This is a genomic window from Nitrospirota bacterium (assembly GCA_040757335.1).
GTDB lineage: Bacteria > Nitrospirota > Nitrospiria > 2-01-FULL-66-17 > 2-01-FULL-66-17 > JBFLXB01.
Map to the genome: position 1 here is coordinate 1 of JBFLXB010000012.1, position 57,671 is coordinate 57,671.

Annotated in this window: 48 protein-coding genes (1 of these 48 running past the window's edge); 21 read left to right on the forward strand and 27 right to left on the reverse strand. The window is 61.8% G+C overall.

Annotation, left to right across the window (positions count from 1 at the left end):
* Positions 1 to 123 precede the first annotated feature (123 nt).
* The 20 genes from AB1451_08120 to AB1451_08215 form a co-directional block, all read right to left on the reverse strand.
* The gene (locus AB1451_08120; GenBank protein ID MEW6682874.1) at positions 124 to 798 is read right to left on the reverse strand and encodes a spondin domain-containing protein; all 675 of its coding nucleotides are present in this window, start codon (positions 796 to 798) and stop codon (positions 124 to 126) included.
* Positions 799 to 909: 111 nt separating this feature from the next.
* A complete protein-coding gene (locus AB1451_08125; protein MEW6682875.1) occupies positions 910 to 1,647 on the reverse strand; it encodes a TIGR04283 family arsenosugar biosynthesis glycosyltransferase in 738 nt (245 codons plus the stop codon).
* Positions 1,629 to 2,936, reverse strand: coding sequence for a glycosyltransferase 87 family protein (locus AB1451_08130; GenBank protein ID MEW6682876.1), 1,308 nt, complete (start codon positions 2,934 to 2,936; stop codon positions 1,629 to 1,631). The genes AB1451_08125 and AB1451_08130 overlap by 19 nt, the downstream gene beginning before the upstream one ends.
* Before the next feature lie 25 nt (positions 2,937 to 2,961).
* Positions 2,962 to 3,786: a transporter gene (locus AB1451_08135; protein ID MEW6682877.1), complete on the reverse strand. Its 825-nt coding sequence runs from the start codon at positions 3,784 to 3,786 to the stop codon at positions 2,962 to 2,964.
* Entirely contained in the window at positions 3,783 to 4,145 is a 363-nt protein-coding gene (locus AB1451_08140) for a hypothetical protein (protein MEW6682878.1), read from the reverse strand. The genes AB1451_08135 and AB1451_08140 overlap by 4 nt, the downstream gene beginning before the upstream one ends.
* A gap of 61 nt (positions 4,146 to 4,206) precedes the next feature.
* Positions 4,207 to 5,661 (reverse strand): HD domain-containing phosphohydrolase, encoded by a 1,455-nt coding sequence (locus AB1451_08145; protein ID MEW6682879.1) that lies wholly within the window; start codon positions 5,659 to 5,661, stop codon positions 4,207 to 4,209.
* A 123-nt stretch (positions 5,662 to 5,784) separates the two neighbouring features.
* Positions 5,785 to 7,359 carry a mercuric reductase gene (locus tag AB1451_08150; protein MEW6682880.1) on the reverse strand — a complete coding sequence of 525 codons (1,575 nt, stop codon included), beginning with the start codon at positions 7,357 to 7,359 and terminating at the stop codon, positions 5,785 to 5,787.
* A gap of 2 nt (positions 7,360 to 7,361) precedes the next feature.
* The gene (locus tag AB1451_08155; GenBank protein MEW6682881.1) at positions 7,362 to 8,144 is read right to left on the reverse strand and encodes a TVP38/TMEM64 family protein; all 783 of its coding nucleotides are present in this window, start codon (positions 8,142 to 8,144) and stop codon (positions 7,362 to 7,364) included.
* 43 nt (positions 8,145 to 8,187) lie between these two features.
* Positions 8,188 to 9,552: a glycosyltransferase 87 family protein gene (locus AB1451_08160; protein MEW6682882.1), complete on the reverse strand. Its 1,365-nt coding sequence runs from the start codon at positions 9,550 to 9,552 to the stop codon at positions 8,188 to 8,190.
* Positions 9,515 to 10,972 carry a glycosyltransferase family 2 protein gene (locus AB1451_08165; GenBank protein ID MEW6682883.1) on the reverse strand — a complete coding sequence of 486 codons (1,458 nt, stop codon included), beginning with the start codon at positions 10,970 to 10,972 and terminating at the stop codon, positions 9,515 to 9,517. The genes AB1451_08160 and AB1451_08165 overlap by 38 nt, the downstream gene beginning before the upstream one ends.
* Before the next feature lie 36 nt (positions 10,973 to 11,008).
* Positions 11,009 to 11,866: a hypothetical protein gene (locus tag AB1451_08170; protein ID MEW6682884.1), complete on the reverse strand. Its 858-nt coding sequence runs from the start codon at positions 11,864 to 11,866 to the stop codon at positions 11,009 to 11,011.
* A gap of 21 nt (positions 11,867 to 11,887) precedes the next feature.
* A complete protein-coding gene (locus AB1451_08175; protein ID MEW6682885.1) occupies positions 11,888 to 12,715 on the reverse strand; it encodes a DUF547 domain-containing protein in 828 nt (275 codons plus the stop codon).
* A gap of 47 nt (positions 12,716 to 12,762) precedes the next feature.
* Entirely contained in the window at positions 12,763 to 13,683 is a 921-nt protein-coding gene (locus AB1451_08180; protein ID MEW6682886.1) for a hypothetical protein, read from the reverse strand.
* A gap of 44 nt (positions 13,684 to 13,727) precedes the next feature.
* Positions 13,728 to 14,405, reverse strand: coding sequence for a hypothetical protein (locus AB1451_08185; GenBank protein MEW6682887.1), 678 nt, complete (start codon positions 14,403 to 14,405; stop codon positions 13,728 to 13,730).
* A 40-nt stretch (positions 14,406 to 14,445) separates the two neighbouring features.
* On the reverse strand, positions 14,446 to 14,970 hold the full coding sequence (locus tag AB1451_08190; GenBank protein MEW6682888.1) for a DM13 domain-containing protein: 525 nt from the start codon (positions 14,968 to 14,970) through the stop codon (positions 14,446 to 14,448).
* 25 nt (positions 14,971 to 14,995) lie between these two features.
* On the reverse strand, positions 14,996 to 15,580 hold the full coding sequence (locus tag AB1451_08195) for a redoxin domain-containing protein (protein ID MEW6682889.1): 585 nt from the start codon (positions 15,578 to 15,580) through the stop codon (positions 14,996 to 14,998).
* Positions 15,581 to 15,594: 14 nt separating this feature from the next.
* The gene (locus AB1451_08200) at positions 15,595 to 16,002 is read right to left on the reverse strand and encodes a hypothetical protein (protein MEW6682890.1); all 408 of its coding nucleotides are present in this window, start codon (positions 16,000 to 16,002) and stop codon (positions 15,595 to 15,597) included.
* A 190-nt stretch (positions 16,003 to 16,192) separates the two neighbouring features.
* Entirely contained in the window at positions 16,193 to 17,290 is a 1,098-nt protein-coding gene (locus AB1451_08205; GenBank protein ID MEW6682891.1) for an ATP-binding protein, read from the reverse strand.
* Complete coding sequence (locus AB1451_08210; GenBank protein ID MEW6682892.1) at positions 17,287 to 17,994, reverse strand: response regulator transcription factor; 708 nt, start codon at positions 17,992 to 17,994, stop codon at positions 17,287 to 17,289. Before AB1451_08210 ends, AB1451_08205 begins: the two co-directional genes overlap by 4 nt.
* A gap of 9 nt (positions 17,995 to 18,003) precedes the next feature.
* Positions 18,004 to 18,789, reverse strand: a complete 786-nt coding sequence (locus AB1451_08215) for a lipoate--protein ligase family protein (protein MEW6682893.1) — start codon at positions 18,787 to 18,789, stop codon at positions 18,004 to 18,006.
* A gap of 65 nt (positions 18,790 to 18,854) precedes the next feature.
* Between AB1451_08215 and thiD the strand changes: the two genes are divergently transcribed.
* Complete coding sequence (gene thiD, locus AB1451_08220) at positions 18,855 to 19,733, forward strand: bifunctional hydroxymethylpyrimidine kinase/phosphomethylpyrimidine kinase (GenBank protein MEW6682894.1); 879 nt, start codon at positions 18,855 to 18,857, stop codon at positions 19,731 to 19,733.
* Positions 19,734 to 19,736: 3 nt separating this feature from the next.
* On the forward strand, positions 19,737 to 20,381 hold the full coding sequence (locus tag AB1451_08225) for a riboflavin synthase (protein ID MEW6682895.1): 645 nt from the start codon (positions 19,737 to 19,739) through the stop codon (positions 20,379 to 20,381).
* A gap of 17 nt (positions 20,382 to 20,398) precedes the next feature.
* On the opposite strand, the gene AB1451_08230 is transcribed toward AB1451_08225, so the two are convergent.
* From AB1451_08230 to AB1451_08240, 3 genes are read right to left on the reverse strand one after another with little or no spacing between them, the layout of a single operon-like run.
* Positions 20,399 to 21,217, reverse strand: coding sequence for a formylglycine-generating enzyme family protein (locus AB1451_08230; GenBank protein ID MEW6682896.1), 819 nt, complete (start codon positions 21,215 to 21,217; stop codon positions 20,399 to 20,401).
* Positions 21,205 to 22,227 (reverse strand): formylglycine-generating enzyme family protein, encoded by a 1,023-nt coding sequence (locus AB1451_08235; GenBank protein ID MEW6682897.1) that lies wholly within the window; start codon positions 22,225 to 22,227, stop codon positions 21,205 to 21,207. Before AB1451_08235 ends, AB1451_08230 begins: the two co-directional genes overlap by 13 nt.
* 51 nt (positions 22,228 to 22,278) lie before the next feature.
* Positions 22,279 to 22,695 carry a hypothetical protein gene (locus AB1451_08240; GenBank protein MEW6682898.1) on the reverse strand — a complete coding sequence of 139 codons (417 nt, stop codon included), beginning with the start codon at positions 22,693 to 22,695 and terminating at the stop codon, positions 22,279 to 22,281.
* A 378-nt stretch (positions 22,696 to 23,073) separates the two neighbouring features.
* On the opposite strand from AB1451_08240, the gene AB1451_08245 reads away from it, so the two are divergent.
* The 4 genes from AB1451_08245 to AB1451_08260 all read left to right on the forward strand — a co-directional run bounded on the left by AB1451_08245 (position 23,074) and on the right by AB1451_08260 (position 28,306).
* Positions 23,074 to 24,315, forward strand: coding sequence for a DEAD/DEAH box helicase (locus tag AB1451_08245; protein ID MEW6682899.1), 1,242 nt, complete (start codon positions 23,074 to 23,076; stop codon positions 24,313 to 24,315).
* A 258-nt stretch (positions 24,316 to 24,573) separates the two neighbouring features.
* The gene (locus AB1451_08250; protein ID MEW6682900.1) at positions 24,574 to 25,071 is read left to right on the forward strand and encodes a hypothetical protein; all 498 of its coding nucleotides are present in this window, start codon (positions 24,574 to 24,576) and stop codon (positions 25,069 to 25,071) included.
* 26 nt (positions 25,072 to 25,097) lie between these two features.
* A complete protein-coding gene (locus AB1451_08255; GenBank protein ID MEW6682901.1) occupies positions 25,098 to 25,565 on the forward strand; it encodes a hypothetical protein in 468 nt (155 codons plus the stop codon).
* Positions 25,566 to 25,594: 29 nt separating this feature from the next.
* Positions 25,595 to 28,306, forward strand: a complete 2,712-nt coding sequence (locus tag AB1451_08260) for a diguanylate cyclase (GenBank protein MEW6682902.1) — start codon at positions 25,595 to 25,597, stop codon at positions 28,304 to 28,306.
* Between the two features lie 49 nt (positions 28,307 to 28,355).
* Here the strand turns inward: AB1451_08260 and AB1451_08265 are convergent, their stop codons facing one another.
* The 4 genes from AB1451_08265 to AB1451_08280 are packed head-to-tail and all read right to left on the reverse strand — an operon-like array spanning position 28,356 to position 33,176.
* A complete protein-coding gene (locus tag AB1451_08265; protein ID MEW6682903.1) occupies positions 28,356 to 29,813 on the reverse strand; it encodes a UbiD family decarboxylase in 1,458 nt (485 codons plus the stop codon).
* Positions 29,814 to 29,821: 8 nt separating this feature from the next.
* Entirely contained in the window at positions 29,822 to 30,745 is a 924-nt protein-coding gene (ubiA, locus tag AB1451_08270; protein MEW6682904.1) for a 4-hydroxybenzoate octaprenyltransferase, read from the reverse strand.
* 1 nt (position 30,746) lies between these two features.
* On the reverse strand, positions 30,747 to 31,319 hold the full coding sequence (locus tag AB1451_08275; GenBank protein ID MEW6682905.1) for a chorismate lyase: 573 nt from the start codon (positions 31,317 to 31,319) through the stop codon (positions 30,747 to 30,749).
* A gap of 21 nt (positions 31,320 to 31,340) precedes the next feature.
* A complete protein-coding gene (locus tag AB1451_08280; protein ID MEW6682906.1) occupies positions 31,341 to 33,176 on the reverse strand; it encodes a tetratricopeptide repeat protein in 1,836 nt (611 codons plus the stop codon).
* A 565-nt stretch (positions 33,177 to 33,741) separates the two neighbouring features.
* Between AB1451_08280 and AB1451_08285 the strand changes: the two genes are divergently transcribed.
* From AB1451_08285 to AB1451_08355, 15 genes are all read left to right on the forward strand, one after another.
* Entirely contained in the window at positions 33,742 to 36,777 is a 3,036-nt protein-coding gene (locus tag AB1451_08285; protein MEW6682907.1) for a DUF11 domain-containing protein, read from the forward strand.
* An 89-nt stretch (positions 36,778 to 36,866) separates the two neighbouring features.
* Positions 36,867 to 38,147: a tail fiber domain-containing protein gene (locus tag AB1451_08290; protein ID MEW6682908.1), complete on the forward strand. Its 1,281-nt coding sequence runs from the start codon at positions 36,867 to 36,869 to the stop codon at positions 38,145 to 38,147.
* 71 nt (positions 38,148 to 38,218) lie between these two features.
* Positions 38,219 to 40,483, forward strand: coding sequence for a S8 family serine peptidase (locus tag AB1451_08295; GenBank protein MEW6682909.1), 2,265 nt, complete (start codon positions 38,219 to 38,221; stop codon positions 40,481 to 40,483).
* Positions 40,484 to 40,779: 296 nt separating this feature from the next.
* Positions 40,780 to 41,886 (forward strand): acyltransferase, encoded by a 1,107-nt coding sequence (locus tag AB1451_08300; protein ID MEW6682910.1) that lies wholly within the window; start codon positions 40,780 to 40,782, stop codon positions 41,884 to 41,886.
* A 138-nt stretch (positions 41,887 to 42,024) separates the two neighbouring features.
* Positions 42,025 to 42,609 (forward strand): winged helix-turn-helix transcriptional regulator, encoded by a 585-nt coding sequence (locus AB1451_08305; protein ID MEW6682911.1) that lies wholly within the window; start codon positions 42,025 to 42,027, stop codon positions 42,607 to 42,609.
* 10 nt (positions 42,610 to 42,619) lie between these two features.
* On the forward strand, positions 42,620 to 43,417 hold the full coding sequence (locus AB1451_08310) for an ABC transporter permease (protein ID MEW6682912.1): 798 nt from the start codon (positions 42,620 to 42,622) through the stop codon (positions 43,415 to 43,417).
* Between the two features lie 8 nt (positions 43,418 to 43,425).
* Positions 43,426 to 44,709 (forward strand): ABC transporter ATP-binding protein, encoded by a 1,284-nt coding sequence (locus AB1451_08315; protein MEW6682913.1) that lies wholly within the window; start codon positions 43,426 to 43,428, stop codon positions 44,707 to 44,709.
* A complete protein-coding gene (locus AB1451_08320) occupies positions 44,706 to 46,982 on the forward strand; it encodes a methyltransferase domain-containing protein (protein ID MEW6682914.1) in 2,277 nt (758 codons plus the stop codon). Before AB1451_08315 ends, AB1451_08320 begins: the two co-directional genes overlap by 4 nt.
* 5 nt (positions 46,983 to 46,987) lie before the next feature.
* Positions 46,988 to 51,190, forward strand: coding sequence for a glycosyltransferase (locus AB1451_08325; protein ID MEW6682915.1), 4,203 nt, complete (start codon positions 46,988 to 46,990; stop codon positions 51,188 to 51,190).
* A 205-nt stretch (positions 51,191 to 51,395) separates the two neighbouring features.
* A complete protein-coding gene (locus AB1451_08330; protein MEW6682916.1) occupies positions 51,396 to 52,226 on the forward strand; it encodes a methyltransferase domain-containing protein in 831 nt (276 codons plus the stop codon).
* A gap of 95 nt (positions 52,227 to 52,321) precedes the next feature.
* On the forward strand, positions 52,322 to 54,118 hold the full coding sequence (locus AB1451_08335) for a class I SAM-dependent methyltransferase (protein ID MEW6682917.1): 1,797 nt from the start codon (positions 52,322 to 52,324) through the stop codon (positions 54,116 to 54,118).
* Positions 54,119 to 54,201: 83 nt separating this feature from the next.
* Complete coding sequence (gmd, locus tag AB1451_08340; protein ID MEW6682918.1) at positions 54,202 to 55,173, forward strand: GDP-mannose 4,6-dehydratase; 972 nt, start codon at positions 54,202 to 54,204, stop codon at positions 55,171 to 55,173.
* On the forward strand, positions 55,170 to 56,126 hold the full coding sequence (locus AB1451_08345; GenBank protein ID MEW6682919.1) for a GDP-mannose 4,6-dehydratase: 957 nt from the start codon (positions 55,170 to 55,172) through the stop codon (positions 56,124 to 56,126). The genes gmd and AB1451_08345 overlap by 4 nt, the downstream gene beginning before the upstream one ends.
* A 28-nt stretch (positions 56,127 to 56,154) precedes the next feature.
* Positions 56,155 to 57,318, forward strand: a complete 1,164-nt coding sequence (locus AB1451_08350; GenBank protein ID MEW6682920.1) for a glycosyltransferase family 1 protein — start codon at positions 56,155 to 56,157, stop codon at positions 57,316 to 57,318.
* A gap of 115 nt (positions 57,319 to 57,433) precedes the next feature.
* A protein-coding gene (locus AB1451_08355) for a UDP-glucuronic acid decarboxylase family protein (protein MEW6682921.1) crosses the window boundary here: on the forward strand, positions 57,434 to 57,671 show its beginning. The gene runs 725 nt beyond the window's last position; the window shows 238 of its 963 coding nt (coding positions 1–238); its start codon is at positions 57,434 to 57,436; the stop codon falls past the right edge of the window.

The window sequence follows — 57,671 nt, forward strand, 5'->3', positions numbered from 1 at the left end:
GCACCCGCGTCCCGGCCGCCCGTCTCTGAGAGACTCGGTCGAGCGAACCAAAGGGCGAATCTACCGTGCACGCGCGGGTATGTCAACGATCGAGCACGGTGCCGTTGCGATCAGCGGGATGACTCACTTAATCCGCTCGATTGAGACCTCGGCAACGGGGTTGCGCCAGTCGTGCGTGGCGGGCACCAGATCCGCGATGCCGTGTATACCAGCGTGGATATGCACGAAGCCCTCGGCACCAACGGTATCGCGAACGCCGGGGTTACCGCACGGCGGGCCCGGGATGAAGGCGCACGACTCGTTGTTGGCTTCGCTGCCCGCGTCATACGCGTCCGCGTCGACTTCTAGCCCGCGCTCTTCAGGAATCCTGATGTCGTGGACGGAGTAGAATCCGTCATTGGTGGATGCCAGCATGCCCGCGGCGGTCAGAAGCCGGAACCGTCCGGAGACCTCGATTTCCACGGTGGTGGATTCGCCCGGCGGAATGAGGCCTCCGACCTGCGTCTGATACACGCCCTGTTCGGTCGCGAGCGCGTCCACCAGCGGCTGGGTCATCCCGTCTTCGGCCAATCGAGCGAGCTCCGGGCGCACGGGTTCGCCGGGGGTGAAGAGGGAGAACTGCTTGTTGTGCACGATGACGACGGGCGGGGTCAGGACCTGACCACGCGTGAGATTGGTGATCGTCACGGCGTAGCGCCGAGCCTCGTGGTCGTCGTCTGCGAAGACCGGAACCGCGGTGAGGCTGCCGGTCATCGCGATCACGCCGGCCGCCAGGGGAGAGAGCCATGTGGTTTTCATCGTCGTCCTCCTGTCCAAGGGTTGTGAGGGCAGACCACCTGCCCGATGGTCGTCCACAGTACGCCCTGGACGTGTAGCGGAGATGACTGCTGTATGACAATTCGATGAACGTCACCAATACCAACGGGCGAGACGTGCTGGCGGCACCCCGACATAGAACAGCACGATCAACGCCACCTTTTTCAGCGTGGTACGAATCGCGCCGCCACGGTCGTATCGCCTGGAGGAGGTCACGACCCGCTCGGGGAACTGCGCGATGGGACCGAGACGTTTCAGTTTCGGAATGAAGAGGTATTCCTCCATCAACGGGACATCGGGAAATCCCCCGGCCTCGAAGTACATCTTTCGGCTGACGATGAGCGCTTGATCGCCGTGCGGGAGGCCGGTCATCCGACTCCGAATGTTCGCGAGTGCTGAGAGAGCCCGGTAGTCCAGTCGCCTGGAATCGAACGCCAGGGAGAACGAGGCAGCGGCAGGCGGAGCCGGACTCTGAAGAAATGTCCGGTGAACGCGCGTGACCCAGTGCGGGGGGAGGACGGTGTCTGCGTGCAAGAACACCAGGATCTCGCCCGCGGCGTGCAGGGCTCCCCAGTGCATCTGCCTGCTCCGGCCGGCCGTTGGAGCTGAGAGGCTTCGCGCTCCGAATCGAGCGGCGACATCGAGTGAGCGATCGGAGCTTTGTCCATCAACGACGATGATCTCGACCGGACACGGCGACGGCGAGGCCCTCACCGAGCGAAGGCACGATGCCAGCACGGTTTCTTCGTTACGGACCGGGAGGATCACCGAGATCCGAGGACAAGGGACCGACACCGCAATCGCCTCAGGGCCTACCGTGTTGGTGTACATGCGGGGTCAGGCCCGGCCACAATCCCGGCGCGCGTTCGTGACAACCGTCGGGTCAGCAACGGCCACAAGAGGAGGATAAAGACCGGCGTGTATTCGATCAGTCTCAACCACGGAACGTCCGCGTGGGCATAGTAAAAGCCGTAACTCAACACCGAAAGGCCCATCCACGCGAGGAGTCCCGGATTCGGATGCACGCACAGAAACGGGAGAAGCCACAACAGGTACCAGGGATCTGCGGTCGGTGTGAGCAACAGCGTGAAGGCAAGAATCCACACCACCGACTCGCAGAGATCGCGCATCGTGCCGTCGCGATGCCGGACGCGCCAGAGGATAGCCAAGATGACGGCGATGCCTGCGAGGAGCTTTGCCGCGAGGATGTGGTGCGAGGTCATCAGCGAAAGGCCGCGCTGGAGCAGGTCGAACAGCCCGGGGTTGAACATCCAGTACGTGCCGTACGTGACCAGACCTCGAGCCGCCTGGCCGAGGGGCGCCGAGAGGAACGGCACCGCGGCGAGCACGACGATGACCGGGATGAGGAGCGCACGGGCGCGGAACCAGCGGAGGAACAATGGCACGAGGAGGACCGGATACAGCTTGGCCGCGACCGCCGCACCCAACGCGCTCGCGCCCAGCCATGGCCGGCGACCGGCCCACAGGACCGCCAGGAGCGTCAGGAGTACGGGGAACACGTCCATATGTCCCGACCCCGCGACTTCTTTGATGGTCAACGGCGCCCAAGCGTACACGATCACCCTGGCCGGGGCGATACGGGCGGCTCGCAGCAGCGCAATGGTCGCAACGATGACGAGGATGTCCACGGCGGTCCACGCGAGCTTCATCGCAAGCAGCGTCTCGCCGAACAGGCCCACCACGAGCGCGAACGCGAGTTGGGTCAAGGGGGGATAGATGGTGGGAACGTACGAAAAATTAATGTAGGGGAAGATCAGGGGATCGCGGTAGGCGGCCAGCGCGTCGTCGGCCGGAGCATATTGATACGGGTTGACGCCGTGCCACGTCATCCGCCCGTCCCAGACGTATCGATACAAGTCATCGTCCTGGATCGGCGCCTGGAACACCACGACCACGCGAAAGAGCAGCGCGAAGACGACCACCAGGCGTAAGGTCTGAGGACCGACCGCTTGACTCTGCACGACGCGCCACACGGCCCCGAGCCAAACCAACGAGGCCGCACCGTACACCCCGAGCAACGCGCCGACCGCTCGCGGGTAGTCCGGGATCATCACGGGAAGGGCGAAAAGGCCGAGAAGGATGCCCCCGGCTCCGGCCAAGAACCGATCCGGCGCCCGCGGATTGTTAGAGGAAGAAGTCAAAGCTGTAGGCGAGACTGACGCCGATGTCCGGCCGCGCCGGGGTATTGCGTCCGGCGACCACCGTCATGTACTGCAAGGTGACCGTCACTCCGGCGAACGGCTGGATGGCCAGCGCACCGCCGACCGACACGATGTCTTCTTCCGTCTGTTTGAGTGAGACGCCCGGGGTGTCCGCGGAGCCGACGCCGGACAGCGCGTTCACCAGGCGCGAGAGCACGCGGCCGTGGAGCTGGGAGGTGATGGCGTAACCGGTATCCAAGAGGATCTCATACTCGTCGGAGGGGGCTCCGGCGCGGAATCGGTAGGCCGCGTCGAGGGCGACGAAGGCGCGATCCCACAACTTTCCGGCCATGGTTCGGAGTTCGACGTCGGCTTGACCGTCGCCGGGTGCGTAGATGACATCGGCGTCGTACGAGCCGGGCAACTTCATCCCGACCTGGGCGGCGACGTCGACCGTCCCGCGGTAGACAAGGTGCTTGACGCCGAACCGGGTATCGCCAAGCCCGGATTGTTCCGCCTCGTTCCCTGGGAACTGTTGCTGGGAGTCGTAAGCGCTCACCTGAAGGCTCGCTTCCCAGTCTTCGACAAGCCCGTACGACAGGCCGAGCACGGTGTCGCGCTGGCGGATGGGACCGGGGAGCGGTCGTTTTTCGTGATCGATGTTGAACAGCTCGTCGAACTCGGCTTGGATCATGCTTAGGGATGCGATCGTTTCGCCCTCGGCCACGGTCCAAGGGCCGGCCCATGCGGGGAACGTCATGGCGATGATGATCACTCCCAGCGCTGCGCCCAACGCAGGGTGCCTCACCGCTGCAACCTCCAGCGCGAATAGAGGTAGTAGTACAGGCACTTGATGGTCATCTCGTCTCCTGGGACACCGTAGCGGATGAGGTGCTCGTTGGCGATGGCTTCTTCCAAATGGTCTCGAATCTCGATCAGTCGCTGGCGCTTGAGGCGTGCGTCCCCCGTGTGGCACGCGACACACGGCTTGCCTGGAAGCGGACCGGTCATGGCGTGCGGCTTGCCATGAAACAGCGCGTCACCAATGGCGATTTTTTGGTTGATCGGGATGTCCTTGAAGTTTTGCGGGATCGGAGGCGGCACAAAGGTCCCGGACGCGAGGACACCCTCCCCGCGTGCAAGGAGCACGAGCGTGAGGAGAAACACGGTCGCTCCGAACAACCGCCGGCCAAGACCGCGAAACCCGCTGGCGTTAGCCGATACCGGATTAGGCCGCACGGTCGAAGGCAACGGGTCGCGGCAAGGCAACGGTGACGGCACCCCCATCCCGAACCGGATGAAACGCGTCCTCGGTGTCGAGAAAGGCCTCGACCACGACCGGATCAAAGTGTTTGCCGCGCCCATCAAGGATGATCCGTCGGGCTGTTTCGTGGGGCATGGCGTTTTTGTAGACTCGCCGGGACGTCAACGCGTCGTACACGTCGGCCAGGGCGACGATGCGCGCGGGGAGCGGGATGGCTGTTGCAGCCAGTCCGCGGGGATACCCGGTGCCGTCCCACTTTTCGTGATGGCTCGCCGCGATCTGCCTCGCGATCTCCAGGAAGTCCACGCCTTCCAGGATCTTCTCGCCGATCGCGGAGTGGGTCTTCATGATCTCGAATTCCTCGTCGGTCAGTTTGCCGGGCTTGAGCAGCACGCGATCGACGATGGCGACCTTGCCCACGTCGTGCAACGGCGCGGCTTCGAAAATCGCTTGGATCCACGCCTCGGTGATGGTCTCCCGGTGCCGGCGGGCGCGGCGCAACTGCTCGGCCAGGATCCGGGTGTACGCGGCCATGCGCTGGAGGTGCTCACCGGTCTCGGGGTCGCGCTGCTCGGCCAGCTCAGCCAGCTTGCCGATCGTCACCAGTTGGGTGGTGCGAACCTTGTCGCGCGAGTGATGCAGCGAGCCGGTGAGGATGTTGAAGGTCCTGGCCATCTCGTTCATTTCGCGAATGTTGCCGATCGGCTGCACCTGAATCGAGAGATCATCGGTCTGAATCACCCGCTCCATGGTTTCGGTGAGCGAGCGCACGGGTCTGGCGACCGAACGCGCAAAAACCGCCCCCAGCAGTCCGGCAATCAGCAATGCCGCGGCGGACAGTCCGAGCAGCCGATTGCGGTACAAGCGCGAGGCGGCCTGAAACGTCTCTGCGTGATAATCGAGATCCAGCAGCCCGACCACGGTGCCGGCATCATCGCGAATGGGCGCATAGGCCGAGATCCATTCGCCGTGCTCGTCGGTGTAGAGGCGCGTGTATGCGGATCGCCCCTGCTCGAATACCGGGAGCATCTCGGTCCGCAGGTGGTAGCGGTTGCCGATGTAGGGCATCTCGTCGGTCATCACCACGAACTCGGTCATGTTCCCGAGGCGGCGCAGCGTGTAGATCGACGAGTCCAGGCCATTGGCCGATTGCACGCGCCGAAGGTGCGAGCGCAGGTCGAGAAACTCTGGTATGGACGCGTCCTCTGGCGCCACGATTTCCTCGTGCTTGGCGCCGTCGATGCTCAACGCTGCGGTCTGCACGATGCTCAGGAGTCTCTGGCCTAGGTCGTCTTCCAGCGATCGGTTATGGTCCACGTAGATACGCCAGGTCGTGAGCGTGAGCGTGACGACGACGACCGTGGTGATGAGGCCGATCAGGCGGACCGTCAGGGAGGTCCCGCCCCAAGCGCGGTTCAATGAGGAGTCTCGCGAAGGTCCCGCCCAACCCATGACGATAGGGTCAAGTATGCCCTGAACGTCCAAGGTGGCAAGACGCGGTGGCTACCGGGAAACCTCACGCGCGGGGTGGGTGGCGACGGATCATCCGCCGCGCGTCCACCGAAACCACCGGGCGAGCACGGCCTTCTTGCCCGCGGTGAGCGTGGTCCTGCGCCAGGCGTTCGCGAGCTTTTTGATGACCTCAGCCTGGGTCGGATAGGGGTGGATGGCAGCGCCGACTGTGGCCAAGCCCAATCCAGCCCGCATGGCAACCGTGACTTCGCTGATCAGCTCGCCTGCGTGTGGGGCCACGATCGTCGCGCCGAGGATCTTGTCTGTGCCCTTTTGCAGGTGAACGCGCGCAAAGCCGTCGTCTTCGCCGTCCAAGATGGCCCGATCCACCTCGTCCAGCTTGACCGTAAACGTGGCGACCGCGAGGCCCTTCTCTCTGGCGTCCCGTTCGTACAGTCCCACGTGCGCGACCTCAGGGTCGGTATACGTGGTCCACGGGATCACCAAGGCGTCGGTCCTGGCCCAGCCCAGGCCGAACGGGTGAGGAAAGAGTGCGTTCTGGATCAAGACCTGCGCAGTGGCGTCGGCGGCGTGTGTGAACTTGTGGGGAAAGCACACATCGCCCGCCGCAAAGATGCGCGGGTTGCTGGATTGCAATCGGTGGTTGACCTTGACCCCGGTCCCGGCATCGTACTCGACCCCGGCCTGCTCCAGGTGTAAGCCCTCCACGTTGGGCGCGCGCCCCACGCCGATGAGGATCTCGTCCACCTCGATGAATCGGGCTTCGTTGTTCGCCCGGTAGTGGAGGACCTTCTCGGCGCCGCGTCGCTCGACCCGAGTCGGTGCGGTCTGGAATAGGAAGGAGACGCCGTCGCGCTGCATGCGATCTTGCACGATCCGCGCGGCGTCGCCGTCTTCGTGATGCAGAATTCGCTCCGTTCGCTCGAACAGCCAGACCCGAGTGCCGAACCGAGCGAACGCTTGGGCCATTTCGCACCCGATCGGACCCGCGCCGATCACAGCGAGCCGCGCCGGCCGTTCGGTCAGTTCGAAGATTGTCTCGTTGGTCCGGTACCCGGCTTTGGCCAGACCGAGGATGGGCGGCGCTGCCGCCCGCGCACCGGTACAGATCGCAGCCTTGGCGAACCGCAGCGTCTTCCCAGCCACCTCAACCGAGTCAGGGCTCGCAAAACGGCCTTCGCCCAAGAATACATCCACGCCCAGACTCGCGAAGCGCTGCGCCGAGTCCACGCGACTCATCCGAGCCCGCAGCTCGCGCATCCGGGCCATGACAGCCCCGAAGTCGTACCGGATGTGCTCGGTCCCCGCAAACCCAAACTCGGCGCCGCGGCGGAGCATGGCCCACGCCCGTGCCGCCGAGATCATGCCCTTGGAGGGCACGCACCCCACGTTGAGGCAATCACCCCCCATGAGGTGCTTCTCGACCAAAGCGACCTTCGCGCCCAACGCCGAGGCAATCGCAGCGGTGACGAGGCCTGCCGGGCCGGCACCGATGACCACGAGGTTGTACCGACCTGCCGGCTCGGGGTTGACCCACCCTGGCGGATGGACGTTGGCGACCAGCCGTTGGTTGTGCACGTCGTCGGGCAGAACCAGGGCGCCATGTGGTGCCCAGCGATGTAGAACAGGGGCTCCTCCTGTCATCGTCAGATGTCCTCCGATGGCGTCGACATGGCTGACCGCGCGCGCAGCCGGTGGTACAGCACCGGTACCAGCGCGAGCAGCCCCAGCAGGACGAACGCTCCCACCACACGGGGCGAGGCGATGTCCTGGAGCGAGTTGATTGCGCCCAATTGGCGGCCGGCGTTCGCGTACACCACGCTCCCAGGAAGGATCCCGATCGCGGTGGCAGCCACATAGGTGGATAGTCGGATCCGCGTCAACCCGGACGCGAGGTTTACCAGAAAGAACGGAAACAGGGGGATCAGGCGCAGGGTGAGCAGGTAGCTGAAGGCGTTGCGGGCAAAACCTGTTTGGATCGACTCAAGCTTCGCACCGAATCGCCGCTCCACATGGTCTCGAAAGAGATAGCGCGCAGCCAGGAAGGCGAGCGCGGCGCCGGATGTGGCTCCCGCGTTGACGTAGAGCGTTCCGGGAACGGTGCCGAACAAGAACCCGCCGGTGAGCGTCAGGATGGCCGCGCCCGGAAGCGACAGCGCGGTCTGGGCGCAGTAGATTGCCATGAAGACGAGCGCGCTCATCACGTAGTGCGTTTCCGAATAGTTCCGCAACGCATCCCGGTTGGCCTTGAGTGCGGCGAGCGTGAGGTACCGTCCTAGGTCGAGGGCGAAGAATGCGAAGACTCCCGCCACCAGGACCGCGGCGACAAGCAGCTTGCGGGTCAACAGTGTCTCACGGGTGGTGGTGTCGGCCGCGCGGCGCTGGGTTGGGATCGCGAACCTCCCTCGTTCGTCCGGTCTGCAACTCAACGGCAACGTGCTATGTATACCGCGTACGCATGACGGGGCGATGTCAGGATGATGACGTTACCGTGACGCCTTCAGTCGCACTGGCCCGGCCCCGACGCCGCGGGAAGACGCGCGTGCACCCTTCCCAGGCGAGGAGCGCGTAGAACGGCGCATACTCCAACGCCAGGAGTTGGGGGCGTATGGTCCACGCCCCGCCGGCTCGCGCGTCCACCCACACCCAGTACGAGAGCGCGACTAGTCCGGTAAACGCGATCCACGCGGGGCTGCGATACACGCAGAGAAACGGTACGATCCAGCACACGTACCAGGGGTGGAGCGTGGGGCTGAACGTGAGCGCGAAGCCGATCACCAGGTACGCGTACCGCACCGGGTCTTGCTGGCGCCTCGCGTGGTAGAGCGACCACGCGAGCAGCGCGGCGAGCAACACCGCGCGAGTCCATACGCCGTGGCCGAGCAGCAGGTTCAAGGCGGTAAAGCTCGCTGAATTGAACTCCCACCTTGCCGCGTACACACCGAGACTGGCAAACCACGCGCGCGGAGCGTCCACAAACCAGGCGTACCCCAGCACGATGACCGCGACGAACAGCGGGATCCATCGTCGCAGGGACGACCTGACGATCGCGTACGGCAGCAGGATGGCCGCAAAGTACTTCGCGAGCGCCGCGAGTGCCAGAGAGGCCATGCCCCAGCCTGGGCGGCCGCTTCCGAGGCTGTACAGGCCGAGGACGAGCCAGAACACCGCGATGGAATCAACGTGGCCGGAGTGGGCGTACTCGATCAGGACCAGCGGGTTCCAGGCATAGATCAGGCACCACGCGGGGTGGTGGCTGCGCTGCCGGAGCAAGGCTGCGATCACCCCGATCGTGGCGATATCGAAGAGCACGAAGGCCGCCTTCTGGCCGGACACGTCGGGGGACAGCGCGGCCGCGGCCCGAAACACCCATTGCGCGCCCGGCGGATAGATCGTCTCCAGGTCAGGGTGGTTGATGTTGGCGTCGGCCGGGGTGCGGAGGAAGGCGAGATCGGGGTGGTTGGGCGGATACCGGTACGGGTTGGTGCCGGCAAGCTGGACTCGGCCGTCCCACTGATAGCGGTAGATGTCATCCGACAGCGTGGGCTCGCCCGCGAGCAGGATCGCCCGGCACAGCACCCCGATCAGGACGATGAGCGGCAGCCGGAGGCGCGGCGTGTCTCCGGAGCGGGATATCCAGGCGATCGCGACGAGGTAGAGCGCGAACATGGTGCCGTACAGCCAGAGAAAGTGTGCGACCTTGGCCCGCAGGTCTCCGGCCTGGACCAGGACGATGCACACGAGCGCGATGCCGACGCCGAGCGCTGCGAGGCCGCCGTCGGCGCTGGGGGCGTTCGGCCTAGCGTTGGGCGTGAAGAACCGCAAGCGCCGCGACATACGAGAAGCCCGCCGTGAACAGGAGCATAAGCGGCAGCGCCCCCCAGTTCTTCAGGGTGACGAGGGCGCCCAACGACGCGGCCAGGTAGCACGCGAGACACGCTTCGGCGATCGGGATGCCGGGCCCGAGTGAGCGATAACTCTTGTCCGTCCACGCATCCCGTGTTGATTCGATCCCGTACTTGGCGGTTCGAACGAACGCACTCTTACGAGCGAGCAGCGCGTCAAGGACCGCCCTGGCACAGGTGACGGACATTCCGATGCCGAAGGCAATGATCAACGGAATGTGCGCGAGGCGCGCGGTCCAGCGGCGCCCCTGCTCGGTCTGCGTGACGGTGTAGAAGAACCCGATGGAGATGACCGAGAAGAGGACGAGCGAGCCCTCCCACCAGGCCAGGCCATCGAGTCCGATGCGATAGCGCAGAACCAGGGAGGGGGGTGTGAGCACGGCGAGGGCGGCCATGAGGAGATAGTTGACGTTCGCCGTGAGATGACACGTGGCCTCGACCTTGACTCGGAGCGGGAGTGCTGAGACCCAGATCTGAGGTAAGAGCTTCCGGCAGACCTGGATGGAGCCCTTGGTCCAGCGGTGCTGCTGTTGTCTGAGCGCATGCAGATCCACGGGCAGCTCGCTCGGGCAGACCAGGTTCGGAACGAACACGAAGCGCCAGCCCTGCATCTGCGCCCGGTAGGAGAGATCCAGGTCTTCGGTCAGCGTATCGCCTTGCCAGCCGCCGGCCTCTTCGATGGCCTGGCGACGCCACACGCCGGCGGTGCCGTTGAAGTTGAAAAAGCGGCCGGAGAAATACCGCGCAGAGTGCTCGACTACGAAGTGCCCGTCCAGCAGCAGAGCCTGGAGCCGCGTGAGCAGGGAGTAGTCTTCATTCACGTAGCCCCAGCGGGCCTGAACCATCCCCACGCTGGGATCCCGGAAGTGAGGCATGGTTCGCTCCAAGAAATCCGGCGGGGGAATGAAATCCGCATCGAAGATGGCAAAGAAGTCGTCCGGCGAGCGCTCCATCCCTTCTTTAAGAGCGCCCGCCTTGAACTCATGACGGTCGTTCCGGTGGTGGTACGTCACGCTGAAACCGGCGGCAGCCAGAACCGTGGCTGCGGAGCGCGCGATGTCTTGGGTGTGGTCCGTGGAGTCGTCGAGGATCTGGATGCGGAGTCGCGAGCGCGGGTAACGCAGGTGGGAGACCGCCTTGACGAGGCGCTCCGTCACGTACACTTCGTTGTAGAGGGGCAACTGGACAGTGACCGGCGGGACTTCCTCCGGGTCGAGACGTGGGACGACCGGGGAGGCTGATCGTCGCGAGTACCGAAAGTACCAGTACAACATCGCCACCCGATGCAGGCCGTAGAGCGCAAGCCCGATCAAGATGGCGAAGTACAACCCGACGATGAACAGCGGGGTCATCTCGCGGAAACCATCTCGATGCGCTACCCGCGCTGATCAGAACGCGTAGACCAGAGCCACCTGCACCATGTTGCCGGCGCCGATGTCCTTGCCGTACAGCACCCCGGTGTACGTGAGCTCACCCGACCAGTTGCGGTTGTGCGCGTACCCCGCGGTCACTTCGAGCTTGCCGATGTCGAATTCGGGGCTCAAGGTGGGGTTTGCTCCCGAGGCTGCCCCGCTGATTTGGTCGGCGTTCTGAACGCTCTTGATGCCGTCGAGCTTGGTGCGGGCGTAGACGCGGGGGGTCAGGCTCAAGCCGTACTCCACGAGGTATCGGTACTCGTCGGAAGGTTCCTCCGCCCGGTAGCGATAGCCCAACTCGATTCCCCCGTAGCCGTAGGGGTACAAGCTTTTCCCAACCAAGAACCGCAGCTCGGTATCGACCTGTCCGTTTCCGGTCGCGGGAAGCGTCTTCTCATCGTACAAGTACGGGAACTTGCCCAACAGGAAGATGGACAAGACCGCAGGCTCTGCCAGCAGTCGGTAGCGCACCCCGAGGTCCAGGTCGCCAAAGGCAGTGTTGCGGAGCGTCTGCGTTCCGAACGCGGTCTCTGCCTGGTCCTGCAGGAATTTCACCGGGAGCGATCCAACCACGGTCAGACGATCGGTGAGTCCTCGCTCCCCGTAGTAGGTGATGTTCCACTCGGTGAATTGACCATTGTTGGGGAAGGCCACTCGATTCCCGGAGTCATCGAACTGTTCGGTAATGACCGCGTAGTTGACCGCCAGGCGGTTGTAGACACTGCCCTTGGCTTGGGTCCACGCGCCGGCCGTGGCAACCGACGGCAGCCCCACCGATCCCAGCAGCGCTAAGGGTACGAGAAGGATTCCGGTCACACGGGTCTTGGCCATGTTGTCTCCTGCAGGTTGGAGTCACGGGCTGTTCAGCTTCCAGTCATACGAATGATCGGAGATGCGCGTGGCGCCATCGAGTTGCCGTCGAAGGCCCTCGTCGGCGTAGCGCCGGAGGTGAGTCAGGAGGCCTGCGTCATCGCCTCCAAAGTCGCTCTGGAACCAGATATAGATGCTGGAAACCATGACCTTGCCGTCTTTAACGGTTACTCCGCGGGGGTGGTTGACGTAGGCTCGCGCCGCCTGATCGAGGAGCGCATCGGTGTTGTCCGCCGTAAACGCCTTGGGTTGGAGGTTGGGACACCCCAGGCTCGCGCAGTTGACCGCGTAGTGCGCGCGCGGGTCCTTCCAGATCGGGCGAAGGATACGGTGCTCGATGTCGTCCAGCGCGAGTTCCTGGCCCTCGACCGTCACCAGCTTTTTCCCCCATGGTCCCCGGCTGAGTAAGCCCGGGGAGATGTTGACTTCCATGATGCTCGCCACCGGGTAGTGATCGAGCATCACGTCGACGGTCAGGGCGTTGTAGAGGTTGATCCAGTAGGCCTTTTGCTCCGCTCGGTTCAACCCTCGCACCTTGATTGCTTGGAGTTGGGCCAGGTAGGTCTTGAGGGCCTTGCGATCGGCGGCGGTGACGTCGGCATACCGCACGCGGTTGATCCCACTGGGATGGTCGGCCACGACGTACGACCCCAGGAAGCGATCCCACGCCGCGTGATCGACCCGCGTTGTGCTCTCCGGTTGGGAGGTGTCCCACAGCGGCCATCGCTCGGCCTGTGGCGCGCTGTGAGACGTTCCCCCCCAGAGGAGGACCTGGAGGAGAACCGTCAGAACGAGTCTGGGATGTCTCATCGTATCCTCCGACACTACGGACAACTATACCCGAGCAGTGACTTCGACTACCGAATCGTCGCCGTGCCTGTCGGATTGCCCGACGCCTGATTCGTGAGGGCGTACGTCACGTGATCGAGCGCGCTTGCCGGGACTGTTCCAACGAGCGGCTTGAGCGTAAACGGAGCCGCGCTGTCATCCGGCGATGGCTCGATGCTGATCACAGCCGTGGTCCCGCGCAGATCGGTTGGAAACGTCAGTCCGGACGGCGCGTTCTGCAGGAAGTCCTCTCCCGGGAACGGGGGGCCGGCGGTCGCGCCGCTGAACAGCGCGCTGTCATCCGCGGCGGATGCGGATGTGAACGTACCGGTCGAGACCGGTGTGCCGTTGATCACGACCCAGCCTTCATATTTCCACCCGGCAGGCAGCGTGGGCAGCGTCATCGGCGCAGGAGTTCCCGTGGACAGATCAAGGAACCAGATTCCGCTGCGTTCGTTGGTATTGTTTGGGTCGCTAAACGGCATGGTGTCCCCGTCGGTCGGCGTCGCCAGGATGAAGGACCCCACCGCAGTGGTGAAGTCGCTCCCGAGCGCTTGTGCGCCGCCGACCGCGAGGCTCGCTGAATTCCCAACCACGGGTCCCGCGAACATCTTGGTGGTTGCGGGTGTGGTATCGGTGTCCCCCGGAGGCTCGATGGTAATCACGATATCGGTCGCACTGCTCAGATTGAGACCGGTGGCGAACTCCCCGGAGGGAATGGCGCTCCCCGAGGTGGTGACCAGAGTCCCGTTGGCGCCGACGTTGAACTTGCCGGTAGACACCGCGCCCGCACTGGTCACGGCCCAGCCTTCGTAGTGATAGCCGTTTTCCAACGGGCTTAAGCCGGTGAACGCGAGCGCCAACGTGCCCGGGTTTGGTGTGTCATCATCACTGCAGCCGGCCACCAATGCCGACGCGACGAGTAGCGCGGCGAGAAATGATCTCAACATCGCAGTCTCCTGTGTGAGTGTGAATTTCAATATCCTCTGCCGGGTCATGGTTCGGCGAGCGGTCCGGGGGGAAGGGTCTCAAAGGTGCACGGCAACGTGCCGACCGCGCAGTCCCTCGAGGTCGTGAGAATGGCCGGCCCCGCCTCACCGTCGCCGTCAAACGGCGTGATGGGTCCGGTCCCGCCCGTAAACTGCAAAAAGATTTGGTCGTCGGCCGCGGGATCAGCGGGCCAGATCACGAGGTGATCGAGGTCGGCCCGTGAGAGCCGGCGGTCCTTGCCGGGTTCCTCGGCGGTCATGGGGCTGGAGAACGCGAACGCCTCGAACGCGAGCACCTTCACTTTGACTTCGCCCCGCCCTTTCTCGTTGGTCTTGAGATCCGCGATGTACTGGACCGGGCCGAATGGCCCTTCCGGCAGCCAGGTAAAGAAGACCACGTACTCCTCGTTGGGGAACACGCCGAAGACCTTGATATGGATTTCGTCGATCCCCTTCTCCTCCTCGAGTGGGACCACCCGGACCTCGCCGCCGGCATCCGGGAGTGCGGCCGGGAGAAAGGGGACGGGATTGTCCGGAACCACCAGATCAAACGTTATTGACCGGTCCTCCCGGTCGTCTTGGTCCTTGTCATCGGCCGCGACCTGCGGCGGGGTGGAGAGGAGGAGGCCGAGCAACGCGGAAAACGCAACCGCGGTGAAGCGCAACGATCGTTTCAGCAACATACGTGTCTCCTGTGGTGGGTGTGGATGTTGATTCATGGTGTCACTTCATCATGCCCGTGTCGTCGTGCATCGTGTCTTTGTCCATCATCATGCCGTCCTTTTTCATCATGCCCGTGTCGAACGTGGCGTGGCCGATTTCCACGTTGAACTTCTTGCACCAGATCACCACGCTGTTGTAGTCAGCCGTGTTCACGTTCGCCGGGATCGCGTACTGCACCGTGCCGGAGAACTGCGTGAGCTTCCCGAGCTCCACGCCCTTTGTGTAATCGCCATCTTTGGCCAGATAGACGCGGCCGTCCGGCACCTTGTCGACTTTCAGATTCTCCAGGCGCAGCACGGTGTGGCCGTCCGCGTCCGTGGTGAGCGCCACGGACCCGCTGGCGTGGTGATCCTTAGCGCCCATCAGCATGCCGCTCATGCCGGCGCCCATCATCTCGTTATCCTTCATCATGCCTTTGTCCTGCATCATGCCCTTGCCCTTTTCCATCATGTCGGCGCGGGCCGGGTGAGAGGCGAGACCAAACGCCAACACGAGGGCGGCAACAGTGACTTGCGTCGGGTTCATCGGAGTCCTCCTTGGGGTTGAGGGATCATTGGTGACCCTCCGGTGGCGCGAGGGTTTCTGCGAGCAGTGTTTGGATCATGCCTTCGGTTTCGTCGTACCCACCTTCACCCACGCGCACGTAGCGGATGGTGCCGCGCTTGTCGATCAGGTACATGGCGGGCCAGTAGTGATTGCCGTAGCTGTTCCAGATCGTGTAGGCGTTGTCGGTGATGACGGGGTATCGGATGTCGTGATCACCGACGTAGCGGGTCACTGCGGCAGTGTCTTTCTCGTACGCGAACTCCGGGGTGTGCACACCCACCACGACCAGCCCTTGGTCCGCGTACCGCTCATGCCACGCCTTGACCTGGGGCTCCACGTTGCGGCAGTTGAAGCACCCGAACGTCCAGAACTCCACGAGCACCACGGACCCGCGCAGGGATTGGACGGACAAAGGCTCGGAGTTGATCCACGCCGTGCCCGCGAGGTCCGGGGCTTGGCGTCCGGTGAAGGCCTGGGCGGTGGAGAGCGCAACCGCGCCGATGGCGAGCAAGGCGGTCAGCAGCCCCAGCCATGCCACTAAGGCGCCCCGCTCACATCGAAGGACTCCGGCGGTGCGCGCCGGCGTCATCCCAGAATCCCTTGTCATGCCGCAAGCTCCAGGTCTTTGAGCCCGGCGTAGTAGTGGATCTTGCCCTTCAACTCGCCCACGCTTCCGCGGCAGCGCTCCAAGACCTCCGGCCGCACCAGGAGGATCGGCCCGGAGCGGGTTTGGGCCACGATGCATGGCAGGGTGTCACCGACCAATGCCTTGAGTTGCGGCGTCAGCTCGTCGCGGTGCACGTAGTCGATCGGTACACCCAACTCCTCCTTGCATTCTTTCCACTCGGAGCGCTCGCCGGCCAACCCGTGGGTAATGCTGCATAGAGCACAGCCGTTGATCATCAAGAGCTTCTTGGCGCTGTCCACGAACGCGCCCCATTTTCCGGAGTCGGCGTTGTAGATGAACAGCAGGCGCTCGATCTTGGTCCCCGTCATGTGCATCGTTCCCATCAGCTCTCTCCTCGCGTTGTGGCCTGGTTCGGGCCGGGTCTCACGTTCAACGGGCTTAACTCTACGCGCCGACTTTGACGGGAACATGATCGGGATGTGACAATTCGATGAAATCGGAAGGGGCCTTGCGGAGCGAAATCCCCCCGGTTCCCCCCTTTTTTAAAGGGGGGCGCAGCCAGGGCCTGGACTGTTACCGGCCGAGCGGGAGGATGATGCGGAAGGTGGTGAGACCCTTGTCGCTGGCGACAGACACCGCGCCGCCGTGAGCCTCCAGGATCTGTTTGACGAGAGACAGACCGATGCCTGCGCCGCCGTGCTCGCGGGAGCGGGACTTCTCCCCGCGATAGAAGCGCTCGAAGATGAACGGCAGGTCGTGCGGCGGGATGCCCTCCCCGGTGTTGGACACTTCGATGACCGCGGCGGGCCCCTCCTGGCGGACGCGCACGGTCACCTCGCCCCCAAGGGGCGTGTAGTGCAGCGCGTTCTCGAAAAGGTTATTGAGCACGCACACGAACTGGTCGTGATCCACTCGGACGATGGTGCCGTTTCCTGGATCGGTTGCCGACAGCCGGACGCCCTTTTGCGCGAAACGGGCTCGGAAGGGGTCGAGCGTCTGCGAGGTGAGCGCGCCCAAGTTCAGAGCGTCCAGGCGCAGGCGCTGGATCCCGGCGTCGGCGATGGCCAACTGGTGAAGGCCTTCGACCAGGCGGACCAGGCGTAGCACTTCCTCGTGCAGCGAGGCGATCTGCTGCGGGGTGGCGGGTAAGACGCCGTCTCGCAGGGCTTCGAGGTAGCCGCGCATGTTGGTGAGCGGCGTTCGGAGCTCGTGCGCGACGTCTGCCACCAGGTCTTTGCGCAGCTTTTCCACGCGCTGCAGGCTGCAGACCATCTGGTTGAAGGCATTTGCCAACTCGCCCACTTCGTCCCCGGGCACGGCCTGGACGCGCTGGGAGTAGTCCCCTCCGGCGATGCGTCCCGCGATCGCGCCCATCCCGCGGATGGGGCGCAGGATCCGGCGCGTGAGGACCCAGCTTGCGGCGAGCGCCAAGGCCACGGCTCCGATGCTCGTCCAAATCAGCGTGGATGTCGTGGCGTGCAGGAACATCTGGTGCGGCGTGACCGGGTCGATGTGGTACTCCTTCATCAACTGCATGAAGTAGTCGCCCGCGATGCGCTCGATCGCCACCCAGATGATCGCGATCACGGACGAGATGACCAGCAGGTGAATGCCCATCAGCTTCCACAGCAAGCGCACGCGGCGCAGGCGGGGTGTGGGCGCGGCGGTCATGCCCGGTCCTCGTCGCGAAACTTGTACCCGAGCCCGCGCACGGTCAACACGTACGTGGGTTGCGCGGGCTCGGGTTCGATCTTGTCGCGCAAGCGGCCGATGTGCACGTCCACGGTGCGGTCGAGCACGTGGACCGTGTCTTGCGTGTAGAGCGCATCCAAGAGTTGCGCGCGCGAGAACACGTGGCCCGGCGAGCGCATCAGCTTGACCAGCAGGCGCAACTCGATGGCGGTGAGCGAGACGGGTTTGCCTTTCAGGGTGACTTTGGCTTTGGCTTCGTCCACCACCAGGTCGCCGGAGGCGAGGATCTTGGTCCCCCCGCTCTCGGGCTTGTGGGCGGTGCGCCGCAAGATCGCCTTCACGCGCGCCACCACCTCGCGGGGGGAAAACGGTTTGGTCACGTAGTCGTCGGCGCCGATGGAGAGGCCGACCAGTTTGTCCACTTCCTCCACTCGGGCCGTGAGCATCAGGATCGGCACCTCGGAGCTCTGGCGGATTCGACGACAGACCTCCAGCCCGTCCAGTTTGGGGATCATGAGGTCGAGGACGATGAGCGCAGGAGGGTGGCGTTGTGCAATCTCCACCGCTTGCGCCCCGTCGGCCGCCGACCGCGTCTGGAATCCTTCGCGTTCGAGGTAGACCTTGAGCAGGTTGGAGGTTTTGGGATCGTCCTCCACGATCAGGACCAACGGGTTCGTGCTCACAGCACCATCCTAGACCGGCTGGGTCACGGTGAGATCACGTGCGTGTGACGTTTCTGCGACGGCGGCCGCTTCGTCGGCCGTCAAAGCAGCGGGGCGGAGTGCCACCCCGAAGAGGCGCTCCCAGCTCGCAACCAGTGTTTGGCAGACCTCGACCGGCGTGACGCTTTCACGATGCGCGCCCAGTCCGGTGATGGACTCCAACGCGTCCGGCTCGGCCGGGAAGAACTGCGAGACCTCCCGCGGATCGTACCGCAACAGGATCGATCCGTGCTGAAGGAAGGCGGTGGGCCACCGGCGCTGAGCGCTGCCCACGACCTTTTTCCCGTCGAGGGTCAGTTCGTTTCGGGAGGTTGCGGCGAAACAGAGCGGAGACCCCGAGGCCTGGCGCACGCGTTCGGCATCGCGGTCGCGCCGCGCGACGCGAAAGCCGAGCCGGACCAGCGCGGCTTCCAGGGCAACCCCGATGGTCTCGTACGTGCCGCGAATGGTGGGAGGGAAACACGGGTGCGGAACAGGAGCGACCACGCTGTACGTCACTTCGTGCCGGTGGTAGACGGCGCGGCCGCCGGTGGTCCGCCTGACCACGGGAACGCCGGCGTCGCGGCAAAGGTCGAGGTCGACGACCTGATCCGGCCGTTGGAAATACCCCAGTGAAATGGCGGGTCGGTCCCACCCATAGAGGCGGAGCGTGGGGCCGCTCGCGCCCCGACGGCAGGAGTCGACCAATGCCTCGTCCACGGCCATGTTGTAGGAGGCGGGAGACGGAGGATCGAGGATCAATCGCCAAGGGTCCACGCGCCCAGTCTGGAGGATGCCGCGATGAAGGTCAAGGGGCGCGCGTTGAAGGCGACGGGAGAGCGATGATAGAATGTCGCGTCCGCCGTACCGACGCGGTTCCGGTCCGCCTCTACCACACGATGCCGAAAGCCCGCACCATGCCCCTGGCCCTGACCGTCGCGACCTCGGATTCCGGCGGCGGCGCGGGAATCCAAGGCGACATCAAGGCGATGGAGGCCAACGGCGTGTTCGCGCTGTCGGTGGTGGTCGCGGTGACGGCGCAGAACACCAAGGCGATCTCCCGGATCCATCCCTTGCCGCGCGCGGTGATCGAAGCGCAGCTCGACGCGGTTTTCGACGACTTTGCGATCGATGCGGTGAAGACGGGGATGTTGTTCTCGGCCGATATCGTGCGCCTCACCGCCGAACGCCTGCGCAAGTGGTCGGCGCCTCATCTGGTCGTCGATCCGGTCATGGTCTCGAAAACCGGCACGACGCTGCTCCAACCGGACGCCGTCGACGTCATGAGACGGCATCTGTTCCCGCTGGCGGAGGTGGTGACGCCCAACGTGCCCGAGGCGGAAGCGCTCCTCGGGACGCGGATCAGCTCCGTGGAGGAGGCGCGCGCGGCCGCGGCGGCGATCCATCGTCTGGGCTGCCGCGCGGTCTTGCTCAAAGGCGGCCATCTATCGTCGTCGCCGGCCACTGACGTGCTCTACGATGGCGCGACGTGGACCGTGTTCCCCGGCGAATGGATCGACGTGCCGCACACCCACGGAACCGGCTGCGCGTATGGCGCGGCGATCGCCGCGCACCTTGCTCAGGGCGCGGACCTGACGGAGGCGGTGCGCGCGGCGAAACAATACGTGACGGCGGCGATCCGACACGGACTGGCCATCGGACACGGCCGGGGACCGGTTCACCACTTGTACCGATTGGCGGACGACGAAGGGAGTCAATAGACCATGTTTACGGGCATTATCGAAGAACTGGGCGTGGTCCAGGCGCTCGACCGGGGCCTGCAGTCCGCGGTCCTGACCATCCTTGCAAGGCGGATCATCAGCGGGATGAGGGTGGGGGACAGCGTCACGGTCAACGGCGTGTGCCTGACCGTGGTGCGATTCAGCGAGCAGGGGTTTGGAGTCGACGTGTCGCCCGAAACGCTGCGCGTGACCGCGTTGGGAGGCCTGGCGCCGGGCGACGGGGTGAACCTGGAGCGGGCGGTGCGCGTCGGCGACCGGCTCGGCGGTCACCTGGTGAGCGGCCACGTGGAGGCGGTGGGCCGGGTGGTTTCTCGCGCGCCCGACGGCAACGCGGTCAACCTCACGATTGAGGCGCCCCGCGAGATCCTCCGCTACTGCGTGGGCAAAGGCTCGATCACGGTGGACGGCGTCAGCCTCACCATCACGGGGCTGACCGAGAAGACCTTCGGCGTGACCATCATTCCCCACACGGCGCAGGCCACCAACCTCGGACTCAAGCCCCCAGGCGCGCTCGTGAATCTTGAGCCTGACCTGATCGCCAAATACGTGGAGCGTCTGTTGTTGGGGGGCGAGGTCAAGCCCGAGAAGGTGGACGCGGAGTTTTTGAGAAAACGGGGGTTGCTGTAAAGATAATAGAGGGGGCGTCACCCCCTCGCCCCGTCAGCATTGCGCGCGCAGCGAAAGCCCACGTCGTTTAGTCGGCTGTTCGGGTCGGCGCCGAACCGGAAGCTTCCGCGCGCGTTATGTGCCAGGATCGCCTGGAGCGCGTCCGGTGCGAAGTGCCCGACGCCCGCCCATGACGACCCGCGCAGCACGCGGAGCGATGGGGTTCCGGCCGGCGCCGCGGCGGGGTTGCCGGGATACGGTTCATACCAATCCGCGGTCCACTCCCACACGTTTCCGACCAGATCGTGAACGCCCATCGGGCTCTGGCCGCTCGGGTAGCTCCCGACCGCGGTGGTTCCGCTTCTCGCGCCGCCAAGGTTGGCGCGGCTGAGTTCGAACCCGTCGCCCCACGGATACAGCCGGCCCTCGAAGCCGCGGGCGGCCTTTTCCCATTCGGCTTCCGTGGGCAGGCGTTTGCCCGCCCACCGGCAATAGGTATCCGCGTCGTCCCACGTGACCGACGTCACGGGGTGCCGAGCCCGGCCCGGTGGGTGGCGCGCACCACGCCAGTCCGGCGGGGGCCGTCGCTGCGTGGCCTGCACGAACACCTGGTAATCCGCATTGGTGACCTCGAACTTGTCGAGGTAATACCCCGGAATGTTCGCGGTGTGAGCGGGGTGCTCGTCTTCGAACCACGGCTTGAGGATTCCATACTCCGCGGCCCGATGTTCGGTGTCCACCTGATCCGTCCCCATGACGAACGTCCCGCCGGGGATGTGGACCATGCTGGGTGGAGTTGGGGTGCAGGCGATCGCGATGAACACCGAGAGGGCGAGGGGGAGAGTCACTTCGCGCATCGGAATCCGAATCCCTTGTTCTTGATCTCGGGCGCGAACCGGCTGCGGTTGTAGGCCGGGGAGCTGAGGCCGCACCCGTAGGACAGACAGTCGTACCACGACCCGCCGCGGAGCACTTTGTTCTTCGTGCCGTAGTGGACGTTCGGGAATTGATTGCCGGGATACGGTTGGTACCAGTCGGCCACCCACTCATACACGTTCCCGGCCATGTCTTCCACGCCTTCGGGGGTCCGGCCCTGGGGGAAGGAGCCCACCGGCAGGGTGTCGCCCGCGACGTGTTTGGTGAGCCAGTATTGCGGCGTGTTGGCCTTGAGCGGGGCGAATTCGTCGCCCCAAGGAAAGCGTCGTCCGTCGCCGCTGCGCGCGGCGCGTTCCCACTCGGCCTCGGTGGGCAGCCGCTTGCCGGCCCAGCGGCAGAACGCGTCGGCATCGTGCCAATTCACGTACACCACCGGGTGATCGGCTTTGCCCTCGGGGAAGCGCCCCTCGATCCAGTGAAACGGGGGATCGCGACGGGTCGCGCGTACGAATGCCTCGTACATGGCGTTGGTCGTCTCGTACGTGTCGATCCGGAACGTCTTGACCTGCACCCGATGCTCGGGCCGCTCGTCTTCGTCGCCGGGCCCGTCATCGCCGCGCCCGTTGTTCCCCATGGTGAACTCGCCGCCGGGAATCGTGATCATGGATTGCTTGATCGGGGACGGCGTCGATGCGTCCGACCCTGTTGCCGCCACCCGTGCGAGCACCGGTTCGATGGTGACGCCTGGCGAACCGAACAGATGACATTCGGCGCAGGCGGGGTCGGTGGTTGGCTGGAGGGTGGGAATGCGCGCTCCCACGTGACAGCGGCCGCAGACCGTGTGCGTCGGGGGAGGGAGGGTGGGCGTCAGCGAGGGCGGATTCGAGGCCGGGTCAGCGGCGCTGGCGGCGCCCCACGCCGCCATGGGGACGCACGCCGCTACGAGCCAGCGCAAACCACGCCGGAACAGCCGAAAATGCACGCCAGCCATCGCGGCGTGTAGTCATAACAAAAGTGAGGGGAAAACACCAGCGCGGAGGGGTTATTGGCTTTGGAACCGAATGATCGTGATCAGGGAACTCCATGTTCTCCCGGTGGGCTGGCCGTCGTCGTCCACTTGAGAAACGCCGTCCGGAGGAGCCGTCACCTGGATCATGGCTCCGTCCTTCGCCGTGATGGTGTAGGTATGCGTGGGCTCCATGAACGACGCCGCAGTGTTGAGGTGCTTTTCATAGAACCCCACGATGTCCTTCGCGGAGTCGTCGGAATAGTACTGGTACTGATACAGGTGTGTTTCGCCCGAGGCATCGGCCTTGTCGTCGAGCCGGTGAACTTTCCAACCCGGGTAGGACGGCACGCCGAGCGTGGTCGGTTTGGCGACCGGTTTCGAGGCCGCGAGTCCGGTGGCGGCGTTGAGCACGATTCCGGTTATCGCGATCACCAGAGCCATTCGTTTCATCGCATGGTTCCTTTCGAGTTCGAGCCTGACGGGATAAGCCTAGTCGCTGGGATCGAAGCTGGCAAGCACGGATGGCGCAGGAATCACCCGTCGGGATATCGGTGGACCGACGTCGACAACCGAGACCGGCGCCGGTCGGGAGGGACGGAGCGAAGAAAATCCTGGCGCTTCAACCGATTGTCGTGTATAGTACACGCAGTCCGTGAATAGAGGCTGGCTGTTTCCCGCCGCATGAGCATCGTTGTTTTCCCGCCGTCGATCTCTGCATCGGTTGTGATCTCCTAAGCCCGTCTCAGTTCTCCGGTTGGTTGCGACCTGCCGGGCATGTCGCCGGTCTACACGACGGAGCAAGAAGGCTCCGTCCAGAAAGGAAGAAGCATGTCGTTTTCGCAATTGGGCCTTGCGCCCGAATTGGAGCGCGCCGTGGAGCGCGCAGGTTACAAAACTCCCACCCCCATCCAGGAGCAGGCGATTCCCGTCGCGCTCAAAGGCGGGGATGTGTTGGGTTGCGCCCAGACCGGGACCGGCAAGACCGCCGGATTCGCGCTGCCGCTTCTCCAGCGCCTGGGTCACCGGCGCGGAATTTCGCCTCGCGCGCTGATCCTCGCGCCCACGCGCGAGCTGGCGCTGCAGATCGGCGAGTCCGTGCGCGCGCTTGGCGCGTTCTTGCCGTTGCGTTCGGTCGTCATTTTCGGCGGTGTGGGGTATGAGCCCCAGGACCAGGCGCTTCGACGCGGCGTGGACATCGTGATCGCCACGCCCGGTCGCCTGTTGGACCATCTCCAGAGAAAGACCGTGCGGTTCGACTCGTTGGAGGTCCTGGTCCTCGACGAGGCCGACCGCATGTTGGACATGGGATTCATCCATGACATCAAGCGACTGGTCGCCATCTTGCCGAAGAAGAGGCAGACCATGATGTTTTCAGCCACGATGCCGCCCGCGATTCGCGCGTTGGCCGATGATCTGCTGGTCAGTCCGACCATGATCGCGGTCGCTCCGCCGGCCACGACCGTGACCGACGTCGTACAAATCGGCCACCCCGTGGATCATCACCGCAAGCGCGCGTTGCTGGTCCACCTGCTGGGCGACGCCTCCATGCAGCGGACCATCGTGTTCACACGCACCAAACACGGCGCCAACAACCTGGCCGAGCATCTCACCCGTCACGGGCACTCCGCGACCGCGCTCCACAGCAACAAGAGCCAGTCGGCCCGCGTGCGTGCCCTGGCCGATTTCCGCGAGGGAAGAGCCCGGGTGTTGGTGGCGACCGACCTCGCCTCGCGCGGGATCGACGTGCCGGAGGTCTCGCATGTGGTCAACTTCGACGTGCCGAATACCTACGAGGCGTACGTCCACCGGATCGGGCGAACGGCCCGCGCCGGAGCCTCGGGCTGCGCGATTTCGCTGGTGTCGGAGGCCGACCGAGGCCTGTGGCGGGATATGCAACGCGAGGCCCGCACGCCGGTGGCAACACGCGTGGTCGAAGGGTTCGAACCCGGGCAGATCTCGGAGTCCGTTTCCAGCCGACGACCTGCTCAGGCACCGCGCGGCGCGTGGCGTCCAGGCCGAGGCGGACCGGGCGTTCGTGGTTCGCGTCAGCCGTTGCGTCGTCCCGCCTAACAACTACCCTCGACGTGCGGGGACGGCGACCACCGCCGTTCCTGCACGTTATTTTCCCCCAAACCTGCCCGAGCCACTCCCGGCCGGTACGACCGGAGGGCTCCACACTGGCTGCTGTTTCTTGACGGCACAATTTTAGCCACTACATTGAAAGCGGGGATGGGCATTCCTCCGGGCGTGAGGTCTCAGATGGCGAAGCCCGCGTGGCTGTCCATGGCGTGGCGATGATGGGGGGCAACGTCCATCCAGCTTCCCAAGTTGAACGTCCGAGGGTTTCTGGACGTGGGGTTCAATGTCAGCTCCGCCGACGATGGACGCGATGATTCCTTCGCCCTGGGCCAGTTCAACCTGGTATTGACTTCGAGGTTGACCGAGCGAGCCTACTTCTTGGCCGAGACGTATTTCATCGGAGGGACGGTCCTCTACAAGACGAACCGCCTCGAGCTGCTGGGCGAGGTGTTCAACATCTACCACGATGACCACACCAGCGACCAGATCTTCGACAGCCTCGGACCGTACGCCCAGGCCGCCTATGTGGTGAAGGACGTGATGCCGTATTACCGGTTCGACGTACTGAATTTCGGGGGGCCCGATCCCTACTATTCGTCCAACGTGGTGGACGTCCACAAACACACGCTCGGAACGCGGTGGGATTTCCTGCCGTGGAACGCGCTCAAAGTCGAATGCGCCTTCGCCAACTTTCAGGCGGACGACGACGAGCATCTGCTGAGCGTCAATTTGTCCTTCGCCTTTTGAGACACCGTAGTCCCCCGGGCCAACGCGTGCCTCGAATCCTCCGCCTCGTCCTGATCCTCCTGTTGATGGCCCCGGTCGGCGCGGACGCAGCCGACCTCGCGGTGGTCGTCAGCCCGGACAACCCCGTCGACGACATCCAGTGGAAGGATCTGGTCAAGATCTTCAAGCTGGAAAAACAGTACTGGCGGGGCAACGAGAAGGTCTATCTGGTGTTGCGAGAAAGCGGGAGCAGGGAAAAGGGCGTGGTGCTGGAGAAGATCTACCAAACGAGCGACGAAGGCCTCAAGAAGATGTGGCTCGCCAAAATGTATCGGGAGGAGATCACGTCGTTCCCGAGAGTCCTGAACTCGAACGAAGCCGTCATCCGTTTCGTCAACCAGGTGCCCACGGCCATCAGCGTCATCGACGCCTCGTATCGCGACCGACGCGTCAAGACGCTTCGCATCAACGGGTCGTTGCCCGGAGAGGAAGGGTACCCGCTGAAGGTGAATTGACCCCCGGCAGCTTGACCCCCTGAGCCGACATGCGATTACAGATCAAGACGACCGTGACCTTCCTGCTCCTGTCCCTGCTGCCGCTACTGCTGGCCGGGGTGGTTGCCTATCCCGTTGCGCTGAGCGCGATGAAAACGAGTCTCGGTACCAGCTTCCACCAAATCGCGCACGAGACCATGGACAAGGTGGACCGCAGCGTGTACGAGGTCTACCAGAACGTGTTGACCTGGTCGAAGCTGGACATCATGCAGGAGATCCTCACCGGGGATCTGGACGGCAAGATCTCCACCTACCTGATGGAGGTGGAGCGAGAGTACGGATACTTTGCGAACATCGTCGCCCTGAACCCCGAGGGCAAGGTCGTCGCCGCGAGTCATCCGGAGCTGATCGGCCGCGACGCAAGCGCGGAGGAGTTCCATCGGCGGGCGATGAGCGGAACGGCCTTCGTGGACGACGTGCACCGGGATCAATCGAGTCAGGAGTGGGTGGTCACGTTCTCGTTCCCGGTCAGAGCCCAGTTCATGAACGACAAGGTCGTCGGCGTCTTGTGCGCGCTGTGGAACGCGGATGAGCTCGCGCATTTGACCCAATCGGCTCAGGCCGCGACCGACCCGTCCCAGCGACGACCCGAGGTCTTCCTGACCCGTCGCGACGGATTGATCATCGCCGCCCCGGATGTCCATCGGGACGGTTTGTTTCGGGACAATCTGATCACGCTGGGACTGCGGTCCGCGAGGCTCGCCGTCAATCAATCGGAAGGCTACTTGATCGAGAACGTGATGAGCTCGGGCGAGTCGCTGTTGGGGTACAGTTCGTCGAAGGGTCATCGCGATTACCCCGGATTCAGTTGGGGCATTCTGGTCTCCCAGAATACGTCGACGGCGTTTGCGCCGATCAGGCGGCTCAATGTGATCATCCTCCTCATCGGCACCCTGGTCGCACTCGCCGTGAGCGTCATGTCGGTCGTGGTGTCTCGCAGGATGGCCCGGCCGATCCTCGGGATCGCGGCGGTGGCGCGGCGGGTCTCCCAGGGAGACTTCAGCGGGAAGGCGCATCACACCTCGCCCGACGAGATCGGAGCGTTGGCCGGCGTGTTCAATCAGATGACCGTGGATCTCAAACGGCAGCGAGAACAGTTGGTGGAAAAGCACTACGTGGATTCGATCATCGCCAACATGATGAACAGCCTGATCGTAATCGACACGTCGGGCGTCATCAAGACGGTCAATCGAGCGACGCTGGACCTGCTCGAATACGGCGAGGGAGACCTCATCGGGCAGTCCGCCCAAATGATCTTTCCCCCGGCGTTGTGGGCGCAGGAGTCGTGGGTGGACAGTTTGGTCACCGGCACCCTTGCCGTGAATCGCGAGACGACGTACCGAGCGAAGGACGGACGGAGCATCCCCGTATTGTTCTCCGCCTCCCCCATGCGGAACGAGCAGGGCCACGTGCAGGGCATCGTCTGCGTGGCGCAGGACCTGACCGAACGCAAGCGGGCCGAAGAAACGCTGGCCGAGCAAGCCATTCGCGACGCCCTGACCGGGCTCTACAATCGACGCTATTTCGATCGTCGGATCGGCGCGGAGCTCGCGAGAGCCGAACGGAGTCAGCAGCCGATGGCCATGTTGTTGTGCGATCTGGACCGGTTCAAGGCCGTGAACGACACCAGGGGCCATCAGGCCGGCGACGAGAGTCTCAAACTGGTGGCGAAAGCCATCCTGAACGCGGTCCGCGGAATCGACCTCGTGTTTCGATGGGGCGGAGACGAGATCATGGTGGTGCTGCCGGAGACCACCCGTGAAGGCGCCCGCACCACGGCGGAGCGAATCAGAGCCAAAATCCGGCACACCGCCAGGGACCTCGCTCCGGATTTGGACGTGAGCACCGGTATCGCGCTGTACCCCGACCACGGGTCGAACGAAGACGACCTGATCCGCATCGCGGATCTGGCGCTCTATATTTCCAAGAAGGGCGGCGACAAGATCCACGTCGGAGCCGAAGAATACGACTTGGACAAGACCTCGAGCAAAGTCACGTTCCAGCCCGCCGTGGCCGTGCAGCCCATCATTGATCTCAGAACGAATCAGATCATCGGGTACGAGGTGCTCACCCGCGACCCCGCGGGGAAGCTGAGCGTGTTCGACTTGTTCAAGAAGTACGAAATCATCGGGAAGCTCGGCGAGTTGAAGTCGGTGTGTTTCCAGGTTCAGTTGAAGGCGGCGCAGGAGGCCGGTCTCCACACCGTCTTCGTCAACGTGGACTTCGCGCTGCTCTCGACGTACGGGCTGGTGCCGAAGCCGGAGGGGATCGACGTCGTGTTGGAGATCTCGGAACTGGAAGCGTTACACGACATCGAGACCAAGCTGGAGGTGGCCAACCGGTGGCGACGGCTGGGTTACAAGTTCGCCATCGACGACTTCGGGGCCGGCTTCATCTCGCTGCCGTTTGTCGCGAGGTTGGTTCCGGACTACATCAAGATCGATCGGTCCACCATCCTGCAGGCGGTCTCAACTCCGCAGTTCAAAGAATTCATGGCCGGAATGGTGGTGGCGCTCCAGTACTATGCGAAGTCCGGCATCATTGCGGAGGGGATTGAGACCGAACAGGAGCTCCGAACGGTCAAAGACATCGGGGTGTCCCTGGTGCAGGGCTACATGTTCGGCAAGCCCTATGCGCTCACGCTGGAAGACGGCGATTCCGTTGTCCAGGGTAACGGTCTGAAGCGCGCGTCCAACGCGTAACAATCCGTTGAAGCAGGGGCGACGCATGCGTCGCCCCTGCGCCCGAGGGTTACCCGAACCCGTACTCTTGCCACCGCCGGGTGACGCGCTCGACGATATCGGGATCCATGACGATCGGTTTGCCCCATTCGCGCGAGGTCTCGGGCGGGATCTTGGTGGTGGCGTCGATCCCCATTTTGGCGCCGAGCTCGGGAAGCGGCGAGGCGAAGTCCAGGTAGTCGATGGGCGTGTGGTCAATGATCGTGACGTCGCGCCGCGGGTCCACGTTGGTCGAAATGGCCCAGATCACGTCTTCCCACTTGCGGACGTTGATGTTGGGATCGACCACGATCACGAACTTCACGTACAGGAACTGCTTCAAGAATCCCCACAGCCCCATCATCACGCGTTTGGCGTGGCCGGGGAATTCCTTTTTCATGGAGATGACGGCCACGCGATACGACAGCGCTTCCATGGGCAGGTGGAAGTCCACGATCTCGGAGAACGTGCGCTTGATCATGGGCAGGAACACGCGGTTGAGCGCGAGCGCCACCACCGCGTCCTCGCGCGGCGGCCGGCCGGTCACCGTGGTCATGTAAATCGGATTCTGCCGGTGCGTGATGGCGGTCACCCGAAACACCGGAAACGACTCCACCGGGTTGTAATAGCCGGTGTGGTCGCCGTGCGGGCCCTCGTCCGCCATATCGCCGGGCGAGACCTCGCCCTCGATCACGATCTCCGCTGACGCCGGCACTTCCAGGTCGATGGTTTTGCAGCGCACCAGCTCGATGTTCTTCTTGCGCAACAGGCCCGCAAAGTGAAACTCGCCGATCTCCTCGGGCACCGGGGTGACCGCGGCAATGGTGGTGCCGGGGTCGCACCCCAGCACCGCCGCCACCGGCATGGTCTTGCCAAGTTTCATCCACTCGCGCCAATGGTGCGCGCCGCCATGGTGTTTGAGCCAGCGCATGGCCGTGCGGTTCTTACCCAACACCTGCAGACGATAAATGCCGGCGTTGTACTTCCCCCCGTGCGGCGACTTGGTGATGACCAACGGCCAGTTGATCTGCGGGCCGCCGTCATCAGGCCAACAGAACATGATGGGCAGGATGCCTAAGTCAACCTGTTCGCCCGTGAGCACGACCTCCTGGCAGGCTGCGCGGCTCACGGTCTTGGGCGCCAGGTGCAGGATGCGGCCGTAGAAGGGCAGGTGCTTGATCGCGTCCACGAAGCCTTTGGGCGGCTCCGGGTGTTGCAGGAACGCCAGGAACTTGCCGATCTCTTCCAGCCCGGCTTCATCGGTCTCCAGCCCCATGGCCACGCGTTTGACCGTGCCGAAGAGGTTGGCCAGCAGCGGGATCGACGAGCCTTTGACGCGCTCGAACAGGACCGCCGGGCCCTCGCGCGCCAGCAAGCGATTGAGAATCTCCGTGACTTCGAGCCGCGGGTCCACCTCGGTCTTCACCCGGACCAGTTCCCCGGCTTTCTCCAGGGCGTCCAGAAATTCGCGCAGGTCAACGTACGGCACGGCAGCTCCTATCTCATCCCGAGATCAACGATGATGCCCAGTAACACGACGAGACCGATCCACGCATGCGACCGAAACAACGCGAATATCGCGGCGTGGTCGATCTCCCGCCGCAGACGCCAGGTCTGATACGCGAGCACCGCGGCGACCGCCGCGATGGTGGCGTGGTACACGCCTCCCATTGGGACCCGCATGCCCAGCACGACCAGGCCGGCCACTGAGAACGCGAAGAGGACGCCCACTCCGGCCCACGCGTATGGTCCAAACAGAATCGCGGACGAGCGCACACCGATCTTCAGATCGTCGTCGCGATCCAACATCGCGTAGATGGTGTCGTACCCCGCGGCCCAGCAGACCGTGGCGAGGAAGATCACCACCGCGGGTGCTCCCACCTCGTTGCGAACCGCGGCCCAGGCGAGCAACGCGCCCCAGCCGAACGCGGCGCCCATCACCGCCTGGGGCATCGCGATCACGCGCTTCATCAGCGGATAGACCGCGGCGAGCACGAAACCGACCACGCTGAGGGCGATGGCCAACGGGTTCAAGGTCAGCGCCAGCAGCAGCGCGACGAACGACAGCGCCGCGCCCACCGCGAGCGCCTCGCCCGGAGTCAGGCGTCCCGAGGCCAGGGGGCGCTCTTTGGTCCGTTGCACGCGGCCGTCGATGTGTCGGTCCGCAAGGTCGTTCAGCACGCATCCCGCGCTGCGCATCACGAACGCGCCCATGACGAACACCGCCAGCAGTCGCCACGAGGGCCGGCCGTTGGAGGCGATCACCAGCGACCAGAGCGCGGGCGCCATGAGCAGGAGCGTGCCGTACTGTTTGGGGAGGCGGATCAGATCCGACACCGCGGCCAGCTTGGTTCGCCACGTGGAGCCGGTCGGCTTGCCGCGGAGATCGAGGCCGTGTGGCCTGGCAACGTCGGTGGCCACGTCAGTCCGCCAGGCGGGGAGAGAGCACCTCCACGATGGAGGCGGTGAGCGTGCCTTCGACCGCGAGCCGATACGCCCGACACCACAACGGGTCCGCGGGGTCGGCTCCGAACGCTTTGGCCAGATCGGGGTTGTGATGCCGGCCAATGCGGAGGTCGTCGCGGATCACGGCCCGGCTCTTGGTATCGAACAACCGGCCCAGGGGCTCAATCCCGCGGCGGATTTCAGTCGCCACGTCCGGAGCCAGGGACTCCAGCGGCAAGACCGAGACTGCGTACAGCAACCGCTCGCCGGCGTGGGTGAGCCAGACGTGGCGAGCCACCGCGGTCTGACGCGCCGACACGCCCAGACGCCGCGCGGTGTCGTCGTCAATGGACTCTTCACCTTGGCGTACGACTTCGACGCTGACCCGGCCCACCCGCAACGCCTCGAGCGCCGTGGTCATGGAGCCGTCCGAAGTGAGGAGCAGTCGCAGCACCGTGGGGACGTCCAGGGAATCCGCTTCGGCGAGGAATTCTTCGAGTGTTTTCCAGGCGATGGAGGTCGTGGCGAGTGCGATCACGCGCGGGATCATACGTGAGCGTTTTGGGGGGTGTCAAGGCGGGTCGAGCGCGGTCAGCCGCGTCCGGGCGTCGCGGGCCAATGCGGTGCGTCCGCTCGCGCGCGCGGTTTCCCACGCCCGACGGTAGTACGCATACGCGTCGCCGAAACGGCCTTGGCGTTCGGCCGCCACGCCGGAGTAATAGAGCACCTCCGGGGCATCGGGCGAGACCGAGTGGGCCGCGGTCAACGCGGCGGCGGCTTCCTCGGTCCGCTGTTGGCCGAGCAGGAGCACTCCCAGGTTCAGCAAGCTGTCGCGGTGGCGCGGATTGATTGCCAGCGCCCGGCGATACCATTCCTCCGCCGCAACCGCTGCACCAGGCTCTGGCGACTCCTGGGCCAGTAGTCCCAGGTTATACAACGCCGGGACATAGTCGGGCTTGAGACGGACCGAGTGCTCATAGTCCACACGGGCCGCGGCGCGATCCCCGCGGCGGTGCGCGGTCACGCCTCGGCCAGCCAGGGCCGGCGGGTAGTCGGGGTTGAGCGCCAGGGCGGTGGTCAACGCGGCTTCGGCTTCGTCCCAGCGCCCTGCAGCCGCCAGGGCGAGTCCAGCGTTGGTCTGCGCCCGGAACGACGCGGGCGCGGTCAGACGCGCGTGGTCCCAGAGCCGAACCGGATCGCTCCACCGGCGTCCCTGGTCGATGATGAGCCAACTGCTCGCAATCAGGGCCGTGCCTCCGACCAGCACGCCGACGGTCCGTCCGACCCGCCGCGCATCAAGCAGCCGAGCCACGCCCAGGGCGGTCAGGGCCGCCAGTCCCGCGTGTTGGAGGTAGGCGCGGTGCTCCTGAAACGGCACGTTCAACGGCCACAGCGTGGTGGGCAGCGCGATAATGATCACCCAGAGCGCGAAAAATCCCGCCCGCCTCCATGCCGGCGGCGTTGAAGACAAGGCAACGAGTCCGGCCACACCCCATGCCCCGACCAGGGAGACGAGCAGCCAGGCGCCGGGCTCGGGCCAGGCCGGCAGGGGATGGTCCACGGTGAGCGGCCACGGAAACACGAACACCCGGATCGCCATGGCCATCGCGCTGATCTGTCCAACCACGACGGCGATGTAGCGCGACACCGCGTCGGTTGTGGTCAACGCCGAGGTCGCGGCGCGCCACACCCCGAACCAGGCCGCAAAACCCAGGATCACGCCGAAGGCCGCGGCGTGCGGTCCCCATCGGCGCCATCCGGAGGGCCGCTCGTTGTGCTCGGAGACGATAGCGTCCATGGCCACGCAGAGCAGGGGCAGCACCACGCTGGTCTCCTTCGAGAGCAGGGCGGCGAGCCCCAGCACGGCCCACCCCGCCCACCATCCGGCCGATGAATGCCCGGCCGTTTGTCTTGACCGCGCCTGCGCGTAGCAGACGAGCGCGGCCAGCATGAAGACGGACGACAACAGGGTCGCTCGAGCGGACGCATAGAGCACGGCCTCGCTCACGGCCGGGTGCAGCGCGAAGAGCGCCGCGGTCAGGACCGCGACCTTGCGATCGAGCGCCAGGTTCCGGACGAGGATCAACAACAGGCCCACGGCCGACAGGTGCAAGATCAGGTTGACCGCGTGAAACGCGCTGGGCGACGGCCCTGCCGATCGCAGCGTGGCCCAATACGTCAAATAGGTCAGCGGCCGGTAATGCCCGCTCAGCACCTCCCCGCTCGACGGCATGGTCCCGGTCAAGGCTGCCTGCCAAGCGCCCGGTTGCCATAACGCGGCGTTGGCGACGATGGCGTGCTCGTCGTCGTACTGGAAGGGATGGTCAATGAACGGCAAGTAGAGGAGGCTGGTAACGAGGCACAGTCCGATCAGGGCGAGGGTTCCCAGGCGGTCGGAACGATCCACGCCGCCACTATACCCCAACCAATCGGGAAAGCCAGGTCAAGTAACCCTAAAGGACGAGTATGGTGGTCGTGCTTCCCTGATCTGGGTATCCGCGGTCGCAGCAAGGGCTCATGACAGGAATTTCGCGCTCGCCTTAGAAAGGAAAGAAACTCATCCTCTTTGGCGAAATATTTCCCCAAACGCTGAGATGACCTGACCCGAACTCTGCGCCAATATATCTGTAGGGCTTTGAAATATAAATCGATTTTTCTACAGTTGGTTCTTCCGGTAGAGCAGGAACAAGAATTGCTTAAAACGTAACACGTTGCAGTAAGTCTATTTGCGCCGATTGGTCGGCGCCCATCAACGATCGCCCAGGCTGACCGCTTGCGGGGTGATCAAGGAATGAATGCATGTCGCGCGTTGTGCGAACCGCGCTGCACGTGGGGTTTCATTATTACGGCCGACCGAGCTACGTCTTGGGTCGGCCGTTGTGTTTTGTGAACAGGGGGGTTGGGCGGTCTTGCGTGTCCATTTGGCCGCGGAAATTCAACGGCCCGGTGTCATCCGAGGAGGAGTGCGGGTCATGAAGCGTAAGGTCTTACTTTGGGCAGGGATGCTCTCCGTTGCTCTGGCGGGAGTCGGATTCGCCGCGACCGGGAACGAGCAGATCGCGCCGAACCAGCCCGAGTACACGCTGGGCGACACCGCGGTCATCTACGGCACCGGGTTCGAGCCGGGCAGCTCGGTGATTGTCGAGGTGATCCGGGCGGACGGGAGCATCGTCACTGGAGCTGGAACCGAGACCCCTGGCAGCGACACTGTCACCGCGAACTTGACCGGCGCGTTTACGTACCACTACCTGATCGACGGCGGGCCGGTGTCGGCCTACAACGGGATCCTGACCGTCAACGCGAAGGATGCCAGCACGTTGGCCGTGCTCGCGACGACGACGTTTCTCGATGGCACGCAATTCTTGCTTCAAGGGTGCTCCAAGGATCGGGGCGATTGCACGCTCGACAGCCCCGCGACCGGGTGGGCCGGTGGGGCGACGCCCATGACGGGGTGGACGTCGGGACATCTGGAGGGCTGGTTTGACGGTGACGACGTGCCCTATCGCCTCAGAATCGGGTTGCGCGACGAGGGGAGCGCCGGACCCAAGTATTTCACGACCATCCACGACAACATGAGAAATGGGATTCTTGGCATCACCAGCGCTGGCAACTTCTACGTCGGGTACGGGCCGGTGGGTTCCCTGGAGGGGACGCTGACCAAGACCTGCCGGTTGCAGGCGTCGGGGAGCGCCGTCCCGACCGTTTCGGATCCCTGCATCGTCACCGGCCCCTCGTACAGCGGCGGTGACGGGAGCGGGCCGACACCCAGGCAGATTGAGTACGCGTGGGCGGTGCTGTTCGATCCAGACGAGGATGGAGGCAGCGATAAGAAATGGGCGGTGTACTGGACCGGCCACCTGGACGCAGGAGCGCACAACTGGCCCGGGTCGTCGCTCCACACCAGCACCACCGCGTCGGGCAGCCAGGACGTGCCCATCGACGACATCGAGGACGATGCTCCGTCGGGCGCGAACCTGTCGATCACAAAGACCGATACGCCGGACCCCGCGTATGTCGGGGAGAACCTGATCTACACGCTCACGGTGACCAACAACGGCCCCAGCTCCGCCACCAACGTCAAGGTGACGGACACGCTCCCGACCACGGTGACCTACGTGTCCGCGACCGCGAGCCCGGGGACGCCTGACACCTGTTCAATGATGGGCGGCACGGTGACGTGCAACCTAGGCACCCTCGCCAACGCAGCGACCGCCACGGTGACGATCGTGGTGACGCCGATGTCGGCCGGCACACTGTGCAACAGCGCGATCGTGTCCAGCCACACGTCGGATCCGACACCCGGCAATAACAACGCCAAGGCAACGACCACGGTGTATCCTTCGGCGAACCTGTCGATCGTCAAAAACGACTCGCCGGATCCGGCTTACGTCGGCGAGAATCTGACGTACACGATGACGGTGTACAACGCCGGACCCAATACCGCCACCAACGTGTCGGTGACCGATACGTTGCCCGCCGGTGTGGATCTGGTCACGTTCTACGTCAGCCAAGGGACCGGCTGCACGCAAGGGACCGGGACCGTCACGTGCAACCTGGGGACCCTGACGAAGTGGTCAAGCGCAACGGTAACGATCGTCGTGAAACCCACCACGGCCGGAACGCTGACCAACACGGCCGCCGTGTCGAGCACCACGCATGATCCGAGCTCAGGCAACAACACCTCGACGGCGACGACCACGGTCTATCCGTCGGCTAATTTGTCCATCACCAAGACCGGGCCCAGTACGGGGATCGTCGGACAGTCCATTAGCTACACGATCGTGGTGTCGAACGCGGGGCCGAGTGCGGCCACGGGGGTGAGTGTGACCGATAACCTGCCGGCGGGTGTGACGTATGGGTCGGCGTCGTGGACGGGTGCATCAACGGGCACGTGTACTTTCGCTAGTCCGACCGTGACGTGCAGCATCGGGACGTTGGCGAGCGGGGCGTCCGTGACGATAACAATCACCGTGACGCCGACGGTGAACGGGACGCTCAACAACAGCGCCACCGTGTCATCGCCGACCTGGGACCCCACGCCGGGCGACCACACCACGCCGCCGGTCACGACCACGGTCACCTCGTCGGCGGACTTGGCGATCACGAAGAGCGGCCCCGGTTCCGCGACCGTGGGTGCGCCGTTTAGTTACACGATCGGGGTGTCGAACGCTGGGCCGAGTGCCGCCACGGGGGTGAGTGTGACGGACAGTCTGCCGACGGGCTTGACGTACGGCTCAGCAACGTGGACCGGCGCGTCGTCGGGGACCTGTACGTTTTCCAGCCCGACCGTGACGTGCAGCATCGGGACGTTGGCGAGCGGGGCGTCCGTGACGATAACAATCACCGTGACGCCGACAGTGAACGGGACGCTCAACAACAGCGCCACCGTGTCGTCGCCCACGCCGGACCCCAACTCGGGCAACAACACTACGCCTCCGGTATCAACCACCGTCACTTCCTCGGCGGACCTGACGATCTCGAAGTTCGGACCCAGTACCGCGACCGTGGGGCAGCCGATGGCGTACACGATCGGGGTGTCGAATGCGGGGCCGAGTCCGGCCACCGGCGTGACGGTGACGGACACCCTGCCAGCGGGCGTGACGTACGGGTCGGCAACGTGGACCGGCGCATCGTCGGGGACGTGCGCGTTTGCCAATCCGACGGTGACGTGCAGCATCGGCACGTTGGCGAGCGGGGCGTCGGTGACGATCACGATCACGGTGACGCCCACGGCCACGGGAACGCTCAACAACAGTGCCACCGTGTCGTCGCCCACATCGGATCCCACGCCGGGTGACCACACCACGCCGACGGTGCAAACGACGGTGAGTGGAACCCCGTCGACCGGGCCGCTGGGAGGCAACGCCTTCAGCAACGCCGGCGGGGCCATGAGTTCGACAAACTACCAACTCATTACCGGGGTGGCGGGCCAGGGCATCGGCCAGGGCAGCCAGAGCACGAATTATGGGCTGGATGCCGGCTATGCGCCTGGGGTAACCGGGGGTTAGCGGGGTCCCACGTCCGACGGATACACGGATACAATGAATGTCACAGACTCACATACACGCGATGGGGGAGGGGGAATGAGGCCATGAAGATGACGCAGAGAATTGGAATCCTTGGAGTGCTGGTGGCAAGCCTAGTCATTATGGGAGGCCTGGCCCAGGCCCAGGTCCCCCAACTCATCAACTACCAAGGGGTGCTGAAGAACGGCGGGGGAACCCCGATCACGGGGACGGTGAGCGTCACGTTCTCGATCTATTCGGGTCCCTCGGGGGGCACCGCGCTCTGGAGCGAAACCCAGAGCGTGGTCGTCACGGGTGGACTATTCAATGTGTTGCTGGGCTCCTCCACCGCGTTCCCGGCGTACTTCTTTCAGGGCACCACCCCGGATCGCTATCTCGGGGTAAAGGTCGGAAGCGATCCGGAGATGACGCCGCGGCAGCGGCTGGTCAGCGTGGGATACACGCTCAAGGCCGAGGATGCGGACAGCCTGGGAGACCGGATTGCGATTACAGACAAGCCCAATCAACGGGTTGGAGTTGGAACGTTGAGTCCCCAAGCGAAACTTCACGCCGAAGTCACCAGCCCGGCTGGTGAAGGGACGATGTGGGCCATCCAGACGCTCAGTAATTCGTCTCCCTTGCCGAGCACTATTGATACAGCCCTCAGGTTGCGGATCAACGACCAGAGCACGGCCAATATTCTTTCCAAACAGGTGTTTCGGTTGATCTACTTCCGGGATGCGGCGGCGACTGGCTCGGTCACCGATTTTGATTCGACAATGGTGCTGGCCAACTTCATCAATTCGAATGCGCCGTACTCCCTACGTGGAATTACGGTCGAGGGGCCGCAAATCGCCACTGGGAGAACCCTGAATGAGTTCATTGGGCTGTTTGTTCGGGAGCCTTCGGTAACGGGCACGATCGCGAGTAACAAGGCCATCGTCACAGACCCCAGGGCTGGCAATATCGGGTTTGGGGTAACGAACCCCACCGAGCGTCTGGAAGTCGCGGGCAATGTCCGCGCGACCGCGTATCTCACCGGGAGTTCGCGAGAGTTGAAAAAGGGCATCACGCCTCTCGGGCAAAACGACTACGCCAAGATCATGGATCAGATTAACGACTTGCAGATGGTCCGGTATCTGTATAAGACAGAGGACAATCGGCAGCCTCACCTCGGCGTGATCGCGGAAGAGTCTCCGAAAGAGATTCTCGATGAAACCGGGAAGGCCGTCAGTCTAGCCGACTATGCGGGATTCATTCTGGCGGGCTTGAAGGCGCAGTCCGAGGAGATTCAGGCGCTCAAGGCGCACATTCGGGACTTGGAATCCAAACTTCCCGCGCCCGAGAATCAGGCCGCTGCACGAGTCGAGTGAGTTGCCTATAGCCACCCGGCTGGGCTGCTGGAGCCTCAACGCAGTTTCTCGGCCGTCTCCGCCGGCACTTCGTGAAAATCGCTCTTCGGGCCGGCTTGATCGCGATGGTCATGGCGATCGTCATTGCTTCCGGCGACGTGGCGTGGTCCGTGGTTCCGCCGGGCGATTCCGCCGGACCGACACCGGTCGTGACCGCGGATCGCGCGCCTGCCGAAGTCGTCGTTCGATTCAAACAAGGCACCACCTCAGGGGACAAAGAGCGAGCCCACATCGAGACTGACACCGAGGTCCTCTCGGAAATCCCTCGCCTGCGAATGGAGCGGCTGAGGTCAAAGCGGGGTGAGTCGGTGGACGCGCTGCTGCGATCCTTCGCCCAGAACCCTAACGTCGAGTACGTCGAGCCCAACTATATCGTGACGGCGTCAGCCGTGCCGAACGATCCGCGCTTCTCGGACCTGTGGGGCCTTCACAATATCGGTCAAACCGGCGGCATGGTCGATGCGGATATCGACGCCCCCGAGGCGTGGGACCTCCAGACCGGAAGCAGCGGTCTCGTTGTGGGGGTGATCGACAGCGGGATCGACTACAACCACCCGGATCTTACCGCGAATGTCTGGACCAACCCGGGAGAGGTCGCGGGCAACGGAATTGACGACGATCACAACGGGTACGTTGACGACATCCGTGGGTGGGACTTCGTCAATAACGACAACAACCCATTGGACGATTACGGGCATGGCACGCACGTCTCGGGCACGATCGGGGCGGTCGGGAACAACGGCGTGGGAGTGGTTGGCGTGGCCTGGCAGCTCAAGATCTTGCCCGTGAAGTTTCTGGACGCCACGGGGACGGGCACGTCGTTCGACGCCGCCTCCGCCATCGTCTACGCCGCGGACATGGGCGCGAAGGTGCTGAACGCCAGTTGGGGGTGCTCCAATTGCTTTCCGCAAGTTGTGGAAAACGCGATTGCTTACGCCGATCAACAGGGGGTGGTGTTCGTGGCGTCGGCGGGCAACGAGGCCACGAACAACGATGTGATCCCGTCCCATCCCTGCGGATCCAGCCAGCCGAACGTGCTCTGCGTGGCGGCCACCACTGCTCAGGACGGTTTGGCGTCGTTCTCGAACTACGGCGCAGCCACGGTGGACTTGGGGGCGCCGGGGGTCAGTATTCTGTCCACGGTGCCTAATGGCGGATGTGCGTTCTGCGCGCCGTCACGGTATCTGTACGCCAGCGGCACCTCCATGGCCGCGCCTCACGTCGCGGGGGCGGCCGCCCTCGTGTTCAGCGAGAGCCCCACGCTTTCGGTCGCTGAGGTCAAGCAGGCGATACTGGATACCGTCGATCCCGTGCCCGCCTTGGCCGGGGTGACGATGACTGGAGGAAGGCTCAACGCGGCAGCGGCCCTGGCGCAGGTCGGCCCTGTCGACCTGACCATGACCGATGTAACGCCGAACGCCGCGTCGGTCAATGCGGGGAGCACGCTATCGGTCTCTGATACGACTTTCAACCAAGGGACCAGTGCAGCGGGGAGTTTCACGATCGCGTATCACCTGTCCACCAACACGAGTTCCGGCGATGGCGACGATATCGCGATCGCCACCACGCGGGCAGTGGGCTCCCTGGGCGGCGGTGCGTCGAACGTGGCCTCCACCGCGCTGGCGATCTCAGGGGGAACGCCTGCCGGGAACTATTACGTGTGCGCGATCGCTGATGCTGCGTCCGCCGTCATCGAAACGAACGAGGCCAACAACGCCCTCTGCAGTCCATCGACGGTCACGGTTCCCCCGCCGGATCTGATCGTGACCTCGGTCTTCACCGGGTCATCCGTGTTGGCGCCTGGAGACGCGTTCAATGTCTCTGACAGCGTTGCCAATCAAGGTGGATCGGCGGCTGGAGCCTTTCTGGTCGACTTTCATCTGTCGTCGGATCCGGCCTATGGCGGCACGGACGACATCACGTTGAGCGCCACGCGACCAGTGCCCTCGCTCAGTGCGGGAGCCACCAGCAGTGGGGCCACCACACAGACGATCCCGTTGACGGCACCCCTCGGCAATTACTACGTGTGCGCCAAGGCGGACAGCGGGAACGCAGTCTCGGAGGGCACGGCCGAGTCCAACAACACCCTGTGCAGCGCCCCCACGATCAGAGTGGCAATCCCGTCCACGAATCTGGGCGGAAGCGGAAGCAGCAGTACGGGCGGTGGGTCCATCGCCTCGTCGTCGTACCGGATGGAGCCGGGCGTGGTGGGCCAGGGCGTGGCGGGTTCAGGAGGGCAGAGTGCGGGCTACCAGCTTGAATCCGGATTTGGAGCCCAGATCGTTGGGCAGCAGTAAGTTGACGGATTTGCCAGAATAATGCTACATGGTCACCTGTTCATAATATGAACAGATCTAGCTTTCGGGCCGCGCGTGGCTGTCGGCCCTTTCTCTGATCCTCTGTTTTCAGCATAGAACTAACGCCCAGCGCATTTAGCCCGAGAATATATGAACATCGTCATGAGATGGGGATGCAGATCTCCCAGAATGGACCCTGCGGTAATTCAGCTCCAAACCCTATGAAGAATTCGCTATAGGAGACAGGTTCGAGGCAGTATGGATCAGTTTGTCGTGTTGGGCGTTAGGTGCAAGGGATGATGGGGTTCCTGAGATTTACCCTTGCGATGTTTGTGGTAACCGCGCATCTGACTGAAGGTGTGCGGTTCTTTTCACATTGGGGGGTGTTTGCAGTCTTCGGTTTTTACCTTATCTCCGGCTATCTGATGACCCTGATCCTTCATGAGACATATTCGTTTAGATTTTCGTCGTTTGTGTTGAACAGATTCTTGCGCTTATTCCCGATCTACTATCTTGTGGCAGTTGTTTCGGCATATCTTATCCTGTCTGTACCAGCGTCTGCTGACTTTCTCTCGGTATGGGAAGTTAAATATCGAGCATCAGACTTTTTGGGGAATGGACTAATCTTCCCTTTTGAGTTCTACGATGCGTCTTTCCGCATAGTGCCGTCCACGTGGTCTATAGCCGTCGAGCTAATCAACTACTTTCTGCTTTGGTTGGTTGTTGCACGAAGTCGCTCCTTAGCACTTTCTACCGTATTGCTCACGATAACCTACCACGTCGTTACCCTTGCAGTGGGGATGGACTGGAGTAGCCGATACCGCCCTTTTTATGCAGCGCTTCTCCCATTTTCTCTGGGGGCATGCATTTATTTCTGCCGTGATCAATTAGCGCGCTTGTCGATCTCTACTATTCGATATGTAGCCTTCGGTTCATTCCTGGTTTGGGTCGCGAATCTGATTCTTTGTGGTGTTGTGGCAGGGATGGGGGGGCCTCACTTTGACACCTTCTACTACTGGAACCTGGTCTCCTTGCTAGCTCTTATCTCTTGTCTAACCACTTCATCCCTGAAGTCTCTGTCCCCAAGGTGGGGAAAGATTTTTGGCGACCTGGCGTACCCGGCCTTTCTCACCCACTGGATCATTGGATTCGCCGTAAGTCTTTTCGTGCTAGGGGGGCAGAGGAGGGGTCTAGCGCTACTGGCTCTGTCTGTATTTCCGATACTTGCGGTGTCGTTTGCCCTAGCGTGGTCAGCTGACCGCTGGCTCGAGCCGTTGCGGGACAAGGTGCGAAGAAAAGTGGCTCTGCCCGCTACGGTCAGTTCAGGGCAAAGCAAATTTGAGAGAGTCTTCAGGAAGTCCTTTGGGTGGCTTAGGGTGTCCGGCGTGGACAATTCAGATTGACGGATCGGCGGAATAGTGGTACATCGTCACCTGTTCATATTATGAACAGGATTTGATTGCGGGCTGCAGGTAATCCTCGGCCCTTTTTCTGATTCTTGGTGTTCAGACTATGAACGCCTCGTAGTCATCGGGAATGTGATGAGAAAAGACGACAGCTTTCATCTCTTCCGCATCCTGGACGAACTCTCCAAGAACGGGGAGGTGACCCAGCGGGGGTTGAGCCGGCGGCTCGGGGTGGCCTTGGGATTGACCAATTTGTACGTGAGGCGGCTTGGGAAGAAGGGCCTGATTAAAGTGGTCAACCTCAAAGCGAACCGCCTCCGGTACGAACTGACGCCCAGCGGCATCGCGCAGAAGACCGCGATGGCGTTTCAATACGTTCAGGATTCCTACGTGTTCTACCGCGAGGCGCGACGGACGCTGACCGCAACATTCGAGGCGATGAAGAGGACGGGGGTACGGTCGGTGGTGCTGTATGGAGCAGGGGACCTCGCCGAGATCGCGCTGCTTTCGCTGCAGGAGGCTGATCTCGACCTGACCGGCGTGGTGGGCCTAAAACACCAGGGGCAGTCGCTGTGCGGGAAGCCGGTGGCCGACCCCGCGTCGCTGGCGTCGATTGAATACGACCGGGTAGTGGTGGTAGAGCGCGAGCGAGAAGACGCGATGAAATGTCTGGCGGATCTGGGAGTGGACGGTTCGAAAATCGTTTGCGTGGGAGTGTGAGCAGCAAGCCATGAAATCCCAGGTGATGGGTGTCTGGCACTATCGCCACTTTATTCTCTCCTCCATCCGGAACGAGTTTCGCTCGCGGTTTATCCGCAGCCGCCTTGGCGGGCTGTGGATGATCATTCATCCCCTGGCCCAAGCCGCCATTTTCGCGCTGGTGCTGAGCCAAGTGATGGCCGCGAGGCTACCGGGTATGGCCGGAGACAAGTTTGCTTACGCCGTCTATCTTCTGTCCGGAATACTCGCCTGGTCGTTGTTTTCAGAGGTGATCGGCCGTTGCGTCACCCTATTCATCGACAATGGCAATCTGCTCAAGAAGATCGCGTTTCCCCGAATCAGCCTGCCGTTGATCGTGGCCGGCTCCGCGCTCGTCAACAACCTCCTCTTGTTTCTTGCCATCATCGTCGTCTTCGGTGTGCTGGGCCACGTACCCGGCATCCAGATCGCCTGGGTTCCGCTATTAATGCTGCTCACCTTGGCGCTCGGGCTTGGGGTCGGGATACTGCTCGGCGTGTTCAACGTATTTATCCGCGATGTGGGGCAGGTGGTGCCGGTAGCGCTGCAACTGGGCTTTTGGTTCACCCCCATCATCTATCCTCCGAATGTTGTTCCGGAAGCCCTGCGCCCGATAATGAACCTGAACCCCATGGCTATGGTGGTCCAGAGTTTCCACAAGGCCCTTCTCTTCAACACGTCTCCCGAGTTCGTTAGTCTGGGGGTGGTTCTTCTGGTTACTTTTGCGTTGTTGGGTATGGCGCTCAGCGTTTTTCGGCGTGCCGGTGCCGAAATGGCGGATGTGTTGTGAGCGCTCCGATGATCGAGGTCGAGAACATCGGCAAATCGTTCCGGACGTATTCGAGCCAATGGCACCGCTTCCGAGGGTGGTTCGGAGCGGGTCCTCGGCGATACGCTGATCACTGGGTGTTGCGAAACGTCTCATTTGCAGTCGGGGCGAGCGAATCCATCGGTATCCTCGGCCGTAACGGTGCGGGGAAGAGCACCCTCCTCAAGCTGATCGTCGGGACCCTCGCACCCTCTGAAGGCCACGTGAAGGTCGGGGGCCGCATCAGCGCGATCCTCGAATTGGGGATGGGCTTCAACGCCGAATTCACCGCCCGCCAAAATGTCCTGTATGGATGTGGACTGTTGGGCTACAACCGGGACGAAATCGAGTCGGCGATGCCGGAAATCGAACGCTTCGCCGATATCGGTGAGTATTTTGATCAACCCCTACGCACCTCCTCCAGCGGCATGCAGATGCGGGTAGCGTTCGCGGCCGCTACCGCGTTTCGCCCGGACGTGCTGATCGTGGACGAAGCTCTTTCGGTGGGCGATCTCTTTTTTCAAGCAAAGTGTTTCGAGCGGATCGGCGAGATGAAGGCGTCTGGTACCACGCTGCTCTATGTGTCACATGCGGCGGGAGATATTGCGAAACATTGCGAGCGTGCCCTGTTCATCAAGGAGGGCAGGCTCCTCATGGATGGGCCGGCACGTGAGGTCTCAAATGTGTACCTGGACGATCTCTTCGGAAAGAGCGCGCCCCACCAAAGAACCGTACGATCAGCTCAGGCTGCTAACGAAACACGGTTTGCCGCAGATAACGTCGAGCGCTTCCACACGCGGCCTTTTTACCGAAAAGACGAGCATCGGTGGGGTGTTGGCGGGGGACGTGTTCTCGATTTCTTGGTCGAGGTCGATGGCGAAGCATTTCCTTCCGCTATCTATTCACATCAAAGGATGCGAGTCTCGTTTAAGGTTCATTCTGAGCAGGAACTCGCGAAGCCCATATACGGGTTGCTGATCAAGACGATCGAGGGGATCTACGTCTACGGTACCAACTCCAAATTTGCGCAACCAGGAGTGACCCCGTCGTCCGTACCTGCGGGCGATAACCGGGTGGTGTCGTTCGAATTTCCCATGATGTTGAACACTGGGGCTTACCTGATTTCCCTGGGAGTCTCGAATGAGGATGACAGCGGGCAGGTCGTGCCCATCGATCGGCGGTATGACTCTGTCCTGATAACGGTGACGAACGGGCAGCAGGGATCGGGGCTTGTCGATCTTGCAGCCCAATTTGAATGCCACAAGGCCGCATGAGCATCGAGCATCGCCAGTCCATTCCCTCGCTCGTAGCAGCACTGCCGGAGGTATATCAACCCATTTATGGCCATCCGGAAATATCGTGGTCGGCCTCGCGCGAATGCGGTGACCGCCTAAACGAAATCGTAGCGGTATATGAGGCGTTGTCGGCAAACCACCGGCGACCTCTGCGTGTGCTGGATCTCGGCTGCGCACAGGGATTCATCAGCCTTAGCCTGGCCGCACAAGGCGCTGTCGTGGTCGGAATCGACAACCTGGCGGCCAATGTCGCCGTCTGCAACGCGTTGCGTGAGGCGAATCCGACGTTTGATGTTCAGTTTCGCGAGGCCGCGATCGAGTCCACGATCGAACACCTGAACCCCGGGGAGTTCGACCTGGTGCTCGGGCTCAGTGTGCTTCATCATCTGTGTCACCGGTACGGTAAAGACAGAGTTCGCGAATGGACGACCGCCTTGACCGCAAAGGCTGAAATCGCGGTGTTTGAACTTGGCGTCGCGAGTGAGCCGCTCGACTGGGCGAAATCCTTGCCTGAAGACGAGCGATATCTACTCGACGGCGTTCCGTTTGTCCATGAGCTGTCACGTTTTCCGACCCATCTGTCCGAGATTATGCGGCCGCTCTATGTGTGCAGTAGCCGGTATTGGTATTTGGATGGAAAGCTGGGTGCGTTTGCCAAATGGACAACCAGCTCCCATTCCCTCGCCGGAGAGGCTCACGAGGGGACGCGCCGGTACTTCTTTGGCGAAGGGCAACTCGCGAAGGTATTTCGGCTGACTGGACGGCTAGCCAAACCAAATCGCGATGAAATTGAGCAGGAGGCCGAGTTCCTGGATTCCCCTCCGCCCGGGTTTCCACGCGCGCCGTCATTGTTTACCAAAGGCACCACCGACCGTGAGGCCTGGCTCGCCAGAGAGGCCCTGGGCGGCGATCTGTTGATTGATCTGATACGCGGGCAGGTCGCCTACGACAGCAGGGCAATCTTGCTGGACGTGCTGGATCAATTGTGTGCTTTGGAGGAAGTTGGGCTCTATCACAGAGACGTCAGGGTCTGGAACGTCATCGTGGGGCCGGACGGCAGAGCCTCGCTCATTGATTTCGGTGCCATATCCAAGAAACGGGAAGATTGCATTTGGCCAAGCGATGTGATCCTTTCGTTTGTTATTTTCGTCCGAGACGTTTCTGCACGGAGTGTTGATCGTGCTTTTCCACGGCAGCCATTCATCAGCCCATATAACTTGCCAGACCCGTTCAATAGGTGGATTTTGAGCGTGTGGCATCAGCCAGTGGCTGTCTGGAGTTTCAAGCTGCTCAGAGAGAGTCTGCAAAACCTCCCGGATCGTTCTGATCAGCCGGATATCATTGGCGAAGCACAAGCTCTGTGGATACAAGCCATTGAGCGGCATCTTGATGGACTGGGTTCGTACGCCAGCCGTACTCAGATGGTGAGCAGCGACCTAGCCAATCAGCTTTCTCAGGTGCGCACTCAGATCGAAACGCTGCGCCAAGACCTAGCTGCGCAACTGCATGCGCAGCAACATGCGCAGGCGCTTGCCGATGCACGCCTGCAGGAGCTCCAAGCAATCTACTCCAGCCGTTCGTGGCGCATGACGGCGCCACTCCGTCAGGGAGCGGTATTCGCCAGGCGCTGGGTGGGCCGCATCGCCAATGTCGAATGGACCGTAGGCAGACTTCCGCGGCGTTGGGCGGGTTACACTGCAATCCGTCGTATCGGCGGGATAGTGCTTCGGCCCTTCCGAAGAGTTCGGCATCGCGTCAAACGGGTCGCACCGGCTGTCGACACAAGAACCCGCATAGGACAGGCAGTCCCGGGTGCCGCACCTACTCCATCGGAGTCTGAGATCGCACCGGCCATTAACACTATTCGACATCGGATCGTGGAGCAATTGGATAGCTATGTCGCTTGGCAGGAGAGTCATCCCGTCAGTACGCTGGAAAGAAAGCTCTGGGAAGATGGTCTGCGCATCGACGCCACGGTGTATCCGGTGGGCGCGTTGCGAAGACTACCGGAGGCCTATCTGTTTGAGGCTCTCAGCATCCTGTTATTTAAACGCCCCCTCGAAAAGATGCCGATGATCAGTGCTCTTGGGAAGCTCCGTCTCCGGAGGGGGCTGATACTCGTGTTGTGCACCGTTCTACCAGGCCGCCGCGCACGGATTTCCGGGCTGTACAGGCGAGTGATTCGCGATGTCTTGTCGGTGAGCCCGCCCATACTGGCGTTTGCCAGAAGGATCTATTTCCGGGTCCGATGAGCCTCATGCCGATGTTTTCACACTTTTCCGGGCGCATCGTGCAGGTGATTGAAGGGCTGGATCTCCATGACGCCGTGTCCAACCATGTCCTGAGTCTCGACCGGACTCTTCGTGAGGACTACGGGCTCAGGACCGAGATTTTCGCAGGAGGTTCGCATCCAGAGAGAGAGCAATACGTTCGGCATATTGCCTTACTGGAGCTGGACGAGCGGGATATCGTGATTTATCACTACTCCGGCTACGCGGAGCACACGGCGGAGAAGGTCGCGAGCCAGAAGGCGATCAAGATCCTTCACTATCACAACATTACACCGCACGAGTTCTTCCGGCCAGGCAGTCACCTGTACCAACACTGTCGCGAGGGGCGCCGGCAGCTCGTCGACCTTCTTGACCGATTCGATCTCTTTACCGGTGATAGCCAGTACAACATCGATGAACTGATTTCCCTCGGCATCTCGAAGGACAAGACGCAAGTGCTTCGAATTGTTCTCGACACTACCATGGCCGAGCGCCAGGTCTCGCAGCCGGCGCCTCGCAATGTGCTGTTCGTAGGCCGAATTGCGGAGAACAAGAGGCAGGATCGGATCGTGGAGGTCTATTCACGTCTGCTGAAAGCCGGACACCAGCTCGGGAAGCTGGTATTGGTTGGCAGATACGATTCCGGCAGCCCGTTCTACAAGAGATTAATGGAAACTGTTCGAACGTTGGATTTGCAGGATCGTGTCGAGGTCATGGGGAGGATTGGACAGTCCGAGCTTAATGAGCAGTATGCGAATGCGGGGCTGTTTCTTTCGATGAGCGAGCATGAAGGATTCGGCGTTCCGCTGCTCGAGGCGTGCCGCCACGATATCCCTGTCTTGGCGCTCGCCCGCACGGCTGTTCCGGAGACCCTTCAGCACTCACCCGGCCTCTTTGAGACCGACGCGGAGCTTGTACAACTCGTGGCCCGGATCGAGAAGGACCCGTCGTTTCGGGAGGCGCTCCTTGCACACCAACGAGCAGTACTCGCGAGCTATAACAATGAAGTCCACAATCAGCTTGCGAGACTGCTGAATCGTCTGATCCCGCAACCGGACACGTACACGAGCGTCAGTATTGTCATCTGTACCTACAACCGTGGAGATCTGCTCGATCGGGCGCTGGACTATTTGCAGCGTCAGCACGACCCGCGCTGTGAGGTCGTGGTGGTGGACGGCCCCTCGACCGACAACACCGGCGAGGTCATCGACAAATGGCGTCACCGCATCAAGGTCGCCAAGAACTCAGAACGCAACCTGTCGATCTCTCGAAATATTGGGATTCGACTCGCTGCGGGCGATATCGTTGCGTTTATCGATGACGACGCGTTGCCGTTCGGTGACTGGGTCGGAGCTCTGCTTGCTGAATACAACTCCGTGCCCCGCGCCGTTGGTGGTATCGGTGGCGTGACATATCTTGCGGGCTCTCTGGAGTTCCAGGCAGAGGACATAGTCGTTGACTCATACGGCCGAGCCACGCTGAATCCCACTCGTGACGAGACACTGCGATCTGACAGGTTTCGCACGCAGCTTGGGACGAACTCATCGTTCAAGAGGAAAGTCTTGCTAGAAATCGGCGGGTTCGATGAGGAATATGACTATTTCTTGGATGAATCTGATGTATGCATGCGAGTTCTTCGCGCTGGTTACCGGCTGGTTTGTTCGCCTCAACTGTTCATTCGACATGAGTTTGCACAGAGTGACAACCGGATCAATAAGTACCGTTATAACTGGTACTCCATCTGCAAGAACACGGCCTATTTCGCTCTCCGCTTTAACACCGGGAACCCGACCGACATCATTTCTGCAGTTCGAGAGCAAATCGCGCAGGATCGCGTCGCGAAACTCACAGAGGGGCTGAAGAGAGGAGTGGTCGCGCAGGACGACTTTGACGCAATGGGCCGCGACATTTGGCGCGGAGTGGAAGATGGCATTAGGCACGCGGCAGGCCCACGCCATCTGTTGCACGACGCCGATTCGCCAAGCGCTTTTCTGCACTATCATACGGAAGCACGCGTTTTCACACCGCTGCACGTCATGCTGGTCACGAAGGAGTTCCCGCCCTTTACCCCAAGCGGCGGGGTAGGGACGCTGTTTTATCACTTGGCCAGCGAGCTCTTGCTGATGGGGCATCGCGTCAGCGTGATCGCTCAGGGGCCTGAAGAGAGTAGGCATCAACGAGGGCGCTTCACGCTGCATCGGATACCTGCGGTCTCAACGAGCACCTTTGGCAGTGACAGCGCTGTTGTTGAGGGAAGTCTCAATTGGTCGATGCGTGTGGCGGAGATGCTCCTCGAGATACACCGTCGCGATCCCATATCGGTGATCGACACGTGCGTGTGGGACTACGAGATGTACGCGTTTGCGGCCTACCGACCGCGGGTAGACATTCCGTTGGTCGTTCGACTTGTCACGCCGTTTGCGGTGGCCTGTGAGAGCAATGGTTGGAAGTTCACCGAGCGCGAAAAGGACCTTGTGTGTGAGCTGGAGCGTGGGTTGATCGACATGGCGGACTGCGTCATCCCGATCAGCGACTCGATCAAGGAGACGTTCACGAAAGTCTACGGGCTCAACCCTGATAAGCGCTGGCACACGGTACCCGCGGGTCTGGCCTATTGGCCATCGTTCGAAGTCGATAAGGACTATGCCGAGATTGCCCATCTACCAGAACTTGCCGTCGCCAAGGAGAGCGGCAAGTTTATCTTTCTATTTCTGGGGCGCCTTGAGCCTCGCAAAGGGATCGATGTGTTCCTTTCTGCTGTCCAGCATTTCGTGGAACGACATCCGATGCGTGATGACTGTCTCTTTGTCGTGGCCGGTAAGGATTGCATGCGACTGAGCGAGCGGTTGCACGAGTATCTCGACCGAGCGGCGAGAGCGCGCGTGCTGTTCACGGGCGAGCTATCGCTGGGCGATCGTGACAAGGTCTACAGTGCCGCCGATGTGGTGGTGTTTCCCTCGCGGTATGAGTCCTTTGGGCTCGTGCCACTCGAAGCATTTGTGCATGGCAAGCCGGTGATTGGCGCTAATGCGGGCGCCATACCTGAAGTGGTGCAACATGATCGCTCCGGCCTTCTCTTTGAGGACGGAGATCCGGGAGCCTTGGCGGATTGTCTTGAACGCCTATTGGATGATCGAGCGTTGTGCCGCCGTCTCGGGCAAGGCGCGAGGCATCGCATCCGGGAGTTGTCTTCGGCGAAGATGGCGCTGAGAAGCGAAGAGGTTTATCGCCTAGCAAGAGAGCGAACGTTTTATCGACAATATCACAACGTAACAATAAACGAGATAACCAAGGACAGTTCTCCAATATCTATTGATGAGAAATCATTGAGTTGGTTAGATGTTCCTCGCAAGGATTTCATTGATTACGTGATACATCGAGATCCATTACCATTTGACGAGGTTCCGCCTGACGATAATCAGTACATAAAGAAGCCGACATTCATGATAACCCAGATGCACCGTTTGTGGTTGACGGCGCGAATAATTGATAGCCACTTAGAGAAGAGAGAGAATGGTGTCTTTTTAGACGTAGGCGCATTTCCATTTTCGATGGCGATAATTCTCAGAGAGTATCTGAAATATAAGGGAAGAATTACGGCAACGATCAATTTGCCTCTTCGCGAGTCATGGAAAAGTGAATTAGACAGAAGAGCGATCCACGTTCTCTATGCGAACCTTGACCCGTATGTAAGGGCAACCGATGAAGACGAGAACGTCGAGGAAATGGTCAATGGCATTGAATTAGAAAGTGAGTCGGTGGATTTCATCAATTGTTCTCATGTAATTGAACATTTATATCATCCCTTGGAGATGCTGAAGGAGATGTATAGAGTGCTAAAAGTAGGAGGGAAGCTGCTAGTTTCCTCTGACAATGCTCTTATGCTTAACACACTATTACATCTCTGGTCGCTCAGTGACTTTCTGCATGAGCCTGTGGAGGGGACAGCGGCGATGTCGTTCGGCTTTTGGAGAGGACATAACAGATTTTTCACAGAAAAAGATACAGGGACCATGCTCAAAAAGGTTGGGTTCAGGATCATCGAGAATCATTTTTATGAAGTGTTGTACAACTCGTTCTGTGAGGACTACTTTCGCCATCCAATAGTGACAATACCTAGGTGGAGGGCAGATATCCTAACTCGAATTCCGGAACACCGGAACGAACTAATTGTAGTTGCTGCAAAATGAAGGCCGCGATTGGTATGTTAGGACGTCTTATGGCTTCGTCGTTATAAAGAGTCATTAAGCTCTCTCTTTCGGCGCTTTGGGTGGTGGTGCGTCACCCAGTGACGCAGGTCAGTGACTCGGGCAGACCTGGTGGACCACTAAGACGAATGCCGATTGGAAATACACCGCGGCATCATTGGGCGAGGCGATAGGAAAGGCGTGAGTCATGTCTGAATGGCGTAATGACGTATTGAAGACCAGAGTTGACCATGTATTCGAAAAGATTAAGACGATTCCAAGTGATCTCAGATCGGGGCGATGCTTAGACATTGGGTGCGGAATGGGTGGTGGTGTCATTGCCGCATTGAAGCACGGCGCTTCACTGTCCGTAGGTATCGACCGGAATCTGAATGAGTTTCAACATGATATGAATTTTGCGAGGTTTGGAGAGGCCTGTAATTTCTTTCAGGTCAATGCCGACCAAGCAGTGATGATCCAGGCCGACGTCTTTAAGTGTGATGTCTTTCGTGGCTATTTTGACTACTGTATCCTTGTCGACACAATTGAGCATGTCCCAAATCAGCGTGAATTTATTCGCTACGCATACAGATCCCTCAAGCCGGGAGGGGTCCTGCTAGTAGATACGTGTCCTTTGTACTATAGCCCGGTCGGACATCACCTATGGCAATGGTTCCCAAAGGAATCGGATCCGTGGGCGCATTTACGCTCAGACTTCGATGAGCGTTTGAAAGCGAAAGGAGTTGACCAATGGACAATCGAGCGTTATCGGCAACTAAACCGGGTGACATACTCAGAAGTGATAGACATGGTCTCAGAAGCTGGGTTTACTGTTGTGAGGACAAATCAGCAAGCGCCGCGTAGTGAAATGGTGAGTCTTTATGAGAAATATGGCGCTTTGATTGATGTCGAAATCCCTGTTCCGAAGGACTGTCTATTCCAGGACTGGATAGAGGTTGTGGCGAGGAAAGACGGGTGGTTAAAGCGTCTAACAAAAAGGCTCGGCCGTCGGGTGAGGAGGATAGCGGGCCGGTCTTGAAAGGTTAAGGAGGAATCGGGACAAGTGTTATGAACGGGAAGGCGCTCAGTAGAACTGTAATCTCACATGCCCGTAAGGCAGTACGAAGCCGTTACGTGCCTGCTCGGATTAGGGCGCTGTTAGTTTCGTTGGGGAGGTGGGCGCTGGGCATCCGGGTGTTCACCACGCTTGACGAGCTTGACGAGATGTTTCGAGTGCTTGAGCAGGCTGCGGCAGTCTCTGATGATGAGCTCAGGTCGAAATTTAAAATGTTTTGCATGGAAGTCGATACAGACGTTCCCAAGGATCCGTATTCTCGGGAATATCGAGATAGGCAATTTGAGTTATACGCACACATTGCGGGGAAAGCCTATTCTGTCCACAACGAAGTGTGTGCGTTCGACGTCGATAAGGCGGTAATTCGGCCATTCCCTTACTACACAGAAAGCACGGAGACGGTCGGCCATCACTTGATGGCGATAGGGAACATCATTCGTCTCATGAAACTGGAAAGGGGATCAAAGATCGTTGAATTCGGGGCGGGTTGGGGTAATGCAACATTGGCGCTCGCCACGATGGGCTTTGAAGTGACGGCTGTTGATATCGAGAAGCGGTTCTGCGAGCTGGTCAGCAAACGCGCCAAGCAGTCTGGTGTCAATGTGAATGTTGTCAATGCGGACTTTTCATGGATTGAGAAGATGGCGGAGCCGGCAGATGCCATCCTGTTCTTCGAATGCTTCCACCATGCGTCGGACCATCTTGCCCTGTTGGGGGCATTGAGTAAGGCTACAAAAGGAGATGCACGAGTCTATTTCGCGGCCGAACCGATTGTTCCGGATTTTCCGATTCCATGGGGGCTCCGGCTTGACGGCGAGTCTCTTTGGGCGATTAGAAAGAACGGCTGGTTGGAGCTTGGATTCAACGAGAGATATTTCGTGAGGACTCTGGAATCACTTGGGTGGAGCGTGCGGAAGCATGTAGTGGACGGGATTCCCTGGAGTACGGTGTTTGAGGCAAGAAAGAACGTGTCCGAGAGCAAATCAAACACCACTCGCGCCACTGACAAAGAGACCTGTTGTACTCATGGCAGTCCTCTGGCACCTGTTGAGACGCCATATCTTCCTGAGCGGATGGTGAAGGTCAACGGCCGAATTAGCTACGCACATGGCCTCGAGGGAGATTTCTTGGTGTTGAATACAGACACGGGTGTATCAAGGGCGATTTGTGACAAGGGGACGTGGGCCGCTGAAGACGTGGCGCTCTTCAAGCGGTTGATCAAGCCTGGAATGTATGTGGCCGATATTGGCGCTAACTTAGGGCATCACGCCGTAGTCTTCTCGAAACTGGTTGGCCCGGAGGGAAAGGTCGTCGCTTTTGAGCCACAGCGGCTCATGTTTCAATTGTTAGGTGCCAATCTAGCCCTAAATGGGTGCACCAATGTGGATGCTCGTCAGTGTGCTGTGGGTGAGCAGCGGGGCTGGATCAAGCTGTGGCCTGTTGATTATAAGAAGCCTGCCAACTTTGGCGGTCTCGGTGTTGGCCGTCATCAAGGCGAGCTGTCCTTCGACCATGCCGGGGAGGATGTTGAGTGTCTGACCAGCGATGAATTGCTGCTACCTATGAGGCATATTGAGTTCATCAAAATCGATGTTCAATCCTACGAGATATACGTATTACGTGGCGCAGCGGAACTACTTAGAGAATTCAAACCGATACTTTTCCTGGAGGTCTCGCCCCACTGGATGCAGCGCACAGGGTATGATTATCGCGAGATTTATCAATTTCTCTGGGAACGCGGTTATAAGATATACGAGCCTCATAGGTCATTGACGAAACCCGTAGGGATAAGGGAGTGGAGTGGCGATGAGAATGAGGACTGGGATTTGTTGGCTTCGACCACCTCTGTCAGTTAGGGGTTTTTGAATATTGCAAGACAACAGGCTCCAGGTCCTGTGAAGAGAAGGGAAGCGAACGTGGCATGTCAGGGAGAGGTACGATGAAACGAACGGCGCTCATTACCGGCATCACGGGTCAGGACGGGTCGTACCTTGCCGAATTGCTGCTCGGGAAAGGCTACGACGTCGCTGGGATGGTTCGGCGATCCAGTGTTGAAAACTTCGAGCGGATCGATCATATCAAGGACCAGACGCGCCTCATTCAGGGGGATTTGACGGATCAGTCGTCGTTGGATGAGGCGATTGAGGGCATCCAGCCCGATGAGGTCTACAATCTCGCTGCGCAATCATTCGTCCCGACATCCTGGAACCAGCCCACCTTGACCGGTGAAGTGACGGCCATGGGCGCCACGAGGATTCTTGAGGCCGTCCGGAAGCATAAGCCTGATGCGAGGATGTACCAGGCGTCCAGTAGTGAAATGTTTGGAAAGGTCCGCGAAGTTCCTCAAAATGAAAAGACCCCGTTCTATCCCAGAAGTCCTTACGGCGTCTCCAAAGCCTATGCGCACTACATCACGGTCAACTACCGGGAAAGCTATAACCTCTTTGCGGTCTCCGGGATTCTCTTTAACCACGAGTCGCCTCGCCGTGGTCTTGAATTCGTCTCGAGAAAGGTGACCGACGCGGTTGCGCGGATCAAACTGGGCCTCCTGAAAGAGCTGAGGATGGGCAATCTTGACGCCAAGCGGGACTGGGGCTTTGCCGGGGATTATGTGGATGCCATGTGGAGGATGCTCCAGCGGGACACGCCCGAGGATTACGTGATCGCGACCGGGCGGACGCACGCGGTGCGGGATATCCTTCGCGTGGCCTTTGGGGCGGTTGGACTTAACTGGGAGGACCACGTTGTGATCGATCCCGCGCTCATCCGCCCGGCCGAGGTCGATTTGTTGATCGGCGACGCCTCCAAGGCCAAGCAGACGCTCGGTTGGGAACCCACGGTCTCGTTCGAGCAATTAATCGAGATGATGGTGCAGGCCGACCTCAAACGGATCAAGAAGGCTCTGGTGTGAGGGTTCTGATCACTGGCGTCAACGGCTTCGCCGGGAGCCATCTTGCCGAGCATCTGCTGGGAGAGGGATACGACGTTGCCGGGACGGTGCTCCACGCCGGTCACGTCGAGTCCATCGCGGCGCTTCGGGATCACCTGCGTCTCTATGAGGCGGACGTGACCCGGCCCGAGACCCTGGGCGACGCGATCGCCAAGGAGCGGCCCGAGCAGGTCTACCACCTGGCGGGCGTCGCCTTTGTCAAGGACTCCTGGACGGATCCCGAAGGCACGTATCGCACGAATTTTCTCGGCACGTTCCACCTGTACGAGGCTCTCGCGCGATCCGAGATCGAGGCGCGGGTGCTCTTCGCGAGCTCCGCCGAGGTCTACGGGGCCGTTCAGGGCTCGGAGCTGCTGGGAGAAACGTTCCCCCCGCGGCCGATCACGCCTTACGCGGTGAGCAAAGCCGCGGCCGAGCTGTTGGGTGTTCAGTATGGCGCGTCGGGACGGATCAGCGTGTTATGCGCCCGCGCGTTCAATCACATCGGGCCGCGACAGGATCCACGGTTCGTGTGTGCGAATTTTGCCCGCCAGATCGCGGAAATCGAGGCGGGAAGGCAGCCGCCGGTCATCCACGTTGGCAACTTGGACGTGGCGCGCGATTTCACCGACGTGAGGGACATTGCGAGGGCGTACCGGCTCATCATGGAGCACGGCCGGCCGGGCGAGGTCTACAATGTGTGCTCCGGAGAGGCGTGCTCGATCCAGACGATCTTGGACCGGCTTCTCGGGTTCGCGAACATCCCCATTCGGGTGGAGGTGGACCCCTCGCGCGTGCGACCCGTGGATATTCCGGTGTTGCGAGGTGATCCGTCGAAACTCGAGGGGCTGGGCTGGCGCAGGACCATTCCGCTCGACCAATCGCTGAGGGATATCATCGCGGATGCGAGGGCGCGTCTCGCGGGGGCGCGGTGACGGATCGGTCCCCTGTTCCGGCAGAAGAATGAAGATTGCGATCGATGTGCACAAGATTGCGGGGCGGCGCAGCGGGATCGGGCAGTACACGGATCACATCGTTGGCTGCCTGGTCAAGCAGCACCAGGGTCATCGGTACTTTCTGTGCCATTACGGATTGCACCCTTCTGCAGTGGGTCGCTGGATACAGGGTGGGGATGTTGCGGCCTGGGAACATGCGCGTGCGCGTGGGTTCACCGGGGTCGGATTTCCCTTTCGGAAAGTGGCAAGGATGTATTCATCCGCCTGCACGAGGGTTGTGATGCGGCGCACCCCGGTGGACCTGTTTTGGGGACCGAACTACCGCACGTTGGTTGGCCCGGCATTCAAGACCGCCGTGACGATCCACGACATGGCCCATCACCACTATCCGCAGTATTTCCCCCGGTCTGTCCTGTTCTACCTGAAGCATCGGCTGCGAGGGGTGGCCGCTCGCTCTCACCTGATTCTGACCGACTCCGAGCACTCTCGCCGCGATATCGTCAATTATCTGGGTCAGAAACCTGAAAAGGTTGTGGTCGCCTATCCCGGGGTCGACCGGAGTTTCCGCCCTCTATCCGATCCCGAGACACAAGCCGCAGTCAGGACTCGGTATCACCTCCCGGAGCGGTTCCTGCTGTTTCTCGGCACGCTGGAGCCGCGGAAGAACCTCGTGGGGTTGCTCAAGGCGTTCGCGCGAGCGCGCGAGCGGGGCCTCGACGCACCGCTCGTGCTCGCCGGCGATCCCGGCTGGATGTACCGCGACGTGTTTCGGACGATTCGGAGTGAGGGACTTGAGAAAGCTGTGATCACTACTGGCTATGTCCGGGACGAGGACCGCCCGGCGCTGTATTCGATGGCCGAGGTGTTCGTCTACCCCAGTTTCTACGAGGGGTTTGGGCTGCCGGTCCTCGAGGCCATGGCGTGCGGGACCCCGGTCATCACCTCGCGGGTCTCCTCGCTTCCCGAGGTCGGCGGCGAGGCGGTCAGGTACGTCGATCCGATGTCGACCGGCGACATCGCGTCGGCAATTCTGGAATTGTGGCAGAGCGACTCGCTGCGTCAGACGCTCCGTGAACGAGGATTGAAACAGGCCGCAGGGTTCACTTGGGATGCGTGCGCCCGGACGATCCTGAGTGCCTTTGAGGGCGTGGTCTACGGAGTCGTGCGATGAGCCGACCCTCGGTTCTCGGTGAATTGAGAAATCCCGTTTGGGATGCTACGCTCAAGGCGTTCGTTGGGCGCTGAGTCTTGTTCGGTTGCGTCGGTGAGTATGGAGGTCGTGGACGATGCGTGATTTGGTCGCCAAACGAGTGTTGGTAACAGGCGGGGCGGGCTTCATCGGCTCGCACTTGTGCGCGCGGTTGCTGGCCGACGGCGCCGAGGTGTTGTGCGCGGACAACTTCTATACCGGCCGCCGCGCGAACGTTGCGCACTTGCTCGACAACCCGCGATTCGAACTCGTCCGCCACGACGTTTGCTTCCCGCTCTACGTCGAGGTGGACGAGATCTACAACCTGGCGTGTC

Bases quoted from the DNA above. Each gene is read 5' to 3' on its own strand.
- AB1451_08240 (MEW6682898.1), bottom strand. From the start codon at position 22,695: ATGAAACGAATGGCTCTGGTGATCGCGATAACCGGAATCGTGCTCAAC.
- AB1451_08305 (MEW6682911.1), top strand. From the start codon at position 42,025: ATGAGAAAAGACGACAGCTTTCATCTCTTCCGCATCCTGGACGAACTC.
- AB1451_08190 (MEW6682888.1), bottom strand. From the start codon at position 14,970: ATGAACCCGACGCAAGTCACTGTTGCCGCCCTCGTGTTGGCGTTTGGT.
- AB1451_08330 (MEW6682916.1), top strand. From the start codon at position 51,396: ATGTCTGAATGGCGTAATGACGTATTGAAGACCAGAGTTGACCATGTA.
- AB1451_08225 (MEW6682895.1), top strand. From the start codon at position 19,737: ATGTTTACGGGCATTATCGAAGAACTGGGCGTGGTCCAGGCGCTCGAC.
- AB1451_08185 (MEW6682887.1), bottom strand. From the start codon at position 14,405: ATGTTGCTGAAACGATCGTTGCGCTTCACCGCGGTTGCGTTTTCCGCG.
- gmd (MEW6682918.1), top strand. From the start codon at position 54,202: ATGAAACGAACGGCGCTCATTACCGGCATCACGGGTCAGGACGGGTCG.
- AB1451_08290 (MEW6682908.1), top strand. From the start codon at position 36,867: ATGACGCAGAGAATTGGAATCCTTGGAGTGCTGGTGGCAAGCCTAGTC.
- AB1451_08205 (MEW6682891.1), bottom strand. From the start codon at position 17,290: ATGACCGCCGCGCCCACACCCCGCCTGCGCCGCGTGCGCTTGCTGTGG.
- AB1451_08325 (MEW6682915.1), top strand. From the start codon at position 46,988: ATGCCGATGTTTTCACACTTTTCCGGGCGCATCGTGCAGGTGATTGAA.
- AB1451_08150 (MEW6682880.1), bottom strand. From the start codon at position 7,359: ATGACAGGAGGAGCCCCTGTTCTACATCGCTGGGCACCACATGGCGCC.
- AB1451_08165 (MEW6682883.1), bottom strand. From the start codon at position 10,972: ATGACCCCGCTGTTCATCGTCGGGTTGTACTTCGCCATCTTGATCGGG.
- AB1451_08310 (MEW6682912.1), top strand. From the start codon at position 42,620: ATGAAATCCCAGGTGATGGGTGTCTGGCACTATCGCCACTTTATTCTC.
- AB1451_08260 (MEW6682902.1), top strand. From the start codon at position 25,595: ATGCGATTACAGATCAAGACGACCGTGACCTTCCTGCTCCTGTCCCTG.
- AB1451_08160 (MEW6682882.1), bottom strand. From the start codon at position 9,552: ATGTCGCGGCGCTTGCGGTTCTTCACGCCCAACGCTAGGCCGAACGCC.
- AB1451_08170 (MEW6682884.1), bottom strand. From the start codon at position 11,866: ATGGCCAAGACCCGTGTGACCGGAATCCTTCTCGTACCCTTAGCGCTG.
- AB1451_08120 (MEW6682874.1), bottom strand. From the start codon at position 798: ATGAAAACCACATGGCTCTCTCCCCTGGCGGCCGGCGTGATCGCGATG.
- AB1451_08275 (MEW6682905.1), bottom strand. From the start codon at position 31,319: ATGATCCCGCGCGTGATCGCACTCGCCACGACCTCCATCGCCTGGAAA.
- AB1451_08350 (MEW6682920.1), top strand. From the start codon at position 56,155: ATGAAGATTGCGATCGATGTGCACAAGATTGCGGGGCGGCGCAGCGGG.
- AB1451_08285 (MEW6682907.1), top strand. From the start codon at position 33,742: ATGAAGCGTAAGGTCTTACTTTGGGCAGGGATGCTCTCCGTTGCTCTG.
- thiD (MEW6682894.1), top strand. From the start codon at position 18,855: ATGATAGAATGTCGCGTCCGCCGTACCGACGCGGTTCCGGTCCGCCTC.
- AB1451_08300 (MEW6682910.1), top strand. From the start codon at position 40,780: ATGATGGGGTTCCTGAGATTTACCCTTGCGATGTTTGTGGTAACCGCG.
- AB1451_08200 (MEW6682890.1), bottom strand. From the start codon at position 16,002: ATGGGAACGATGCACATGACGGGGACCAAGATCGAGCGCCTGCTGTTC.
- AB1451_08175 (MEW6682885.1), bottom strand. From the start codon at position 12,715: ATGAGACATCCCAGACTCGTTCTGACGGTTCTCCTCCAGGTCCTCCTC.
- AB1451_08180 (MEW6682886.1), bottom strand. From the start codon at position 13,683: ATGTTGAGATCATTTCTCGCCGCGCTACTCGTCGCGTCGGCATTGGTG.
- AB1451_08125 (MEW6682875.1), bottom strand. From the start codon at position 1,647: ATGTACACCAACACGGTAGGCCCTGAGGCGATTGCGGTGTCGGTCCCT.
- AB1451_08320 (MEW6682914.1), top strand. From the start codon at position 44,706: ATGAGCATCGAGCATCGCCAGTCCATTCCCTCGCTCGTAGCAGCACTG.
- AB1451_08235 (MEW6682897.1), bottom strand. From the start codon at position 22,227: ATGGCTGGCGTGCATTTTCGGCTGTTCCGGCGTGGTTTGCGCTGGCTC.
- AB1451_08245 (MEW6682899.1), top strand. From the start codon at position 23,074: ATGTCGTTTTCGCAATTGGGCCTTGCGCCCGAATTGGAGCGCGCCGTG.
- AB1451_08195 (MEW6682889.1), bottom strand. From the start codon at position 15,580: ATGACGCCGGCGCGCACCGCCGGAGTCCTTCGATGTGAGCGGGGCGCC.
- AB1451_08315 (MEW6682913.1), top strand. From the start codon at position 43,426: ATGATCGAGGTCGAGAACATCGGCAAATCGTTCCGGACGTATTCGAGC.
- AB1451_08230 (MEW6682896.1), bottom strand. From the start codon at position 21,217: ATGCGCGAAGTGACTCTCCCCCTCGCCCTCTCGGTGTTCATCGCGATC.